Source organism: Pseudoalteromonas undina, from assembly GCF_000238275.3.
GTDB classification, from domain to species: Bacteria; Pseudomonadota; Gammaproteobacteria; order Enterobacterales; family Alteromonadaceae; genus Pseudoalteromonas; species Pseudoalteromonas undina.
Map to the genome: position 1 here is coordinate 172813 of NZ_AHCF03000002.1, position 57671 is coordinate 230483.

Sequence of the window (57671 nt, forward strand, 5' to 3'; positions counted from 1 at the left end):
AGCAATAATTTTATTAATTACTCTCGGTAGGTCACTTAAGTTATGCGGTTTATCGGCAGATGTGTATGCACGGAAGCTTTATCATTAAAGAGGTTATTAATCGTAAAAAAGGTGTATGTTAATATCTTCTGTAACCAGCGTTTGCTAATATTATTTTTAGTAGCATAGAGTTAGTCATCTTTTTTATTGCTACATAACACGTTGTTTGAGTTTAATAAAAGGGTAATAAAGTGCAAACCAACAAAGATAACTTAGTAGTCCTTGGTGCTGGTTGGCTTGGCCAAGCCTTATGTATTGATGCACAAAAACAAGGTTGGCAAGTGCAAGGAACTCATCGTAGTGACACCCATCAATTTGATTTTGAGCGTCAGTTTGTTTTACAAAACGGCGAGCTGCAGCACCAAGTGGATTTACAAAACGCGTACTGGGTGTGTGCTATACCTCCGCGCAGTCGTGACAGCGAAAGTGATTATTCGCAAGTGCTGGAGCATGGGTTAAAGCTGGCAACTGAACTTAATTGCAAAGGTTTTTTATTGTGCTCATCGACTGGGGTGTATGATCAAGAGCCTGGAGTTTATAGTGAAAGTAGCGATATATCTGGCACTAACGAGCGACAAATAAAGCTTTATGATGCTGAAGAGCAAGTACTTGAGCAGCAAGGTAAAGTTCTAAGATTAGCCGGATTGTTGGGGCCAAACAGAGAGCCGGGTCGTTTTGTGGCAGGTAAAGAGCTCAACACCTCTAGTCAGCAAGTGGTGAACATGGTGCATCAACAAGATGTGATCAATGCCATTTATGCGGTACTTAACAATTGGTCACAAGGGCAAAGCATTTATAATGTAGTTAACCCTGCGCACCCGAGCAAAGCAGATTATTATGCACAAAAGTGTGAGCTGTATGGCACACAAATGCCAAGCTTTAGTAGTGATGAAGTCGCTGAGCGCAAAGTTATTGGCTCAGCGATAGAAGCGCTGGGTTTTAGTTATCAGTATGGTATTTAACAAGAAGGTAAGGGCGAATTTTTTATAAAGTCGCACAACTTACCTTCACTTAGTAGTCTGTTGGCCGCTTCAATATCGGGGGCAAAGTAGCGGTCTTTGTCGTAATAGCTAACATGTTGGCGTAGCAGCGCCTTAGCATGCTCCACCTGTTCACACGCATGTAGCGGCTTTCTAAACTCTAGCCCTTGAGAAGCACTTAGCCACTCAACGGCTAACACGCCTTGCGTATTATTAGCCATATCAACTAAGCGCCTAGCAGCAAAAGTTGCCATAGAGACATGGTCTTCTTGATTAGCTGAGGTCGGTAAGCTGTCTACCGAAGCTGGGTGTGCTAGTGACTTGTTCTCAGAGGCGAGCGCAGCTGCGGTTACTTGAGCTATCATAAACCCTGAATTTACCCCACCGTTTTCAACTAAAAATGGCGGCAATTTTGATAAATTAGAGTCAATCAGTAGGGCAATACGTCGCTCAGCTAAGGCGCCAATTTCGGCAATGGCAATTGCAAGGTTATCAGCGGCCATAGCAACGGGCTCAGCATGAAAGTTTCCACCTGAAATAATATCCCCCACATCGGCAAAAACGAGTGGGTTATCGGTTACCCCGTTTGATTCACACAGTAATACTTCGGCGGCTTGGCGTATTTGGGTTAAACACGCACCAAGTACTTGCGGTTGGCAGCGCAGGCAATAAGGGTCTTGTACTTTTTCACAATTAATATGTGAGTCACTAATTTGTGAGTGGGTGCTTAATAGCTCTCTAAATACGTGCGCGGTATCAATTTGCCCTTTTTGACCACGAACCTCATGAATACGAGCATCAAACGGTGCGCGACTGCCCATGGCGGCCTCAATACTTATAGAGCCAATAACACAGCTTTGTGCGTACAAATCTTCTGCTCTAAATAAGCCCTGCAGTGCGAATGCAGTAGAGGCCTGTGTGCCATTTAATAGTGCTAAGCCTTCTTTAGCAGCTAATGTCAGTGGCTCTAGCCCTGCAATTTTTAACCCCTGTTCTGCGCTTATTAGCTCTCCTTGATAGCGCATTTTCCCTTCACCTAATAAAGGCAGGCACATATGAGCAAGGGGGGCTAAATCGCCCGATGCGCCCACTGAGCCTTTTTTAGGCACGCATGGGTAGACTTCATTTTTAAGTAGCTGTATAAAAAACTCAATGACTGCTAGACGAATACCAGAATAACCCCGTGATAAAGAATTTACTTTTAGGGTGATCATTAATCTGACCGTGCTGTCATCCATTAATTCGCCAATGCCCGCAGCGTGTGAAAGCACAATACTGCGTTGTAATAGTTCTAGCTCATCATTCGCTATTTTTGTATTGGCTAATAAACCAAAGCCGGTATTAATACCATATACAGTACGCTGCTCGTTTATTACGTCTTGAACGGTCTGGGCACTGGCTGCTATTTGTGTAGCGGCCTCAGTTGCCAAAGTTAAATCTACGGCCGATTGATTAATTTTTCTTAAGGTATGTAATTCAAGCTGACCCGGTGTAAGTGTGTATGAAATCATGACTTATCCTTGTTAAGCATAGGTAGGTCTAGGTTTTGTTGTTGTGCACAATTTTTTGCAATGTCATAACCGGCATCGGCATGGCGCATCACACCGGTAGCAGGATCATTCCAAAGCACTCTTGCAAGGCGTTGCTCTGCTTCATCGGTACCATCGGCAACAATAACCACACCTGAATGCTGGCTAAAGCCCATACCTACACCACCGCCATGATGAAGCGATACCCAAGTAGCACCGCCTGCGGTATTGAGCAGGGCATTTAATAAAGGCCAATCAGAGACTGCATCGGAGCCATCTTGCATGCTCTCTGTTTCACGATTAGGACTAGCTACTGAGCCTGAGTCAAGATGATCGCGGCCAATAACTACCGGTGCTTTAAGCTCACCGTTTTTAACCATTTCATTAAAGGCAACCGCTAGACGCGCTCGGTCTTTTAAGCCAACCCAACAAATACGTGCAGGCAATCCTTGAAATTGAATTCGCTCATGCGCCATATCAAGCCAGTTATGCAAATGCTTATCATCAGGAATTAGTTCTTTTACTTTTGCGTCTGTTTTGTAAATATCTTCGGGATCGCCTGAGAGTGCTACCCATCTAAATGGGCCAATGCCTTCACAAAATAATGGACGAATATAAGCAGGTACAAACCCAGGGAAATCAAATGCATTTGCTACGCCTTCTTCGAGCGCCATTTGACGAATATTGTTGCCATAGTCGGTAGTTGCTGCGCCTGCATCTTGTAGTGCCAACATCGCTGTTACTTGAACTGCCATTGATTGTTTGGCTGCTTTCACCACTGCTTGTGGATTATCGATTCGCATTTTTGCTGCATGCTCCATACTCCAACCTTGTGGTAGGTAGCCGTTAAGCGGATCATGGGCTGAGGTTTGATCGGTGACTATATCGGGAGTAATACCACTTTTTACTAAGGTACTAAAAACATCAGCCGCGTTACCAAGTAAACCCACAGAAAGCGCTTCACCTTTGACACAGGCATCGGTTATTAATTTTAATGCATGCTCAAGATCTGTGGCTTTTACGTCGACGTACCCTGTTTTTATTCGAAAATCGATACGGCTTTCATCACATTCCACCACTAAGGCACTAAAGCCTGCCATGGTTGCAGCTAATGGTTGTGCACCGCCCATTCCTCCCAGGCCACCTGTTAACACCCACTTACCTTTGGCATCGCCTGAAAAGTGTTGTTTTGCCATAGCTACAAAGGTTTCGTAAGTGCCTTGCACTATGCCTTGAGAGCCAATATAAATCCAAGAGCCAGCGGTCATTTGGCCGTACATCATCAAGCCTTTTTTATCTAACTCGTTAAAATGTTCCCAGTTAGCCCAATGCGGAACAAGGTTAGAATTTGCAATTAGTACCCGCGGTGCGTTGCTATGAGTTTTAAATACCCCCACCGGTTTACCTGATTGCACTAATAGGGTTTCGTCATCGTCAAGGCGCTCAAGCGTCTCAATTATTTTGTCGTAGCTTGGCCAGTCACGGGCAGCACGGCCAATCCCGCCATACACCACCAAAGCTTGAGGGTGCTCGGCAACATCAGGGTCTAAATTATTCATTAGCATGCGTTTAGCTGCTTCGGTTTGCCAGCTTTTTGTAGATATTTGATTACCATGCTGTGCGCGAATTGTGCGTTGTGTGTCCAGTCGATGATCCATTGTTCACTCCTGTTAAATTTAAGTGTTATGCGCTTTATTATTATTTTTAAATGTTAATTGTCCGCCCAAGCGATACTTACTGCCCGGCGATATAAGCCGTGCAAAACTAACAATTCCGTTTACCGACCATGTGCGGCGTATTACTTGTAAACAGGGCTCTTCATTATATAAATTAAGCCATTGGCACATTTCACTGTTTGGCGTAATAGCCTCTACCGTATGCCTCGCTTGCGTTAAAGGGGCAACTGTTGAGAGATATTCGTGCGGGGTAAGTGCGGTAAAATCTTGTTGTAAATAATCTTTTGCAAGGGGTGGATTTACAAAGCGCTCCTCTACTTGCAAGGGACTGTCGTTTTCATTATGAATAATGACACTGCGATACACCACGCTATCTACCTCTACACCCAAAGCAATTGCAATTGGCGCGACGGCATTAATCGATTCTAATACTTGCACTGTGCAGCTGTAGTTTCCGTTTCGCTCTTTTACTTCATTGGCGATGTTTTTTATTTCAAGTAATGACGACTGAGACTTGAAGCTTGCTACAAACGTTCCTAGGCCTTGGCTACGGGTTAAAATGCCCGCATCAGTGAGTTCGCTAAGTGCCCGACGTGCGGTCATTCTGCTTACTGTAAATTGTTTTGCTAGTTCATTTTCTGAAGGGACACGTTGGTTTTCAAGCCAAAGCCCACTGCGTATTTTGTCCACAATAAATTGTTTTATTTGCGTAAACTTAGGTGCTGGCATAAATATTTTTAGTATATTAAAAATAAACAATACCTAGTAAGATGGCATAATCATCTTGTATATACAAGATGTGTTTTTAAACTCGTTTGAACACTATCGCGGAGAGACTTATGCAAGCTACAGAATCCACAGAACAGTTAAATGATATCGATTTATTACTCACCGATGCCAATATTGCCACTATGGATAGCAACATTGATGCGCCTTATGGAGCGATAGAAAATGCGGCTTTAGCAATTAAAAATGGCAAAATAGCATGGTTAGGTAAGCAAACTGAGTTGCCTGACTTTGATGTATTAGCCACTCCGGTAGTAAGTATCAAAGGACAGTGGTTAACTCCGGGTTTAGTGGATTGCCATACTCACTTAGTGTTTGCCGGTTCTCGTGCACAGGAGTTTGAGCAGCGTTTACAGGGGGTAAGTTATCAGCAAATTGCCGCGCAAGGGGGTGGGATTGCAAGTACAGTTAAAGCAACCCGAGAGGCTGACCACGAACAATTATTTGTAGCAGCAAAAGATCGTTTAAATGCACTGCTAGCTGAAGGTGTCACTACGGTAGAAATTAAGTCAGGGTACGGGCTTGATATAGAAAATGAGAAAAAAATATTAGAAGTCGCTAGGCTTTTAAATCAACATCATCCTATTGAAGTCATTAATACCTTTTTAGGCGCGCATGCATTGCCTTTAGAGTTTAAAAATCGCAGTGATGATTATATAAATTTAGTGTGTAATGAAATGCTCAACACACTTGTTGAACATGATTTAGTCGATGCGGTTGACGTGTTTTGTGAGGATATTGGCTTTAGTTATGCGCAAACGCAGCGAGTATTTGATGCGGCTAAAAAGCTGGGGTTAGCAATTAAGTGTCATGCTGAGCAGTTATCCAATCAACAAGGTGCTGCGCTGGTGGCGCAATATAATGGTTTGTCGGCCGATCATTTGGAATATCTTGATGAAGCCGGTGTTAAAGCTATGGCAAATGCAGGTACTGTGGCGGTATTACTGCCCGGTGCTTTTTATTTTTTAAAAGAAACGAAATACCCTCCGATTGAACTGTTAAATAAATACAAGGTTCCCATCGCAATTGCCAGTGATTTTAACCCCGGCACATCACCGTTATGTTCTTTGCAATTAATGATGAATATGGCTTGTACATTATTTAATTTTACTCCAGAGCAAGCATTAATGGGAGTCACTGCACACGGAGCTCAGGCTCTTGGTTTTACTGATAGAGGCGTATTAAAAGTAGGTGCTCGCGCTGATATAGCACATTGGCAAATTGAGCATCCAGCACAATTAAGTTATCAGTTTGGAGTAAATAAACTGTTAAATTTATGGATATTGGGTAAACTTAGCTAATTATAAGACTTAACTCTTAAACCCATGTTTTATTTAATGTCAGTGAGTACCTCAGCTATGGATGGAACGTTATTGAGCTACAGTAATTTAGCTATATTTTTAAGTGGTGCGCTTTTAATGGCAATGGTTGCTGTATTGTTAACCGTTAAAAGTAACGTAATAAGACTCATCCTTTTATGCACCGGGCTGATTGGTTTAGCTATGGTTAGTACTGCCATTCCTTGGTTTGTTGTGTTATTGGCTCTGGGGTTTGGTTTTCATTTATATCAAGCGAATTTACTAAAGCAAAAACTCCCATTACTTGTTAGTGCCTGTGCAACAGGGTTACTTGCTTTATTATTTATTGGTTACCTCTTTTTTACGCTACATTTAGCTTGGTTACTTATTCCAATTTTACTGCTCAGTAGCAGTAGCTTTTCAATGGATAATGCACCTCAGATTGCTCCACCCTTAAAGCCGCAAACCGACCCTGAGGTGTATGTTGAAAACTCACCTTTAACTAGCTTCCCTGATAAACAACAGTTACGTCAAAAATATAATGAGCTTATTAATGAAGATTCATTCAGAGCTGCACTTATTGTTTTAAGATTGGAGGGCTTTGCGCAGGTTAATCAACACATTGGCCGAGATTTTGGTGATTTACTCTTGTCTCAGTCGGCAAATAGAATAAAAGACTTATTAAATAGTGATGAAGTGTTTTATCTTGACGAGCAGGCTAAGTTAGCGCATTTGGGTGGGTTAAACTTTGCATTTATTTGTGATTTACAAAGCCATAATCATTTACATCAACAGCTTATAAAGCAAATTATTGGCGCGACTTTAAAGCCATTCAATGTAGCTAATTGTACGATTGAAGTAAAAGTAAGAGCCAGTTATGTACATTGTGAGCAGCAAAGCAGTAGCTTTGATGAGTTAATCAGTCATGCTTACTTGGCACTTGATAGCCGACCTGATAAACAAATAGTGGCTTATCATCAGCAGATGACGGTTGAGCACTTAGAGCAGCAAGCGCGATTAACTGAGCTGGCGAATATCAGTTTTGCTGATGAGTTTGAACTGTTTTTTCAACCTGTGATTCGAAATAGTGATGGCCAAATCGAATTTTTAGAATTGCTATTACGTTGGCAGCATCCAACTCAAGGGACTTTGTCGGCGAGTCGATTTATCAATGATATTAGAATTGCAGGGCTTGGTTACTCACTCGCTACCTTTGTTATTGAACGTGCTGGAGAGCTTGCCATGGCACTTCGTATGGAAGGAATGTCGGTACCTTTAAGTGTTAATTTATTTGGTCCGGAAATGCTCAACGAAGAGTTTGTGGATTTTGTTTATGGGGTTATTGGTGAGCATCAACTCAGGCCTGGTGATTTAATTTTAGAATGTCCGCTACATATTTTTACTAGCTTAGATGATAAAGGCAGAGCCATGATTGCAAGGCTTAATAGTTTAGGTTTAAAAGTGTGTGTTGATGGTTTAGGTGACAACCCTGTATTACTTTCTAAGTTACCTAGTTTAGCGGTGGAATATATTAAAGTATCGCCTGCATTAACTGCAGACTTTAGTAATCAAAATAATATACGTAGTTTAGTAGGTGGCATGGTTGAAATGCATAACCAGCAACAGACGAAAGTTATTTTTGAAGGTGTTGAAACACTCGATCAACTAAAGTTTGTAAAAAGTCTAAAAGCCTATGCTTCACAGGGATACTATTTTGGACACCCATTGAGCAGTTTAGGATTAATGAGTTGGTTTAAGCAATGGTTAGAAGCACAAGAACTTTAAGTGTGTTTTAAATGCTTAGTTTTGTTTGTAAATAGGTATTAACTAAAGCACTGATCACTTGGCCACACTGTAATTTACCTGCAGTTATAGAATGAGAGTGTTGTGAAGGTGCTGCTTCGCATAAGTGTAAATAAGCACTGCGCGGATCATTTGCAGCTAAGTAAACATAATGCTCACCATCGCTGACATCAAAACCACAGTAATTAAAGGCACTTGCAGGCATATTGGTTAAGCTATCTAAATCAACTTCTATCCCTAGCGGTGCGTTATCAAACCTTTGGAGTGCATGGGTGGTTGCTTCTGTTAAGTTTATTTCTCGCTTCACATTAATTGTTTGATAGCTTGTGTAGCTAAAGTTAGCGCTCTGCATAGCATCAAAAATAGGCTGATTGTTTTTTAGCTCATGTAAGCCAATAACATGGTAATTCTTGAGCAGCTGCTCTTGGTAAGCGTAGCGAAACCCATTACCACTGTGCCTACCTTCACACTCACGAAAGTCGGCATGAGGATCTAAATTAATCGCGTTAATTGCGCTATGGCTATGTTTGGCAAGCGAGCGAATAATACCCAAACAGTTATTGTGTCCGCCGCCAATAATAATAGGTTCAAGGCCCGCTTTAAAAACCATGTCTAAAATTGCTTCAACTCGCTCATCTACTTCAGCGCACAGCTTACGCAATTGGGCTAAGTCGTTTGGATTATGATTATCAAGCGGTTGGGCTTGTTGCATTAAATCGTCGAGGTTGACTTCGCCAAGCAGTAACACTTTTTGCATAGCGATGGCATTATTGTGAGGTTGGTTTAAAAACTGTTGTAAAAAAGCAGGCCAAGCATACTGTGCACCGCCTTTTCCTAGGTTGGCTCTCGGTCCAATGTCTTCACATATGCCGAGTAAGACAAAGCGCATACCAAATTGTACGGCATCAGCAAGCGCTTGTTGGATATTGTCGCGGGCATCGAGTAATGCCATCGACTGCCATGCTTTTAGCTCTCCAGCACGGTCAGAGCAAATTTCCTTTACCGTGCTTTCGTTATATATTTTAAGCTGAACAGTCACACTAAAGTTCTATTATTTCTAGCTCTAATTCTTCAGCAGAAAGTACAATACCTGTACTGTCGGCATAAACAAAGTCATCATCAAAAAATGATACGCCAGCAAAATTAACCCCTATACCGCTTTCGCCCGCGCCTTCACTGTCTGCTGCAACAGGAATTGATGCAATAGCTTGGATCCCTAAATCAAGTTCTTCAAGCTCATCAACGTGACGTAATGCACCATATACGATAATGCCTTGCCAATTGTTTTCTAGTGCCAGCTCAGCCAGCTCAATGTCGATTAATGCTCTGCGAGTTGAGCCGCCGCCATCAATAAGTAAAATCTGATCAGTACCATCTTGAGAAAGTAATTGGCGGATCAGTTCATTGTTTTCAAAACATTTTACCGTTTTAATGCGGCCACCAAAACTGTGTCGACCACCAAAGTTGATGAACATAGGTTCAAGCACGTCAACCACATCAGCAAAGTGGTCACATAAATCAGAAGTGCTGTAATCCATTATTTTATCCTCAAAAGATACATAAGTTAGTAACTCAGTATACCCTCCTTATAGGCAATAACAACGACTTAATCGCAGTAAATTTAGCCATAATTAGAACTAAATCAACTATAAGAATAATAATTCTTTCATAAACTTGTCATTTATTCACAACAAGATTACAAACAGGTGTATTGCATCTTTGATGCAGTTGCACTTTTCCTCTTCAGTGGCAAGAGTTGTAAAATTGAGTAATACTGTGGTTAGGCCAATGGTTTAATATTGTCCATTTGTTTAAAAGGAGTTTGTAAATGGTTAAATTTTACCGGCGACCCCTTTTATTTTGTTCAAACTTAATGATTTAAATAAAATGAAGCATCACGTTATACTGCGCTGGCAAATTTAATATAGGTATTTACAATGAATTTTTTACAAAATCTGACGATAAAACGCCGTTTGCAACTAAATGCCCTAGTTGTTGGCTTAGCAATGATTGTCATGCTATGCATTATCATTTATGAAGCACGTGTAATGCTTAAATTAAATGAAACAATTCAATACGCCGAAGAGCTTGATGTGCATGAGCTTTCGATGCGTAAATATGAAAAAGATTTTTTATTTTATAAAGATGAAAATAGCTTAGATTTATTCACCAATGAATATAAACAGCTTCAGCTAAAACTGGGGAAACTATCTGTTTTATCAAACGATTTAGATATTGCCATTGCTCAGGTTAACCAATTTGAGGCGCTTGCAAAGCAGTATTATGATGACTTTCAAGTTGTTGTTAATTTACAGCGAAAGATAGGTTTACACCCTAAAGATGCACTCTATGGCGAATTGCGTGAGTCAGTACACAACATTGAAACACTGCTGAACCAGCAAAATAATTATAAATTACTTACTACTATGCTGCAGCTACGCCGTGCTGAAAAAGACTTTATGTTACGTTTAGATACCAAATATTTAGACCGATTTAATAAATTGGGTGATGAGTTAAAACAACAAATAAATACCGCAGAAATACCTAGTAATATACGCAATCAATTAACCTCATTAATGACTAATTACCAAGGCAAATTTACCGCACTAGTCGATGCACAAGTCGCCTTAGGGGTTGATTTAGATTCGGGTGCTCTTGGGAAAATGAGAGTTAGTGTTAAGAAAAGTGATGATGTGGTTACTGCCATTACTACGGCCACTAAAAAGCAAGTGAGTGAGACAGCTCAGCAGGCGCAATTATTAGCAATAGCCATATTTATAGCTGCCAGTATTATTGTTATGGTCCTTGTGTATTTAACTAGCCGCTCAATAATTCAGCCTATTGAGAAAGTTTATCAAACTATTGACAAGATAAGACGAAACAATGATTTAAGCTTATTCATAGAGCACAAAGGAGAAGATGAAGTCACTAGGATGACCATAGATTTTAATAGCTTGATTAGCGACTTTAAAGATCTTATCTATGAAGTAAATACTGCTCTGACAACGCTTAATATAGCAACGGGTAACTTATCTGAAACAACCTCAGCAACTAGTTCTGGCATGCAAGAGCAATTGCATGAAGCGGACATGGTGGCAACGGCAGCCACAGAAATGCAAGCAACGATTCAAGATATTTCACATAATACAGAAGCTGCAGCTAAAAAAGCTGAATCAACCAATGTAAGTGCTCAACAAGGTCAAGTTGAAGTAGAGTCAACCATTAAACATATTAATGCTTTGTCTGATTCGCTTGGTAAGGCCTCTAGCGTGGTGTCACAGCTAGAAAAAGATGGTGAAACCATTGGCTCTGTACTTGATGTAATTCGTGCCATTGCAGAACAAACTAATTTACTGGCTCTAAATGCGGCTATTGAAGCAGCAAGAGCGGGTGAGCAAGGTCGTGGTTTTGCGGTTGTTGCAGATGAGGTGCGCTCACTTGCACAACGCACGCAAGAGTCAACTAGCGAAATTGAAGGTATTATTAACACCTTACAACAGCGTACCCAAGAGGTAGTGAGTATTATGCATCAGTGTCGTACTCAGGGTGGTGAGAGTGCAACACAAGCAACAAAAGCGGGTGAATTGCTAGGAGCAATCACTGTTGATGTGCAAACGATTATGGAAATGAGTACACATATAGCCACTGCTATTGATGAACAGAGTCAGGTAGCATCAGAGGTTAATAAAAATGTAGTCCGTATTCGAGATATTGCTGAAGGAGCTGCCGCTCACTCACAAACTAATGCGCAAACCAGTGAAGAGGTATCTGAGCAATCAAGGGTGCTTCATCAAGCAATCTCAAAATATAAAGTATAACTTTCCATAGAAAAAAGTGGCTTAATTGCCGCTTTTTTCTTACTAACTAAGCAGAAGCATCCCCACTGGCGCTAAGGTACAAATTTTATTGGTACGCTGTCTTTGTTATCTTCATACTGTTTAACACGTTCTAAATATGTGTCCCACAAGCTCGCTTTCTCAGCCTGCAGCTTAGCAAAATATTGCCAGCTAAATAGCCCGCTATTATGACCATCGTCAAACTCTAAACGTAATGCGTAATGCCCTACGGGTGTAATGGTTTTAATAGCCACAGCTTGTTTATTAAGTACCAACTTCATAGGTTCAGAGCCATGGCCTTGAACCTCGGCTGAGGGAGAGTGTACCCGTAAAAACTCCGCACTGAAGGTTGTCTCTGAATGATCATCAAAAAACACATCTAAATTTTTACTTACACTATGATAGTGCACTTTAGTTACTTGTTTCATCGTCATCTCACTTACAAAAAAACCTCCATGCTGGAGGCTTTTAGTATACATTAAACGGCTGTTAAAGAATAAAGCGGCTTAAGTCTTCATCTTCAACCAGCGCACCTAGGTGCTTTTCAACATAGGCAGCGTCAATAACTAAACTTGAACCCGCTTTTTCAGAAGCATCATATGAAATTTCTTCCATTAATCTTTCCATAACAGTATGCAGACGGCGAGCACCGATGTTTTCGGTTTTCTCATTAACCTGCCACGCGGCTTTAGCAATTCGCTCAATTGCATCGTCGCTAAATTCAACAGCGACTTGCTCTGTTTTGAGTAGCTCGCGTTGTTGTTCAGTAAGTGATGCGTGTGGCTCAGTTAAAATGCGCTTAAAGTCATCGGCTGTGAGTGCTTCAAGTTCAACACGAATAGGTAAACGGCCTTGTAACTCCGGGATCATGTCTGATGGCTTAGACATTTGGAATGCACCTGAGGCAATAAATAGCATGTGGTCAGTTTTAACCATGCCATGCTTAGTATTAACCGTAGAGCCTTCAATAAGCGGTAATAAATCACGTTGTACACCTTCACGGCTTACATCTGGGCCTGAGGCTTCACCACGCTTACAGATTTTGTCTATTTCATCAATAAACACAATGCCATTTTGCTCTACCGCAAAAATTGCTTGCTCTTTCAATTCTTCAGGGTTAACTAATTTACCGGCTTCTTCTTCGGTAAGTAATTTAAACGCTTCTTTAATTTTAAGCTTACGTTTAGTGCGTTTATCACCACCCATATTTTGAAACATACCCTGTAGCTGGTTGGTCATTTCTTCCATGCCAGGAGGAGCCATAATTTCAACATTCGGCTGGGCTTGCGCTAAGTCAATATCAATTTCTTTGTCATCTAACTGGCCTTCACGTAATTTTTTACGAAACGATTGGCGTGTTGATGAGTTTTCATCGCGCTGAACTTCACCGTATTGATCTTTCACTGGAGGCAGTAATACATCTAAAATACGCTCTTCTGCAGCTTCTTCTGCACGGTGTTTAAACTTTTTAGTTTGTTGCTCACGAGTCATTTTAATTGAAACATCAACTAAATCACGGATGATAGTTTCAACTTCTTTACCTACATAACCGACTTCTGTAAATTTAGTGGCTTCAACTTTGATAAAAGGGGCATTAGCAAGTTTTGCTAAACGACGCGCAATTTCTGTTTTACCTACACCAGTTGGGCCAATCATTAAAATATTCTTTGGCGTTACTTCTGTGCGTAAGTCTTCGTTTAACTGCATACGGCGCCAGCGATTACGAAGGGCAATAGCAACCGCTTTTTTTGCTTTTGCTTGACCAATAATATGTTGGTCTAGCTCATGAACAATTTCTCTTGGGGTCATATCAGACATGGCGAGTTCCTATTACAATTCTTCGATAGTTTGGAAGTTATTCGTAAATACACAGATGTTGCCAGCAATTGTTAGGCTTTTCTCTACAATTTCATGGGCACTTAAGTCGGTATTTTCTAATAAGGCGGTTGCAGCAGATTGTGCAAAGTTTCCGCCGCTGCCAATTGCGATCAGGTCGTTTTCAGGTTGTACGACGTCACCATTACCAGTGATGATCAATGAGGCAGTTTCATCAGCAACAGCTAGCAGGGCTTCAAGTTTGCGTAAGGCACGATCGCTACGCCAATCTTTAGCCATTTCTACAGCCGCTTTAGTTAGATTGCCTTGGTGCATTTCTAATTTGCTTTCAAAACGTTCGAAAAGGGTGAAGGCATCAGCAGTACCGCCAGCAAAACCAGCGATTACTTTGCCATTATAAAGACGTCGAACTTTTCGGGCATTGCCCTTCATTACAGTATTACCAAGAGAGACTTGGCCGTCACCACCAATAACAACTTTGTCATCACGGCGTACACTTACGATTGTAGTCATGTTATTCCTCATCATCGCGCTGCAAGGGGGCAGCGCGTAAAAAACGATTATGAAGAGGTTATATGGGTGAATGGTTTAAATTCAAGTCCAGCCCCAAATTCCGCAGCCAACGATATTAATTCGTTTTAGTTTGTTCTTATCACTTTCTGCTTGGCGCTTGGTTTCATAAGGCCCTAAACGCACCTTATACCAAATACCATTAGTACCTGTGGTTTTTTTGATCTCTGAAATTAGCCCTGCAAAGGCTATTTTAGCCTTTAAGGTTTCAGCTTGTTGATGCGTTTTAAATGAACCACACTGCATAACATACGGGCCTTTTTGTTCAAGCTCTTTCACTTCAACTTGAATTTCATGCTCTTTAATTTCTTTAATAAATTTAGGTGGCCGCGGTTTAGCTATTTCTACTTGTTTTTCGGCTGTTGGGTTTGCCTGTTTTTCAACAAGATCAGGATCGGCATTATTTTTAACAAACCAGAGTCCATATGCGAAACCACCCACAAGTACTAGTGCAATGAAAGTTAATAACAGCGGAAAAGGTTTTTTAGCCGGTTCTTGTTTGGTGTTTTTTCTATTTTTTGGTTTTTTATTAATATAATCGTGCTGTGCCATGGTGTTATGTGTGGCCTTACCTAAATCATGTCTGTAGGGTCTACGTCTAAACTCCAGCGAACTTTTTGAGCTAGTTTACTGGTGCTGAGATAATTAACCATTTGTGCAAGATACGGGTGTAAAATGCGTCGATCTTGCGCTTGAATATGTAATTGAAAACGATACATCCCCGCAATCTTTTCTAAAGGCGCAGGGATAGGTCCAAGCAATTGTATACCAGATACCCCATTGACAGGAACCAAATCCGTTAGAAAGTCGACGACTTGCTTAATGTTATGTCCCTGTGCACGAACTATCGCCATACTGGTGATGGGTGGTAACTGCGCGTCACTGCGCTCAGTGAGCGCAAAGCGGGCAAAATCTTGATAGCCGTTATTAACTAAATCTTGTAATAACGGGTGCTCAGGGAAGTGTGTTTGTAATAATACTTCACCGGGTTCACCAGAACGTCCCGCTCTACCTGCAACCTGTGTCACTAATTGAGCAAGGTGTTCTGTTGCCCTAAAGTCACACGAATATAAACCACTATCTACGTCTAAAATAAGTACTAAGCTTACATCCGCAAAGTGGTGGCCTTTGGCCAGCATTTGCGTACCGACTAAAATGCGTGCGCCACCTTGGTTTATTTCATCCAATGCTTTTTCAAGGCTGCCTTTGCGCCTCGTAGAGTCGCGGTCTATTCGGCTAATTGGGATGTCTTTAAATTCAGTACTCAAAAATTCTTCTATTTGTTCAGTGCCTTTACCGTTAGGAAATATCTGCGTGCTACCACAATCAGGGCATTGATGCGGTACTTGATATTGGTCACCACAGTGATGGCAAATCATCTGACCGATGGCTTTATGAAAGGTTGCACTCGTGCTGCAGCGATTACATTCACTTAACCAACCACACTCATGACATATTAAAGTAGGCGAAAAACCACGGCGGTTTAAAAATACCATTACCTGCTTACCTTTATTCAGGTGCTGGCGCATTATCGCTAGGCTCGCATGGGCAATACCGGCTTGATCAGGCTGACCTTTCATGTCGAGAAGCTTAAATTGATTATCGGTGGCAGTTTGTGCTCGCTCACTTAATGTGAGTAACTGGTATTTGTTATTAATTGCTTTGTGCAGTGTTTCTAATGCGGGAGTCGCACTGCCTAAAATAAGCGGAATGTTATGCTGATAAGCACGATACGCTGCTAAATCACGTGCATGATAGCGTAAAGTATCTTGTTGTTTAAATGAAGCATCATGTTCTTCATCAACCACAATCATCCCGAGTTTTAAAAAGGGCAGAAAAATACTCGAACGAGTACCTATAACGATGGCACAACTGCCTTTTTCACAAAACCGCCATGTTTGCAGGCGCTCGTTATCGGTGAGCGCTGAATGCCATAGCATAATTGGCGTGTCAGGGAAGCGGCGCCTAAAACGATTCACTGTTTGCGGTGTTAGACCTATCTCAGGAACAAGTACTAACGCTTGCTCTCCACGCTTTAACACCTCTTCAAGACACTGTAGGTAAACTTCTGTTTTACCGCTACCAGTGACACCTTCAAGTAAAAAGCTATTGAAACCGGTGCTTTGATTAATAGCTGTGCAAGCAATCGCTTGTTCTTTATTTAAGCGAGGCTTAGTGCCCACAGTAGGAGAGGCATGTTGCCATTGATTGTCATGTTCAATGGTTTGCACTATCAACTCTTTTGCCAACAGGCTATCAATAGTCTTTTTATTAAACCCGAGAGCTTTTAGTTCCGTTAATGATGACTTACCCGATGCAGATAATTGCTTAAGCAAGTTAAGCTGTGTTTTAGCTTTTAAAGATGGTAAAAGCGCCCCTTTATCAGTTAACGTCAGCATATTTATACTGGTTTTATCAGGGCATTCACCTTGGCGCAGCGCATTGGGGAGTGCAATATGAATAGTTTCACCTAGTGGATAACAATAATAACGCGCAGTAAACTTCAGCAGCTCCAAATGTTGCGCAGATAACACCGGCGAATTATCAATTACTTCAATAATAGATTTGATTTTGCCTTCAGGAACTTCTGTATCGGTTTTTAAACTAAGGATAACCGCTACTTTTCGTTGATTGCCAAAAGGGACGAGTACGCGCATGCCAGGCTGCAATTGAGTCAGCGGTGTTAATTGCTCATCCACTTTATAATCAAAGGTGCGAGGTAAGGGGACTTTTATTGCAACTTCAACAAAACACATAACAACTCAACTAAGAAACCTAATAGCCTAATGTACTAAAAATAGTATTAAAAGCCTACCGACAAATCAGTAATCAATAGGTGTTTGCCGACTTTTTAGTAAAAAGAATAATTAAAGCTTGTGTGCGTGCGGGTTGTTGGATAAAATTCGCGACCAATAAATTTGTTTTAACGACGTATGGTGCCAGACTTCGGGTTTGGAGAGCGATGCGGCCTTAACTAGAGGTTCCTATGAAAGAAGGTATTCACCCTAAGTACGAAGTAATTTCTGCAACTTGTTCATGCGGAAACAAATTCGAAACTCGTTCTACTTTGTGTAAAGACATTCACTTAGACGTATGTTCTGCGTGTCACCCGTTTTACACTGGTAAGCAAAAGATTTTAGACACTGGCGGCCGTGTTGATCGCTTCAACAAGCGCTTCGGTGCACTTAGCAGCAAAAAATAATTTTTTGTTTCTATGTAAAAAAAGCACCTTAGGGTGCTTTTTTTGTGCCTAAAATTCACTTATCCCTCCATTTTTATAACAGTTTTGTATTTATTATTTTTGCATAACTATTTCCTGTTCTTATTCCGAATATGCATAAACATTTGCAGACAAAATTGCCAATATTCTCTATATTTTTATTTGTTACACTTTAAATATGGTACTTAAATGTAGTTAACGTGAAGTTATTTGTATTTAAAGTTAAACAAAGTTCGGTATTTCACTATTTTAATTTAAGACTGAAAAGAGTATTTCATAAATATTGAATAAGGGTAAAAACGACCAGTAATTTTCATTTTTATGACGAATTTATATTTTAAAAATGTCAGGATAATCTAGGGAAGTTGCTGATAAATCACTTAAAATTAAGAGTTCTAGCATATAACAGGATAGACCTGATATTGCTTGGAATTTAAAAATAATAAAGGTATCGTAGAATAAAACTACCTCTCACTTTAACTTAAATTGCAGGATATAATCGCGTTATGTCAGATTTTCGTGAACAAGCACTACATTACCATGCCCATCCCGTTCCAGGTAAAATCAGTATTGAGCTGACCAAGCCCGCTGAGACGGTTAAAGACCTCGCGCTCGCATATAGCCCAGGTGTTGCAGAACCTGTTCGTGAAATTGCCGCTGATCCAGCAAATGCCTATAAGTATACTGGTAAAGGAAATATGGTTGCGGTTATTACTAACGGCACCGCAATTTTAGGCTTAGGTAATTTAGGCCCTCTGGCCTCAAAACCAGTAATGGAAGGCAAAGCATTATTATTTAAACGTTTTGCAGGCCTAGATTCAATTGATATAGAAGTTAAGCACCGCACAACCGAAGACTTTATCAACACGGTTGCGAATATTGCAGACACGTTTGGTGGTATCAACCTAGAAGATATTAAAGCGCCAGAATGTTTTGAGATAGAAAAAGCACTTATAGAACGTTGCAGCATTCCTGTGTTTCATGATGATCAACATGGTACGGCAATTGTAACGGCTGCGGGTATGCTAAATGCGCTAGAAGTACAAGGTAAAGCAATTGAAGATGCGATTATCGTGTGTTTAGGTGCCGGCGCTGCAGCTGTTGCCTGTATGGAGCTTTTAATTAAGTGTGGCGCACTGCGTGAACATATTTATATGTTAGACCGTAAAGGTGTTATTCATACACGTCGTGATGACTTAAATGAATATAAGCAATTATTTGCAAACAACACGGATAAACGTACTTTACAGGACGTAATTGAAGATGCCGATGTGTTTGTTGGTGTATCAGGCCCTAATTTATTAGCCGCCGATGATTTGAAGTTAATGGCTGACCGCCCAGTTGTATTTGCATGTTCAAACCCCGATCCTGAAATTGATCCGCAATTAGCACATGCTGCACGCAACGATCTTATTATGGCGACTGGCCGCTCTGATTATCCGAACCAAGTTAACAACGTACTTTGTTTTCCATTTATTTTCCGCGGCGCACTAGATGTACGCGCAAGTGAAATAAACGATGAAATGAAAATAGCTGCTGTAGAGGCAATTCGCAGTATTGCTAAAGAGCTAGTTCCGGCTGAAGTACTGACTGCTGCAGGTATCGATAAATTAGAGTTTGGTGCTAAATATATTATACCAAAACCTATGGATCCGCGCTTACTGCCTCGTATCGCCAAAGCCGTTGCTCAAGCTGCAGTTGATTCGGGTGTGGCACAAATTGATATGCCAGAAAATTACATGGCGTAATTTTAAGTGTAAATTAACGCAAAAAAACCTCAGCATTTGCTGAGGTTTTTTTATAACACAGATAAAGAAATTTAGTCTTCATTTAAAATAGGCACTTCTAGTCCCATTTCTTGCATTATTTTCTTCACCTCTTCAGGTACTTTTTCTGCGTTGTCTTTACGTAGATCATCATCATTAGGTAGCGGTTGCCCTGTAAACGCATGCAAGAACGCTTCGCATAAAAGCTCACTATTTGTTGCATGGCGTAAGTTGTTTATTTGACGACGGGTACGCTCGTCGGTTAATACTTTTAATACATTTAGCGGGATCGAAACGGTGATCTTTTTTACTTGTTCGGATTTTTTCCCGTGTTCTGCGTATGGGTGAATATATTCACCATTCCATTTAGCCATAAGATGTATCGTTGCCTCAGATTATAAATTGCTCACACAGCATCAAAGCGTGTAAATATGCGTGAAATTCTATCGGTTTAAAAAAGATAGTCAAATACTAGTTATTTAGCTATCTGGACATTTAAATGTTTTGACATCTTAAACTGCATGCGCTACCTTTTAGACGTCTAAACATCCAAAATAGTAAAGGTGACGAAAATGAGTGAAAAAAATAAGGCAACAATTGCTGTTCGTACTGGAATAGAAGCCGATAAACAGCATGGTGCGGTTGTTCCACCGCTTTATTTATCAACCACTTACTCATTTGCTGACTTTGATACCAAGCGCCAATATGATTATGGCCGCAGTGGTAATCCTAACCGTGACATTTTGGCTGAGGCGCTCACTGAACTTGAAGGCGGGGCTAAAGGTATAATTACCGCAACGGGCATGGCGGCTGTTCACTTAACAACCCAATTATTAAATAGTGAAGATACATTAGTGATCCCTCACGATTGCTATGGGGGCAGTTATCGTTTATTTACTTCACTGGAAAAACGCGGCTTATTAAAGCTAGAAGTGGTCGATTTCACTAAAAGCGAAAGCTTATCGCATATTCTTGTTATAAAGCCTAAGCTGATCTGGATTGAAACACCGAGTAATCCAATTTTACGATTAACTGATATTAAAGCGGTTACCGATATTGCTAAGCAGTGTGGTGCACTCGTTGCTGCCGATAACACATTTTTATCGCCGGCTTTGCAAAATCCGATTAAATTTGGTGCTGATATTGTGGTTCACTCCACTACTAAATATATCAATGGTCATTCAGATGTTGTTGGTGGTGCGGTTATTGCGGCTAGCGCTGAGCTTGGCGAAGAACTGGCATGGTGGGCAAATAATATTGGTATTACAGGGGCACCATTTGATAGCTATTTAACTCTCAGAGGTTTGCGCACGTTAAACGTGCGTTTGAGGCAACACCAAGAAAACGCACTCGCTATTGCACAGTATTTAGAAAACTCCCCGTTTGTTGCTCAGGTTTACTATCCAGGTCTTGAATCACATCCACAACATACGCTTGCTAAGGCGCAGCAGTTTGGCTTTGGTGCAATGGTTAGTTTTGATATCAAAGGCGATATAAACGATGCTGCAGCGTTTTTAACGCGCTTAAATGAATTTAGCTTGGCGGAATCATTAGGCGGAGTGGAAAGTTTGATTTGTCACCCCGCAACCATGACCCATGCAGGCATGGAGGCGACTGCTCGTGCAGAGGCTGGGGTGGGTGATACGCTTATTCGTATTTCGGTGGGTATTGAAGATGCAAAAGACTTACTTGCTGATTTAGACAGGGTATTTAATTTGGTTCGCCCCGGGCAAGCAGATAACGCGTTAGCTGCAAAAAATGGTGCTAGTGAGTCATTTGGTTCAGCAAAATTAAACGCGGCGCATCCGGCGTTATGGTAGTGCCTACCAATTTTGAAAATACAAAACATGAAGTCGAGTTGGTATTAACATGGTAAATCAGGTTCATAAATTTGGTGGTTCGAGTTTAAGCTCAGCGGATCGCTTTAAAAGTGTCGCAAATATTATTTTAACTCATGCTCAAGCAGGGGATTGTGTGGTGGTATCTGCTGCCGGTAAAACCACCGATACCTTGGTTAAATTGTGGCAAAGCTTCCAACAGCAAGATACCCAAGCGATTGCTGACATTATTTTATTAATAAGTAATCATCAATCTTCGCTAATTGAACAATTGCTTATAGCGGGTGCTAAGCATGAAGCACTCAATATACTTGCCACTGAGCTAAGCACGATTACCCAGCAGGCCAAGCAAGGTACCTTAGCTGAAGCGTGGCTACTAGCTCATGGCGAATTATGGTCTGCAAGGCTATTAAGCGCTTACTTAGGGCAACTTAACGTTAGTGCTTGCGCACATGACGCTAGGCAGTTATTCATATTAGACGCAGGGCAGCTACAGCATGCTAATAATCAGCAGCAGTGCTTAAAAGCCATAGATGCAAGCAAAATTAATGTCGTTACAGGGTTTATTGCGGCTAATTTACAACATGAAACCGTGACCTTAGGGCGAAATGGTAGTGATTACAGTGCTACTTTATTAGCACGATATTGCAATGCTAAAAAAGTGTCTATTTGGACTGACACTCAAGGTGTTTTTAGTACTGATCCGCGTAAGGTCGCTAATGCGATTAAGTATGCGCGGGTGTGCCGCGAACAAGCTAATTTATTGGCTAGACTAGGTAACCCTGTACTACATGCTAAAACATTATCGCCATTAAAAGGGACCGATATAGAGTTAATTGTTCGCAGTAGTTACGATCTTCAAGGCAGCCATACCGAAATAGTTAAATTAGGAATGAGTAAACAAAAGCGCTTTTTAACCACGATTAACAATGTGGATTTACTTACTGTTGATGACTTGAGTGAAGGCGAGGTAGCGCATGTTAGTCAGCTTATTCAGCATAGTTTGCATCACTTTGAACATGCGGGCGAAATTTACTTGGTAGTCCCTGCGTCGGCGACATATCAGGTGGTTAATTATTTTGCTGGCCGCGCCAACATTAGTGAGTCTAACTTAAATGGGGTTGCAATTATTGCATCAGAGCAAGATATAGCGATGCTCAGTGAGCAAAGTGCAGCTGTACTTCAAGCGCAATCAATCCATCCTAGGTTTACTCATTTTGGTGACGGTTATACGTTATTATTAACCGATCAGGTACTTGAGAGTGATGTGCTGAGCTTACTGCATGATAAATTGATCAATAAAGCGCAAGAAATAGCTTTAATTATTGCAGGGCTTGGTAATGTGGGTACCGAATTTATGCGCCAACTACCATCACAACTAGCCCGTTTATCATCAGGTTTTAACGTTAAGTTAGTAGCATTACTGCGCTCAGAGCAGATGCTGGTTAATGCCAATGGGTTAGATTGTGAGAGCTGGCAACAGCAAGGGGAAAACCATGCAAGCCCCTATCAGCAAGCTGATTTGTTGTCATACATTGATACGCTTGAGTATGAACATAAGGTAGTGATTGATATTACCGCCAGTGAATATTTTAGCCAGCTTTATAGCAAATTTGTGGAATTAAATTGTCACTTAATTAGTGCTAATAAATACGCAGGCACAGCTCCGCTGAGCTGGTATCAAGCATTACGTGAAGATTTGGCACAGCGCGGCTTACATTGGCGTTATAATGCTAGTGTGGGAGCCGGATTACCGATTAACTTTGCACTGGCCGACTTGCAAAACAGTGGCGATAAAATAACGCGTATAGAAGGCGTGTTTTCTGGCACGCTGTCATGGTTATGCAGTATGTATGATGGCAGCAAGGCATTTTCAGATTTAGTGCTTGAAGCACAAGCTTTGGGGTTCACCGAACCTGATCCGCGAGAAGATTTATCTGGCCGAGATATGCAACGCAAGTTGCTTATTTTGGCGCGTGAATTAGGTATTGAATTGGAACTTGATGACATTTCTTTATCCGCATTGATGCCCGATGAGCTAAGTGCGGGCAGTTGGAATGACTTTGTTGATAACAAGGCTAGTTTAGATACGTTTATCAAGCAGCACTTCGAAGCGGCTTTGCAACAAAATGCTGCACTGTGTTATACCGGATTGCTAGAGTTTAAAAACAGCAAGCTAAACGCTAAGGTAGGAATTGCCTATGTACCAAAAAGCGAAGCGGTTGCTAATTTAACACCTGGCGATAATATTTTTGTGATTAATACTCAGTGGTATAACCAAAACGCATTAGTGATACAAGGCCCTGGTGCGGGTAAAGAAGTGACCGCAGCGGGCGTGCACTCTGACTTATACTGGTTGGTACAAAATATTAGTTAGACCATCAAAAAGGCCGCAAATTAGCGGCCTTTTTAATGTTCGCTATATTTAAAATAGCTCTTCTTCAGTTTTAGTGTTTTCTTCAAATATATCATTTGGTTGTGATAACACATACTTGGTGGGAGCGGTGCCTTTTTCAAAGTATTCAAAACGGCTGGTGTAATCGTTTTTATGACTTAATAGCCCCGTTTCTAAGTCAATACGAATAGAAACCAACCCTTCAGGCGGTTCGATAGGTGCCGCAGGTTTACCATCCAGTGCGACTCTCATAAAATCCACCCATGCAGGCTGAGCTGTTTTAGCACCTGATTCTGCGCCTGATATTTGCCCACTTCCTAAGTTATTGTTATAGGTTGAGCGTCCCAACGTATTACCAGGGTTATCAAAGCCAACCCAAACAGAGGTCATCACATCGCGATTAAAGCCGCTAAACCAAGTATCTACAGAGTCATTCGTGGTGCCTGTTTTACCTGACAGATCGCGACGTTTTAGCGCTTGTGCACGCCATCCTGTGCCACTCCAACCTGTTTTATGAGACCAGCTACCACCCCCCCAAATTGCGCTGTTCATAGCACTGGCAATTAAAAATGCATTTTGTTTAGATATAATCTGCGGCGCGCAATTTGGTGCTACTTGCTCACTTAGCATTAGCGAGCTAGGCGTTGTCGTTTCATTATCACAAATTACAGTCGGGTTAGTTTTAAATAAGGTGTTGCCCATGGCATCTTGAATTTCTGAAATAAAGTAAGGTTCGATTAAGTGGCCGCCATTGGCAAAAGTACTCATGCCACGAGCTAACTCTATTGGAGTGATAGATGCGCTACCTAAAGCCAGTGATTCACTGCGATTTATATCTTCATTTGCAAAGCCAAATTTAAGTAAATGATCGGCTGTACGTTGCAAGCCAACACCACGTAATAAACGTACCGAAATCACATTTTTTGATTGTGCTAAAGCACGGCGAATGCGAATAGGGCCATTATAAATGGCAGGGCTATTTTTAGGTCGCCATGCGACACCTTGGCTTTTATCCCATTGATTTATAGGAGCATCATTTAAAATTGACGCTAAGGTGTAGCCTTTTTCAAGTGCAGCAGAGTATATAAATGGCTTAATATTAGAGCCAACTTGGCGTTTAGCTTGCACTGCACGGTTATATTGGCTTTGTTCAAAGCTGTAACCGCCTACAATGGCTTTTATACGCCCGTCTTGTGGGTCTAAAGACACAATGGCGCTTGCAGCTTCAGGGATTTGACTCAAAATATAGCTGTTGTCATCATTTTTACGCAGCCATATTTGCATGCCAGGCGTTAATATATCGCTTGCTGTTTCAGGAGCAAAGCTTTGGCGATAACGGGTGATAAACTTACGTGCCCACTTTAGATTATCCCAGGTCAATGTTGTGTGTTCGCCGCTTTTAAGTATTACTTCCGCGCTTTTGTCGGATACATTTAAAACTGCAGCGGCTTTTAGAGGGCCTAGTTCATTGGCCTCTTTTAAAATGTTTAATAACTTAGAATCAGAAGGTGTGGGCTCTGTTTGTGGATCCCATAAAATGGCTTCAGGACCTCTAAATCCATGGCGCATATCATAGGCATGTAAATTGTTAACCAAAGCCGTTTGTGCCGCCTGTTGAATATTTGACTCAACAGAAGTATACACTTTAAATCCAGAGTTATAGGCTTTATCTATACCGTAGCGCGACACCATTTCAGCACGTACCATTTCTGAAATATATGGCGCATATAAGTCAATTTCAGCCCCATGGAAATAGGCGGTAATTGGCTGGCTCGTAGCTTCGTTATACTGCGCTCTAGAAATATATTTTTCATCTAGCATTCGCCCTAACACTACATTTCTTCTGGCCTTGGCTCGCTTTGGATTACGAATAGGGTTAAGTGCTGAAGGCGCTTTGGGTAAACCGGCAATCATTGCCATTTGTGCAAGAGTAAGCTCTTTTAGCTCTTTACCATAATAAACCTGAGCAGCTGCACCAATACCAAAGGCTCGGTTTCCTAGCTCTATTTTATTCAGATAAAGTTCAAAGATTTCATCTTTTGAAAGTAAATTTTCGATATGGATGGCAATAAATATTTCTTTTACCTTACGAATGTAGGCTTTTTCTCGCGTTAAAAAGAAGTTACGAGCCAACTGCATCGTGATTGTACTAGCACCTTGCTTTTTTTCACCGGTAGAAATAAGTACCAGTGCTGAGCGTACAATACCAATTGGATCGATACCGATATGGTCATAAAAACGGTTATCTTCTGTTGCTAAAAAAGCTTGTAATAAAGGCTCAGGAATTTGGTCTATAGTTACAGGGATACGTCTTTTTTCACCAAATTGGTTGATTAAGAGTCCATCTTTGGTGAATACTTGCATAGGCGTTTGTAATTGAACGTTTTTTAAAACCTGTACGCTTGGAATATCGGATTTAACGTAGTAATAAAGGCTAAGCAATGTAATTAGTGCAAGTAATGCACAAATGATCAAAAATTGTAAAGTTCTTTTTAATAAAATCACTGATAATTCCCTAAACGGACTCCCAATTACAGGTTGAGACTGCTAGTATATATTGATTAAAAATTGAATAATATTTTTTAAGATATAAATTATAACTTGTTTATTATTAAAACAAAGGCAAAGTTTCAAACATGCTAAGTCAATTGATAAAAAAACCATCGCCTATGATGGTGGGTATTGATATAGGATCGCACTCTATCAAGGCCGTGCTTTTAAGTGAAACAGAAACTGGGCTTCGACTAGAGGCACTTGCAATTGAACCTATGCCAAAAGGCGCTATGAGCGAGCGTAACATTCAAGATATTGAAGCAATTGGCAATGTGATAACCAAGTTAAAACGAAAACTACCAAAGTCATTAAAGTCTGCTGCTGTTGCTGTCTCAGGGCAAACAGTGATTACCAAAGTCATTTTCATGGATGTTTCCTTAAGCGACGCTGAATTAGAGTCACAGATTGAGATTGAAGCCGATAGTTTGATCCCCTATCCGTTAGATGAAGTCAGTTTAGATTTTGAAAAACTCTCTACTAACAGTGCCGATCCGAGCAAAATTAATGTTCTACTTTCTGCAGCGAGAACGGAAAGTGTGGAAGCGAGAGTAGGCGCACTTAGTGCTGCTAACTTAACTGCAAAAGTTGTGGATGTTGAAAGTTATGCATTAAGTCGGGCTATGGATGTTTACTATCAACAGCTCCCATCTGATGCGTTTGATAAGACCGTTGCGGTAGTTGATATAGGTGCAGTGCTTACCTTAGTCAGTGTAGTGCAATCTGGTGAAACAATTTATACCCGCGACCAAGTATTTGGTGGTGACCAATACACAAATAGTATTGTTGCTTACTACAATAAAGGCTTTGATGAGGCTGAAATTGGTAAAACAACGGGTGATTTACCTCCTAATTATACATTTGAAGTGTTAGCGCCTTTTCAAACCTCGCTATTGCAGCAAGTTCGTCGTGCTGTACAAATGTTTTTAACCACAACGGGTAAAGAGCAGTTGGATTATATCGTACTGACTGGCGGTTCTGCCATGATTAAAGGTATTGATAGGTTATTAATTGAAGAATTAGGGATACATACGGTTGTTGTTGAACCATTTGATAAAATGGAAATATCACCTAGAGTAGATCGTAATATAATACAGCGCCACCGCACTCAGTTTGCAATTGCGACCGGCCTGGCGTTGAGGAGTTTTTCATCATGCCACATATAAATTTACTACCTTGGCGTGAATTACAGCGTGAGCAATCTAAAAAGAAATTTATTACATTGCTGATGGCCGTGGTTATAGTTTGCTTTGTAACTATGTACGCGCTGAGTACATTTTATAGCGGTCTAAAAGAAGGACAAATGCTAAAAAATAACTACCTCAGCTCAGAAATTACAATGCTTGATCAAAAAATTCGCGATATACGTGATTTAGACAAAAAAAAAGAAAACCTACAACAACGTATGCGTTTAATTGAAGAACTACAAAGCAGCCGAAATTTAGGCACGCAAATAATGGATGAAGTGGCAAAAATAGTGCCTGCCGGGGTTTACTTAACCAAGCTTGAGCGTAAAGGTAGTCAAATTCATGTATTAGGTAAAAGTGAGTCTAATAATCGTTTATCCACTATGCTTCGACAGGTACAAAGTTCTTATTTATTAGAGCGCCCGACAATGCAAGGTATTGTTGCAGGTGAGCAGTCTTCTCGTTTACTCAGCGATTTTAATATGGAGTTCTACGTAAAACCATTTGGCAGAATAGGTGAGGTACGTAATGAACCTTGATTTTAAGTCGTTTTCAGAAATAGATTGGAATGAAATAGAGCTTGATAATATAGGCGAGTGGCCAGTTATTGTAAAAGCAATATGCTGCTCTTTTGTTGCTTGTCTCGTATTGTTTTTTAGCTACAGCTTATTAGTGTCAGATGAGATAGAAAGCTACCATAACGCGGTTGCCAAAGAGATAGAATTACGCACAACTTATCGAACTAAATATGCAGTTGCCAGTAAGCTCGATATCTATCGTGAACAAATGGTTGAGATGGAAGATAAGTTTTCTCAGCTATTAAAACGTCTACCTACCTCAAATGAGACGCCAGGATTATTAGATGACCTTTCCTATGTGGGGACAACCAGCGGCTTAACATTTTTAAAAATTGGTTGGCTACCAGAAGTTGAAAAAGAGTTCTATACCGAACTACCCATTAAAATTGAAGTGGTAGGCACTTATCATGAGTTTGGTGAATTTGTAGGAAAAGTGGCTCAATTGCCAAGAATAGTAAGTTTACACGACTTTTCTATTTTATCATCTGGCGAAAAGCAGCTAACATTTAGTGTAGTAGCAAAAACTTATCGTTATGAAGAGGGAGTAAGATGATGAAGCAACTTCCCTTTTTAACTGTCGCAATATTGTTGCTCAGTGGCTGTAATGAAGATACATCTGAGCAAAAAGAATTTATTGATCAGGTTAAGGCAAACACTACTGCACGTGTAGAAAAAATACCTGAGTTAGTTAAATTTGAGCACTTTGAATATAACGCCAAAGATATACGTAGCCCTTTTGTAGCACCAGAACCAGAAATTATACAAAATAAGCTAACACAAGTTAAAAACTGTCTTCACCCAGACCCAGAACGTGTTCGTCAACCTCTGGAGAAGTACCCATTAGATAATTTATCAATGAAGGGCACAATAGGATCGAACGGCAAGACATGGGCGCTCATTACAGCTGCTGATAACACCTTACACCGAGTATCCATAGGGAGCTATTTAGGTACCTATGATGGAAAAGTAAGCAGTGTTAATAGTGACTATATTGAATTAGTAGAATTAATCCCTGATGGGTCAGGTTGTTGGAAAGAACGTTTGACCAAATTAGAAATGTTAGAGGCGGCAACTAATGGCGCAAATTAATAAGAAAAATGGTATTCCCTATATGCACAAAGCTGAGTGTTCGCATCACCGTATTTTAACGACGTTGCTATTTGTATTTTTATTACTAATTACGAAAACAGTCAGTGCAGCCCCTTTACTCTATGATGTTCGATATAATCCATTACTTAAAGGTGAAACCGAATTACAGCTAGTATTTGATGAAGAGTTACAGCAACAACCTGAGGTACAAGTTTTTAATAGTCCGGCACGTATAGAGTTATTATTTAATGCTGTTGAACTAGATGAAGGGTTGGCAAATATTGCTATTAACCAAGCAGGAATAAGTAACATCAGCAGCATGATGACCAGCGCGGGTTTAAAGGTAACCATTAATTTGGAGCGATTAAAAATATATGAAACTGAGGTAAACAACAATTTAGTTTCAATAAGAATATCTGATAATCCCCTAACAGAGCAAATGGTAACAACAAGTGAAGATACACCTGCTTATACCTCTAATTATATTAATGGCATTCAAGCAATTGATTTTCGCCGCGGTGAAAAAGGTGAAGCAAAAGTACTTGTTTACCTGCAAGATACACAGGCTGCTATTGAGGTTCATGAAAGTGGCGGGAAAATCATTGCAGAGTTTCATCATACCGATATTTTAGATGACTTATTGTATGAATTAGACGTACTCGACTTTGGTACTGTAGTGAGCAGTATAGAAACGTTTAAGGAAGATAATCTGACACGCATTGTAATTGAACCTAATAAAGCTTTTGCTTACACGTATCAGCAAATCGAAAATATTTTTACCTTAACGGTTGAGAAAGACGAGACTCAAAATGGATTTTTAGATGGAGGCAAAGAATACTTAGGCCGCCCTATGACGCTTAATTTTCAGGATATCTCTGTTCGCGCTGTGTTACAGATTATTGCGGGCTACAATGATTTTAACTTGGTAACAAGTGACTCAGTAACTGGCAATATTACCCTTCGCTTAGATGGGGTCCCTTGGGATCAGGCGTTAGACGTCGTGCTAAGAATAAAAGGCTTAGACAAACGTATGGATGGTTCTATATTAATGGTGGCGCCATCTGAAGAGCTTGCTGCCCGTGAAGCAAAAGAGTTAAAAGCGAAGCAACAAGTTGAAGATTTAGAGCCACTATATAGTGAATACATCCGTTTAAATTACGCCAAAGCAGAAGATTTTGCCGACTTATTAAAAACAGATACCAATAGTATTATTACAGCGAGAGGCAGTGTGTCTGTTGATCAACGTACTAATACGCTATTAATGAAAGACACAGCAAAAAGCATTGAAAGTGTTCGCCGCATGGTCGAAACCTTAGATATACCGGTCAAACAAGTGGTTATTGAAGCGCGTATGGTAACCGTTCGTGATAATGTAACCGAAGACTTAGGCGTTCGTTGGGGCTTCAGTGATCAACAAGGCTCTGATGGTGTTTCTGGTACATTAGAAGGCGCTGAAACGATTTCTAATGGAAATATTCCTAGCCTTTCAGATCGACTCAACGTTAATTTACCTGTCGCAAATCCATCGGCAAGTATTGGTATGCATATAGCTAAACTAGCTAATGGAACGTTAATTGATTTAGAATTAACTGCGCTCGAAGAAGAAAACAAGGGTGAAATCATTGCTAGTCCGCGTATCACCGCTGCTAACCAGCAAAAAGCGCGTATTGAGCAAGGTACTGAGATCCCCTATGTTGAATCTGCTTCAAGTGGCGCAACAACTGTAAGCTTTAAAAAGGCAGTGTTGAGCCTAGAGGTAACACCTCACATCACACCAGACAACAAAGTTATTTTAAACTTAATAATTACTCAAGATACCCGTGGTGATACTGTTCAAACAGGAACTGGTCCTGCTGTTGCTATTGATACGCAACAAATTGAGACTCAAGTTCTCGTTGAGAATGGACAAACGGTAGTGTTGGGTGGTATTTTCCAACAGCAAATTATTAATTCGACCAAAAAAGTACCTTTATTGGGCGACCTTCCTTACGTAGGAAGACTATTTAAAAGCACAAGCGAGTTTAATGAAAAGCGCGAACTGCTGATTTTTGTCACACCTAAAATTCAAATAGACTAATTACCTAACCTGAGTGCTGCTTGAGACAGATTGACTCTTCAGGGCTTTGGTTACTCAAACTATCTAGGCTGAACGACAAACTAGATGGAATTGGTATTTAGTTATGTTGGTGTGAACACTCCCTGTAAATGTACAATTAGGCAGTATATAATTTTATATTGTGTACTGTACTGCGGATGCATTTTAAGACTACGTTTATGTTGTTTGTGACTGAGTTTTTTTGAAATTACTATACAAAAGCACTTACTAAGTAACACGTAGTAACCTTTAATTGCATAAATTTTAACCCTAGAAGATAAACTTGCCTATAATAAGGTGCTTTTTTGTTAACCAATGGGTAATTATTTAGTTTAATTGCTCGTTATATGGCTTTTTATCCTAATTGACTTGAAATACCCGACCGATTACTGAGATAATCCCTTTCTTAATTTTGGGGCCAGGTCGTTAGGCGGGGTTTTATTTCAAATTTTAGAGTTCGTTTGTACTAAAAGATATGGCTGAGAAACGTAATATATTTCTAGTTGGCCCCATGGGGGCTGGCAAAAGCACGATTGGTCGTCACATCGCTGACCAATTACACCTTGAATTTGTTGATTCTGATCAAGAAATCGAACGTCGCACGGGCGCAGATATTGCCTGGGTATTCGATCTTGAAGGTGAAGAAGGCTTTAGACTTCGTGAAGAATCTGTTATTGGTGACTTAACCGAGATGCAAGGTATTGTTCTTGCTACTGGTGGTGGCTCAGTAATGAGTAAAGAAGTTCGAAACAAGCTTTCGGCTCGCGGTATTGTTGTATACCTAGAGACACCGATTGAAAAGCAAGTTGCACGTACGCAACGCGACAAGCGTCGCCCATTACTGCAAACAGAAGAAGCACCTCGTGATGTACTTGAGCGCTTAGCAGAAGAGCGTGAACCATTATATAAAGAAGTAGCTGATTTTGTTGTACGCACTGATGAGCAGAGCGCGAAAGTTGTTGCTAACCAAATAATCGAGAAATTGGATTTTTAAAAGCCAGTATTAAAAAGGACTAACCCAGCATGCTTGAATTAACTGTTAATTTAGACGAGCGAAGTTATCCTATTTATATTGGTCAATCTGCACTTCAAGATACAGGCCGTCTAATCCATCATATTGGTGATTGTCGGCCTATCATCATTACTAATGACACTATTGCACCGCTCTATCTTCAGCAGTTGCTTGACTCATTAGCACAGCTAAACCCACTTCATTTTATTATTCCAGATGGCGAGCAATATAAATCGCTTACCTGGTTTGAAAAAATATCAGCATTCTTACTTGAAAATAATTGCGGTCGTGACACCTGCTTAATTGCATTAGGTGGTGGCGTAGTTGGTGACTTAACTGGTTTTGTTGCTGCCTGTTATCAGCGCGGTGTGCCTTTTATCCAAATTCCTACCACGTTATTATCTCAAGTCGATTCTTCAGTTGGTGGCAAAACAGCAGTAAATCACCCGTTAGGTAAAAATATGATAGGGGCTTTTTATCAACCCCAGGCTGTGTTTATAGATACGCGTTCTCTACATACTTTACCTACCCGAGAGTTTGCTGCAGGCATGGCTGAAGTTATTAAATATGGCCTAATTTACGACACTGAGTTGTTTGCTTTTTTAGAGCGAAATATCGCTCAATTACAACAGTTAGATGAAGCCTGTTTACAGCATATTATTTTTAGATGCTGTGAAATTAAAGCGCTTATCGTTGCACAAGATGAGAAAGAGCAAGGCCTGCGTGCGCTGTTAAATTTAGGGCACACGTTTGCCCATGCTATAGAAGCGCAAATGGGCTACGGCGTGTGGTTACATGGTGAAGCTGTGGCAACAGGTATGGTGCTTGCTGCCAAGCTTGCTCATACTCGTAACGACTTAATACAGCAAGATGTAGAGCGTATTACCACATTAATAGCAGCATATAATTTACCAATCGAAATCCCTAGCGATATGACTAGTGAGCAATTTTTACTGCATATGCGCAAAGATAAAAAGAATAAAAAAGGGACTATCCGATTTATTTTACCCACCAAATTTGGTCAGTGTGCATTAGTTGATGATGTATCTGATGATCAAGTTAGAGCATTGATCGAGCAATAAATGCAGTCACAAATTTTACCAAGCCGTGCGGCTTTGGTGGATAGAATCGCATTACAATTTGAATATGGTCAAAACCTAATTGTTTTATTGGGTACTTCTGGTCTAGGTAAAAGCTATTTGCTTGAAACCTTCATTACTGATAAATATAACGATTTTAATAAAGCATTTGTGCAAGTAAGCGCACAGATGACTGATGTGCAGTTAATGACTCAGTTATTAGAGCAAAGTTTTAATGCCCCTTTAATTGATCACAACCTAAGCTTATCGCAAAACTATTATCAATTAGCGCAACAGCAACAATGTGGGGCGTGTTTGTGGGTTATTGATGGCGGCAGACACTTATCTGAAGAGCTAATCGCGGAGCTTGAGCTACTATCAAAAAATGCACCTAATGTACTTTATATTATGATTGCATCGCAGTCTAAACTACCCTTTAAAGATGCAGTAAATATACATTTAGAGCCATTAAATACAGTTGAAAGTAAGCAGCTTATGGGGTGGTATTTTACGAGCTTACCTTATGATGAAGATCCTGTCTTTCAAACCTTTTTAGTTGAAGCTCAAGGTAACCCGAGTCTGTTGTTAGCCTGGCAGCCAAGCGAGCAGGTTGCTGATATTGTCGTTAAAGATAAGGTGTCTTGGCGCTTACAGTTGCTCACATTATTATTGATAATTATGCTGTTGATTATTGGTCTTGTATACAAAGCCGATATGACCCAGTGGTGGGAAAATGCTAATCGTCAAATTGATGAGCAAGTGCTATCAACCGCTATTACAACTGAGCAAGCTATTAAAAATAAACCACAGCAACTTATACCACCTGTAAGTAGTGAGCCGTCAGCGGCTGTCATTCAAAAGCCCACTCAAGACACCACCAATAATAATGTTCCAGCGATTGTCGAGAGCTTAACGGAATCAACGATTGTTGTTGAGCAGGAAAAGCCGGAATTAAAACCCGTTGAAGAAAAACCGATTACTAAACCTGCACAAACAAAGTCGCAAAACCAAATAGTAAAAATACCCAGTAATTGGTACTTACAACAACCTGAGGATAATTTTGTTATTCAGCTCTTAGCCGTAACTCAGCAGCAGGTAGGTAATGAGTTTATTGCTAAACATAAGCTAAAAAGTATTACTAATACATACCAAACTAAACGAAATGGTAAAATATGGTGGGTAGTAACTACAGGTAGCTTTGCTAACTTAAATGAGGCGAAGCAAGCACTGCAAGGACTTCCTGCAGGGGTTAGAAAAAATAAACCTTTCTATAAAAAAATTAGTAAAATAAAACAAGAAATTGCACGAGTTGATCAGTAAACTCAGTAACTTTAGTGTAAAATCGCGCAACACCGAATTGAAGTAAAGAGCCAATGCAGCAAAAGAGTAGAGCCTTCCTTAAGTGGGCTGGCGGAAAATACAGCCTCGTTGAAGATATTAACGCGCGACTAAATCAAGCAAGTAAGCATGCAGATACTTTGGTTGAACCTTTTGTTGGTGCGGGCTCAGTGTTTTTAAATAGCAATTTTAAACACTATGTACTTAACGATATTAATGCTGATTTAATCAATTTATATAAAGAGCTCAAGCGTTCGCCTGATGAGTTTATTAGTGATGCCAAAAAGCTTTTTGTTGATTTAAACAACCACTCAGATGCGTATTATGATTATCGCGTGCAGTTTAATCAAAGCAGCGATGTATATGAGCGAGCTATCTTATTTTTATATATGAACCGCCATGGTTATAACGGATTATGCCGCTATAACTTAAAGGGCATTTTTAATGTGCCTTTTGGTAAATATAAAAAGCCTTATTTTCCTGAAAAAGAAATGTACTTTTTTGCTAGCAAAGCGCAACAGGCTACATTTACTTGCCTAGGGTATGATGATGTATTCAAACTGGTGCCTAATAATGCAGTGATCTATTGCGATCCGCCTTATGTGCCATTAAGTAAAACGGCATCCTTTACTTCGTATGCAAAAGGCGGGTTTAATTTGGACGACCAGGCTAATTTAGCGAACTTAGCTGAGCAAGCGGCATTTGAGAATAATACGCCGGTCCTTATTTCAAATCACGATACGGTATGGACACGCAAAATTTACAGCCAAGCTTCTTTGGATAAAATTCAGGTTAAACGCACGATTAGCCCAAAAGGCGGTTCACGAAATAAAGTCGATGAGCTAATGGCTATGTACTTAGCACCGAAGTCACGGTTGCGTAAATAGCCAACACAAATAATACAAAAAGTACCACGGCAATAGCTATTAATGTAATAGGGGAGTGGTGTTTAAAGTCTGTTTGACGTTTATCTTCGGATTGCACACCAAAAAATGCAGCTAGCACACTTTGTAACGCGCTTAAAAAGTGCTGCATTAATTAAAATAATGGTTTGATTGAAGAGGGTTTGTGATTGTCATCAGTACCTGTTAATAACTCTAGGAAGTCTAGATAATGGAACTGTGCACTGCGGCTATCGCCGGTTAACCAAGAAGCCCATGAGGAATCTTCTTCAATTTGAATACAGCGGTTTACACTATGATTGATAGCGTTAGTTTGCTCTTTATGAAAACAAGTGTTGGCAGAGCTTAATTCTTGCTCCGTATTTGAAGAAAGCGACGCTGCTCCAATAATGACACTTACCGACGTGATTAATAATCCAATTTTAAAAGCACGCATAATATAAACCTAATAATTTAGTTCTTCGCGAAGCATAACAAAAATCGCTTAAATAATACACTTTATTTTTAGTTATATTCACAGCTAATCATACCGCAGAATTTTTTATAAGCATGTTTTATCCTTCTTAGCTCACGCAGCTTAACTGTTGTTATAGTTAAAGACAGTTTGTCATTGGTGTTGCTAACTTAGCGCTATTTTTTAAAGGTGTTACTTGGGTAACATCGTTAATTAAGTTACATTAACGCCATAAATTATTCATTAATGGATTAGCGATGCTCAACTGTGAACAAAAATACTTAATAGCGCCCTCAATATTATCTGCAGATTTTGCACGCCTTGGTGAAGATGTCGACAAAGTGTTAGCTGCAGGAGCTGATGTTGTCCATTTTGATGTAATGGATAACCATTATGTCCCTAACTTAACAATAGGCCCAATGGTGTGTAAAGCACTTCGCGATTATGGAATTAAAGCCCCTATTGATGTTCATTTAATGGTAAAACCGGTAGATAGCTTAATTCCACAATTTGCCGAGGCGGGTGCATCAATTATTACCTTTCATCCAGAAGCCAGTGAGCATATTGACCGTACTTTGCAATTGATAAAAGATCAAGGCTGTCAGGCTGGCTTAGTGTTCAACCCTGCAACAAGTTTAAGTTACCTCGATCACGTGATGGATAAAGTAGATGTGATCTTATTAATGTCAGTAAATCCTGGGTTTGGTGGGCAAAGTTTTATTCCACAAACACTGGAAAAACTGCGAGAGGCAAAGCAACGCATAATTGATTCAGGGCGTGATATTCGTTTAGAAGTTGATGGCGGTATTAAAGTAGATAACATAGCTGCAGCGGCTGAAGCGGGGGCTGACATGTTTGTTGCAGGCTCTGCTATTTTTAATCAGCCTAACTATAAAAGCGTAATTGATGAAATGCGCCAACAATTAGAAAGTATTAAATAATGAAATATGATGCTGCACTATTTGACTTAGACGGCACGCTAGTTGATAGCGTGTATGACTTATATATGGCCTTAAATCTTACGCTAAGTGATTTAGCGTTTCCCATAGTTAGTCAGCGATTAGTTGAAAGCTGGGTAGGTAATGGCATAGAGGTGTTAGTAAAGCGAGCTCTATGCGGCGATATGCAAATTAGTGAACACCTTGACGAAGCATTGAGTGAACGAGCAATTAAGCTTTTTTATCAACATTATAGTGAGCAGGTTGGTGAATACAGCGTATTATATCAGCATGTTGAAACTGGACTCGCAGCCCTTAGTGGTATGCCCAAAGCACTTATTACCAATAAGGCACGCCGCTTTACTGAACTACTTTTAGATAAACTGGCTATTCGCAGTCATTTTGAAGTAATTGTTTGCGGTGACGACATGGCAAAAAAACCGTCACCTGAGCCACTCCTATTTGCTTGCAATACATTGAATGTTTCGCCAAATAAAGCCATTATGATTGGTGATTCAAAGAGTGACATACTAGCAGCACAAGCCGCTAATATTGATGTGATAGCCCTCACATACGGGTATCATCAAGGAGAGCAGCTAGGGGATTATAATCCACAGTACCTATGCGATAACTTCTTAGCTATAATACCGACACTAACGCAGCGTTAAGCATTTCAAATTAAGTAAAAATAAAGGAAAATCATGAGTAAACCAGTAGTATTAAGTGGCATGCAGCCAACCGGTGGTATGACAATAGGCAACTATGTTGGCGCTATTAACCAGTGGGTTAAGCTACAGGAAGAATATGATAGCTACTTTATGCTTGCCGACTTACACGCAATTACTGTACGCCAAGACCCTGAGTTATTACGTGCTCGCGTTTTAGATGGTGTTGCTTTATATACGGCGTGTGGCATTAACCCAGAAAAAGCGGCATTATTTGTTCAATCTCAAGTGCCAGAACATGCACAACTTGGTTGGGTATTAAACTGTTATGCGCAAATGGGTGAGCTTAATCGCATGACCCAGTTTAAAGATAAGTCGGCAACGCATGCAAATAATATTAATGTGGGTTTATTTGCTTATCCAGCTTTGCAAGCAGCTGACATTTTATTATACCAAGCTGATAAAGTACCAGTTGGCGAAGATCAAAAGCAGCACCTAGAGTTAACTCGTGATATTGCGAATCGTTTTAATAATGTATATGGCGACATTTTTACGCTGCCAGAACCTTATATTCCTGAGTTTGGTGCGCGAGTTATGAGCTTGCAAGATCCGCTGAAGAAAATGTCTAAATCTGATGAAAACCCAAATGGTTTTATTATGATGTTAGACGAGCCGAAAAAGATTGAGAAAAAGCTTAAAAAAGCGGTTACCGACTCAGACGAACAAGCACGCATTTATTTTGATCGTAGTGAAAAGCCAGGTGTTTCTAACTTACTTACCTTATTAAGTGTTGCGACTAAGCGTTCAATTGAAGAGCTAGTCCCTGAATACGAAGATAAAATGTATGGTCACTTGAAAAAAGACACCGCAGCAGCTGTTGTCAGCATGATAGAGCCAATTCAGGCTCGCTTTAAAGAAATACGTGAAGACCAAACGTTATTAAATGACATTATGAAAATGGGTGCAGAGAAAGCCAGTGCCCGTGCTGAGAAAACATTAAAAGCAGTTTATGATGCGGTTGGGTTTATTCCACGCCCATAAGCCTGTTTTTTTGCAGATACAAAAATGCCGCTAATTTAGCGGCATTTTTTATATTACGCTGATTAACATTAAAAAGCTAAATATAGACAAAAGTAACAATGCTTGCTTGTCTGTTTTATCCATTACTCGGCCTTAACGGTTGTTTTGAACGTTGGATTGTTAATATCAACTAAAGATACTTGGTAGCCTTTATTTTCAAGTAATGTCAGTAAGCTACCTTCTCCGGCTAGGTGGCCTGCTCCCACGAGAACAAATTCACTTTTATCGTTATTAAACATTTGCTCTACTTTAACTAGCCAGTTATTGTTTCTATCAGTCATTAATTGTTTATAAGTTGCAGGATCATTTTTTTGCATCGTTTCAAGTGCTACTGTGTAGAGCGATTGCGTATCACCTTTACGCCAAGCTGAGAGTAATTTTTTAAACGTCACACCGTAATTATCAAACCCAGCTAAATTATTTTTGATAAAGTCATTTTCGCTACCTTCACCCATAGTCTTAAATAACTCTAACTGAAACGCCATAGTCTCTAAGTATTGTTGTTCCTTATTATCTAATGTCGCTTTTTTAGTAAAGTAAGCGTCAACGCCTTCACCCATTAAATTTTGTTTTTGCAGCTCCATCGACATCAGCACAATACTAACCATTGCAGGACGAAAGTTATCTAATTTAGTTAGGTTTGCACCAAATTCAGCCAGCTTTTTTTCTAATGCTAACTTTACCTCTGGAGTTAGCTTTTGGCTCAATGTTTCATTATTTTCATAAGATAGTGCGCTCAACATTTTCATTTGTGCTTGTGCATCGCTAGGATCAGGTATTGGTGCTTCTAATACAATCGTATCTGCTTGCTTATAGGCGTGGTTAAACTCCACTGGTAGAGGCATCTCTGACTTAGGTAAAATGTGTACTGTGCCGCCAATAAATAATGAGTCATTTCCTTTACTTACTTGCCACACTGAACTTTGTGCTTGTACAGTCGTTGCTAATAAGCAGCCGCTCAATAATACGGTTGCTGAAAGAGCTTTTTTAGTAAATGTATTCATAACACTTCCTTAATGTAATTTTATTTATTATTGATTGGTTAAAATAGTGCTTATATAAGTTGTTAGTGACGACGTTATTTTTGAAAGGTTACTATCAATTTTTGAGTTCATCTTGTTGATGGACGATTCAAAGTCGGTTGCAATTTGGTTCTCTATACTAGTAAATAATGTTTCAGTGTTTACTTCATGCTTGATGAGTGAGTCAGTGTTGGTAGCATAAATTATTTGATTGCTATTGATGACTATTTCACCCGCTGCACATTGATCTGAATTGGTTAGTAGCGTGTTGTTTTTACTTTCTGTAGCGACTGCAGAGGCTGTACTAAATACTGTTGCTAATAAAATTACGGGTAATACTTTTTTAGTTGCGTTATTCATAATGAAACCTTTTTTATGTTTAAAAGTCAGCTTAATTACTATTAAAAAGTCGTGTTTAGTAAGCTGCTTGTTGATGACGTTTTAAAGAATATCGCTAAATTTATCTAGAGTCGCTTATCTAGTTGTGAGTGATTTATTTATAAGGTTTTTATTTTTTTTGTTGTTTTAAATTAGAGAGTTAATCACAAACCTTATCTGTGAATATAAGGTTTTAAATTAACCTAGCTATATTAAAAAGTGTACCTGTGGTAGGGTTGTTGAAAAATAAAAATATGTAAAACTATGAATTATCAAATCGGACCTTGGCAATTTATTAGTAATCGCTGTGTGATTACTTCAAACAATATGGAAAGGGAATTAGACCCACTTTTAGTAAAGCTATTACTGCACTTTATAAATAAGCCTCAACACATTGTTTCTCGACAAGAGCTTATTGAAAGTGTGTGGCAACAGAGCTTTGTTGATGATAATGCGATTAACCGTGCAATCTCAGAGTTAAGAAAGCAGCTTGCCCACCCAACTGAAAAAGCACCGCTTTTAAAAACTCATTACCGTAAAGGTTACAGTCTAACCGTAATACCAGAGCGTTTAACGCAAACAAGCGTTTTTGAAGAGCCTGCAAACTTTTTGCCTGACTCACCGGATTTTTTTGCCAAAAATGAAGAGGTAGTGACTGCAACTACTTCTCAACCGGTTCAAAGAACGAATAGTAAAAAGTTTTTGATCTATTCTTTAGTCGTCATTATTTGTCTGTGCTTTTTAGTATGGTTAGGGTTGTTTTTTATTAATGCACCTTCTAGCGAAAAGATTAAACAGATCACGGTTAATAAGGTAGCAAGCACGTGGAATATAGGTAGTGAAGTTCACCCTGAATTATCCTCAGATAAACAATATTTAGCTTACACCAATATAGAACCTGAAAATGACGTAATGCATGCATTTGTAAAGCGACTATCTGATCAAAGGGAAGTTGAAATTACCTATCCTGGCTTTCAGGTATCTATTTTATCGTGGCAATTAAATCAGCACTCAGTGTTATTACAAGCTACCAATTTAAAACAACAAAAGTGTGAAATGGTACTCGTTGATCTAAGCCAGTTTCCTGTTATAGGGGAGGCTACCTCTATTAAAAAGTGTGACTTTAGATACACAGGTTATGCGCAAGTAGACGAAAGTGGTGAGCATATTTATTACACCGAATATAAAAATGAGCATGATGGTTCAGGCTTATATAAATTTGATTTAGAACTTAAAAAAGAGTTTATAGTGATCCCACCGCCAGGTGTAATGTACGGCGCGATCATGCCGCGTTTATCTCAATCTGGTAATAAAATAGCGTATATACTTAGTCAAAAGGGTAAGCCTTTTTCTGTATTTAGTTACGACTTTGAAACCCACGAAACCAAGCGCTTATTTAAAGCAAAGAAAAGTATAATTAGCTTCGCGTTTGACTGGCTTGCAGACGATAAAGGCATAATAGTATTTGAAGGAACACAGCTTTCAACCATTATATTTGATGAAAAAAGCACTGTTAAAAATACACTAACAGTAACCCCAAATATAACTCCTTATTATATAGCAGTGCACTCTGCCAATAGTCTTTTTTATTCAGAGAATAAAACCCAATCATACTCGCTAATTAAAGTAACAGACCCTTTTGGCGATACACCTAAATATGAAACGCTCTATAAAAGTGATAAAGACGACTACAACATTATTGAAATAGTTAATAAAGAAGGGCCTGCGCATGTTTTTGTATCTGAGCGTTCTGGCAGCAGTCAATTATGGCTCTCTCAAAATGGTTTTACAAAGCAACTCAGCTTTTTTAATTATGATGATGCCCCTTCGACTTTTGCATTAGGAATGCTCAGAGCTTCTCCCAATAAGCAGCGCATAATGTTCATAAAAAATAAAAGCTTTTTATTTTATGACGTAAACACTCAAAAAATTTATCCATTAGAAGAATTTAATAAACATGAAATAGTAAGCTATATTTGGTCAAAAAATAACGAAAGCATTATTTATATTAAGCGCCTTGGTACAAAAAATATATTGGCAGAGTTTAATTTACTAACTCGTGATACTCATGTAATAGAAGGAATAAAAGCGAATAAACTCATTTCAGATAGTAAAGGTAACGGCTACGTAACCAACGATAATCAGTTAATTCGCTTATCCGATAGGCAAAGCTGGGAATTACCTAAAAATGCCAAAAAGTCAGTTGCATATGGGATCAGTAAAGACTATTTCTATTATTCAGATTCTATTTCAAGAATCGCTAGACTAAATTTACAAGATCAAACCATACAAGATACACACGTGGACTTTCGACCTATTGGTTTTGAGGTAAACGAAAGCAATGAAATATTATTTACGGGATCTAAGTATAAAGATATGCAAATAGTACAAATTAGTTGGGGCGAATAGCGCTATTCATTATGCAGAGAGAGCCAGTGCCCGTGCTGAGAAAACATTAAAAGCAGTTTATGATGCGGTTGGGTTTATTCCGCGCTCATAAGCCTGTGTTTTTATCTGCAAAAATGCCGCTAATTTAGCGGCATTTTATTTTAATGTTTCATAGCTGAAATACCGGCAGATTCACAGGCTCTAACTATAAATTGATAGCCATAAGGCATACTTTGATCAGGCGTTATTTCAACAATTTCGTAATCATTGAGCTCAATTGACTTACTCTCTTTTGACTTTTTACAGCGAGAGTAGCTATCTGCTTCATAACTATAGGCAAACATAGCGATTAAGCGTTTACTGCGCTCAAAGTAGCCTTTAGTATCTAAAAACTGCTTAACTGTCTGGGTATTATCGTCTTCGCCTTCTAAGCGAATACCAAATGTTTTTGTCTGAGTTTTGTCATTGTCTGAAGAGGGAAGTTTTTTTTCTATCTGTTCACTTAACTCTTCTATTGCTTGTTCCTGTTCTGCGGGTGACTTATTTGCAATAGACTTACTATTTTCAAAATTATTTACTATGTCGTTTAATACTTTTTCAGGCGGTTTGTCATCAATGAATGCGATTAAACTTACAAACACCACAGTAGCTAAAAAAAAGCGCGTAAATGCAGTGAGAAGCGGCGAATAGCTTTGACTGATAAATTTAATACGATCAGAGCCAAAGGGTTTTATAAGCAGTAAAACGATGATGTAAAATGGCAAAATAAGCTGTAAGCCGAGTAAGGTTGCTAGGGTTATCCCCAGTGTCCAAGGCGGTAAATATAATAAAGTGGCAAAGTTGTGGGTGTAGTTAAAATGATTAGCTGATACTTGCGTTACTTCATTCACTATACCGCTTGCACCTGCTAGAACAAAGTTAGCAATACTGGCATAAAATACCAAAATAAGTGCTTTGCCAGCGAGTGAATTCCAGAGCTGATTAAACTTGGGCCAAAACTCTACGATTAGTGCAACAATGGTGATGCTGGCGCACAACCAGGTTAACTTAAAAATAGCTAAACTTATAAGTGCAAGAAGGTAAAGCTTTTGCGCGGTGTTAAGGTTAAACCATATGCTTTTTATATGACTCAGCAGTTTAATTTGGTGTGGTTGCCAGCTTTTTTGCTGTTGCTTAAACTGTTTATTAGCACGCCATTTTGCAACTTTTAAATACCTTAACACCGGCTTTCCTCAAAGTGTATTACCGCTATTTATTTAATAGCGGTTTTAAGTAGTGCCCAGTATGTGAGCGCTGACATTCCGCCACTTCTTCTGGTGTGCCTGCAATCAGTATTTCACCGCCGCCAGCACCACCTTCAGGGCCTAAATCAACGATCCAATCGGCAGTTTTTATTACATCTAAATTATGCTCAATTACTACAATGGTATTGCCATGATCGCGTAGGCGATGAAGCACCACTAATAACTGTTCAATATCAGCAAAATGAAGTCCCGTGGTTGGCTCATCAAGAATGTACAAGGTTTTTCCAGTATCACGCTTAGAAAGCTCACGTGCTAACTTAATTCGCTGTGCTTCACCACCAGAAAGTGTTGTAGCGGCTTGGCCTAAACGGATATAAGAGAGTCCAACATCCATTAGGGTTTTAAGTTTACGTGCTATAGCCGGTATTTTATCAAAGTAGTCATGGGCATCTTCAACGGTCATGTCGAGCACTTGGTTGATGTTTTTGCCTTTATATTGTACTTCTAAGGTTTCGCGATTATAACGTTTACCCTTACATACATCACACGGTACATATACGTCTGGTAAAAAGTGCATTTCTACTTTGATAACGCCATCACCTTGGCACGCCTCACAACGCCCACCTTTAACATTAAAGCTAAAGCGACCCACTTTGTAACCGCGTGAACGGGCTTCTTGAGTACCCGCAAACAGCTCACGAATACCAGTGAAAATACCAGTATAAGTGGCAGGGTTTGAACGCGGTGTGCGGCCAATAGGACTTTGGTCAATATCAATTACTTTATCAAAGTGCTCAAGTCCTGCAATTGACCCATAAGGAGCTGCTTCTGCAGTAGTTGCGCCGTTGAGTTCTGTGTGAGCAAGTTTAAATAAGGTATCGTTAATGAGCGTTGATTTACCCGAACCAGATACGCCGGTAATACAGGTCATTAAGCCAAAAGGTATTTTTAAATCAACATTTTTTAAGTTATTACCCGTTGCTCCAAACAGTTCTAACCATTTCTCGTTAGTAGCATGGCGCTCTTTAGGTACTTCTATTTTTCGCACGCCCGATAAAAACTGGCCGGTAACCGAGTCTTTGCTTGCTAAAATATCATCGCGTGTACCTTGAGCAATAACATGGCCGCCATGTACGCCAGCACCTGGGCCAATATCAATAATATGATCAGCGGCACGAATGGCGTCTTCATCGTGTTCTACAACAATGACGGTGTTACCCAAATCGCGTAAATGAACTAAAGTCTTTAATAAACGGTCGTTATCACGTTGGTGCAAACCAATTGAAGGTTCATCCAGTACATACATAACACCCACTAACCCAGCACCAATTTGACTCGCTAAGCGAATACGCTGTGCCTCACCGCCTGAAAGTGTGTCGGCGCTGCGCTCAAGTGATAAGTAATTTAGACCTACATTTATTAAGAACGATAGGCGATCGCGAATTTCTTTTAGAATTTTTTCGGCGATTTGGCCTTTTTGCCCAGTTAAATGCAAACCTTCAAAAAAGCTCATCGCCTCACCAATACTCATATGCGTAATGGTTGGCAAGTTAGTTTGACCAATAAATACATTGCGTGCTTCTTGGCGCAAACGTGAGCCTTTACAACTAGGGCAGGCTTGGCTGGTTTGATATTTGGCTAGTTCTTCACGCACTGAGTTTGACTCAGTTTCACGGTAGCGGCGGTTCATATTGTTTAACACGCCTTCAAATACATGATTACGTGTAATTAAATCACCGCGGTCATTACGATAATTAAATGCAATTTTAGTATCACCAGAGCCATCTAAAATAATTTTTTTATGTTCTTTTGCAAGCTCTTGATAAGGAACATCTAAATCAAAATCGTAATGCTGTGCAACTGCTTGCAACATTTGATAATAGTAAAAGCTGCGTTTATCCCAGCCTTTAATTGCACCGCCAGCTAAACTTATTTCAGGGTTATGAACCACGCGATTAGGGTCAAAGTATTGTCTTACGCCTAAACCATCACAGCTTTGACAAGCTCCTGCAGGGTTATTGAACGAAAATAAACGCGGTTCAAGTTCGGTCATCGCATAGCCACAGGTTGGGCAAGCAAAATTTGCTGAAAACAGCATTTCTTCAGCACTGCTATCGTCCATAAAAGCAATGTTGGCAACGCCGCCTGACATTTCTAGTGCCGTTTCGAATGATTCCGCAAGACGTTGTTGCTGGCCGTCTTTGACTTTAAAGCGATCCACCACGACTTCAATAGTATGCTTTTTATGTAAATCTAGCGGTGGTGGATCGGATAAGTCGCATACTTCACCATCTATACGAGCGCGAATGTAACCTTGACTGGCAAGCTGTTCTAATAGTTTTACATGCTCACCTTTACGGTCTTTAACAACAGGAGCAAGTAGCATTAACTTAGTGCCTTCAGGCAGCGCTAATGCGGTATCGACCATTTGACTAATTGTTTGCGCTGCTAAAGGAAGATCATGAGTTGGACAGCGAGGTTCGCCAACCCGTGCAAACATTAAACGCAGGTAATCGTAGATTTCAGTAATGGTTCCCACGGTTGAACGGGGATTATGCGAGGTTGATTTTTGTTCAATGGAAATAGCAGGGGAAAGGCCTTCAATATGATCTACGTCAGGTTTTTCCATTAATGACAAAAACTGCCTTGCATAAGCAGAGAGTGATTCAACATACCGGCGTTGCCCTTCTGCATATAGCGTATCAAATGCAAGTGATGACTTTCCTGAACCAGATAAGCCAGTGATAACAATTAGTTTATCACGTGGGATGGTTAGGCTGATGTCTTTTAAATTGTGCGTGCGGGCGCCTCGGACTTCAATGTTTTCCATGCTATCTCGTTTATTGCCAAAATTATTTGTTCAGTATCGCATAATACGCTGCAATATTAATCCTTGATCATTGAAAAAATCCTTAGTTATAGACGATTAATTATTGCCAAGCTTGTGATAGAATCCTTGCCTAATTTTTTCACACAGTAAGATCACGCAAATAATGACCGCATCTTCACTTAATTCACGAGAGAAACGCGCCGCCGTATCGTTAGCGAGTGTGTTTGCATTTAGAATGCTTGGCTTGTTTATGCTGATGCCTGTTTTAGCTATTTATGGTCAATCGCTTGAAGGCTTTTCACCTATATGGATAGGTTTTGCAATTGGTGCGTATGGTTTAACGCAGGCCGTATTACAAATCCCAATGGGAAGACTATCCGATAAAATTGGCCGTAAAAAAGTGATTGTAGGTGGTTTACTTGTATTTGCTTTAGGCTCAGTGATTGCTGCTTTGGCCGAGTCTATACAAATGGTGACGGTAGGACGTGCCTTACAAGGTATGGGTGCTATCGCCAGCGCACTTTTAGCGTTTGCATCAGACTTAAGCCGTGACGAACAACGACCAAAAGTCATGGCAGTGATTGGCATGAGCATCGGTATGAGCTTCGCCTTCGCTATGCTACTTGGGCCAATTGTGGCAGCTTCATGGGGTATAGCCGGAGTGTTTTGGTTAACTGCTATACTGGCTGTATTAGGAATTTTTATTGTCACTATGCTGGTGCCTAGTGCAATAAATAAAGCCCCTAAAGGCGATACACTTGCCAGCTTTAGTGACATTAAAAAGCTAATTAAACATCCGCAGCTTGCGCGTCTAAATGCAGGTGTATTATTGCTGCATTTAACATTGACGACTATTTTTGTAGTATTGCCAAGTCAACTAATTAAAGATGGACTTGTGGCTGAAAACCATTGGCAGCTTTATATCCCGGTTTTATTTTTAGCGTTTTTTTTGATGGTGCCGGTAATGATAGTGGCAATTAAAAAAGAGAAAGAAAAACAAGCCTTTATTAGTTCAGTGATGGTCTTAATAGTCAGTATGTTAAGTATGTCGATATGGGCCAATAGCGTTGTTGGCATTGCGGTTTGTATGCTGTTATATTTTGTTGCTTTTAACTTTTTAGAAGCCACTATGCCGGCTCTTGTGTCTCGTATTGCGCCTGCAAGCCAAAAGGGCTCCGCTATGGGTGGGTATTCATCTAGCCAGTTCTTAGGTGCTTTTTTAGGCGGTATGTTGGGTGGGTATGTAGCACAAACCACCAGTACGCAAGCTGTGTTTGCGGCGGCGGCACTTGTTGGGGTAATATGGCTTATTATTGCGTGGAAAATGCAAGTCCCACCGAAAAGCAAAGTTATTAGTTTAATGACCCAATTAGATTCTGAAGAGCAGGCACAAACACTAGCTTCTCAGTTAGTTGCTTTACCCGGCGTAATAGAAGCAACCGTAGTTCGCGATGAAAGTCGAAGCTACTTAAAGATTAATGATAAAGAATTTGACCTAGACCAAGCCCGAAGAGTGGCTGGTTTAATCTAACGTTTATAGGAGATGGTTCCATGGCACGCGGTGTGAACAAAGTAATTTTGGTTGGTAATTTAGGGCAAGATCCTGAAGTTCGTTACATGCCTAATGGTAATGGTGTAGCAAATATTACCTTAGCAACTTCAGACAGCTATAAAGATAAAAACACTGGCCAAATGGTTGATAAAACTGAGTGGCACCGTGTGGTATTTTTTGGCAAATTAGCTGAAATTGTAGGCGAATACTGCCGCAAGGGTTCACAAATTTACGTAGAAGGTAAGCTTCAAACTCGTAAATGGACTGACCAACAGGGCCAAGAAAAATACACCACAGAAATTGTTGTTGATGGTTTTACAGGTCAAATGCAAATGTTAGGTGCACGCGGTGGCGACCAACAAAGCGGTGGCTATCAAGGTAACCAAGGTGGTCAACAAAGTGGCGCTTATCAAGGTAACCAAGGCGGACAGCAAAGCGGTAGCTATGGTCAAAATAACCAAGGCCAGAATAGTCAGCAAGGCAGTTATGCTCCACAGCAACAATCTGCACCTGCCCAGCAGCCGGCTCCACAACAAAATAACCAGTACCAACCACAGCAACAAGGTGGCTTTGCACCTCAGCAAAATAATGCACCACAACAGCAAGGCGGGTTTGCTCCTAAGCCGCAAAATGCACCGCAAGGTGGCGCATCAAACCCTATGGAACCAACAATCGACTTTGATGACGATATTCCGTTCTAACTTCCAACTTTTTAGTTTAAAAAGTTTTAAAAAAAAGCCCTGAGTAATCAGGGCTTTTTTATTGAGGCTAGTTACCATACCTTTCGCTTATCTTTATATGAGTGAATAACTCTCATTAGAAATTTATACATTGTTTTAAGGTTTACAAAGCATAGCAACGTCAATCTGTTTAATTTGTAACAAACCTCCCACCTGTGCCAATAAGGTGCAGCGATTACTTATGACTAAATATAATGTTTATAAACATTAAGTATTAATAATAAAACAGCTACTAAACTTTTACGGTTGGCTTGTGCAATTGCAAATAGTAGACAACACTTTAATAACTTATTTAATGAGCGGGTAAGTTATGAAAGCCAGTCAGTCTCAGTTTACCAATTACGCTAGTGCCTTATTTTACGCTCTGTGTTTTATGCTATTTGTTATTTTTAATAGTGGTTTAAATTTAGTTTTACAATATCAAAATAAGCAAACAGGTATAGAACTCGCTAAGCAATTACAGCAGCCACTAGTGAATAAGCAACAACTTTTAACAAATACACCTTTTACCCTAGCTCCAGATAAAGTTTCTGTTTATGTTAAGCAGCAAAAGCAATACTTCAGCTCTAATTCAAAAGGGGTTTTGTTATATTCATGGCCTCTTTGGTATGCCTACAGTGACCTATTTATAATAATGAATGTGTTTATTTTGGTCATAATTTTTGCTGTTAGGCGCGCTATATTACTCAAAACGAGAGTAAATAACTCAATGGTATTAAAGCGTAACCAAAGCGATGGCTATAAAAAAGTGTGTTATACGCCTAAAACAATGCCTTCACTATCGGTATTAAAGACAGCAGCCAAGGAGCAGAAAACAATTGGCTATAATATATTTGCACTCATTCAATGCGAATGTCATTTTGATATAAATACGGACTTACAAGCGACTCTTAAAGTATTACTAGCAAAAGATTTTACCAATACGGATGTAATATCCGTTAAGTTATTAACAGCGGGTAATTTTGCTTTTACTCTCAAAGGGGTTAGTGCGATTGAGAAAGCAAATTGTGCTAAACATTTACATCAATGCATGCTCAACGCAGCCTATATTTTAGCCCCTAGAGTGGCTGACGAGAGTATAAAGTTAGGTGTGTGTACTTACTACTCGAATGCTGATCAGGTGATGGTGTATCAGCTTGCCAGATCGTCACTCACACTATCAATGCAAAGTAGAGTGAAGCATTATCATCAATTGGCACTCAATTGCAGTCACCTTAAGGTAGCTGATGAAAACTTGGTCAAGCAGGGAATTGAAAAGCAAAAATTAGCGATTTTATTTCAACCTGTATACGAGTTGGATAGTGGCATTATTATTAAACATCATGTTTTAATTAAAAGTAGCGATAAGACAAATAAACAACTATTTAATCAAGATTATATAAGTCAGTTTTACAATGAGGATGAGGCGCTATTACTAGACCAAGCAGTTGTTATGCAAGTTAAAAAACTGCTGTTAATAGAAAAGTCACCGTCTGTTATTAGTATTAAATTGCATCCTAAAAGTTGGTTTAATAGTGAGTTTTGGGGTTGGCTAAGTAAACATATGAGTGAATTGAAAAGCGTGCATACGTTACAGTTTTTGATAAATGAGGCTGATTTCTTAAATAACCAAGATCGATTGCAGGCTGCTTTTTCGGCCATAACAGCGCTCAACTTTAATATCGTTATAGATGAGGTCAGAAGTAGTAAAAGTATATTTAACTTCACCCATAATAAGCAAATAGTGGGGCTTAATTTGGCCTATGAACTTGTTCATGGAATAGATCATAATTATTTCCAGCAAAAATCTGTCAGGGGAATTGTGCATATTGGCAAATTATTGAGTCTGCCAGTGGTGGCCTCAAGTGTAGAAACGTATCAGGAACTGCAATTTTTAAAAGCGATAGGTGTTAGTACTGCACAAGGGGGGTATTTTTCTGGATTATTACCCGACTTCACTCAAGTTGCATTTCATTAGCTAATTAAACAAGTCCACGATATTTTAGCCCGTCTAAACCTTGCAGCCCACCTGTATGAATTGCAATAATTTTGCTGCCAGAGGGAAAGTAGTCGTTGTTAATGAGCTGCCAAAGTGCATACATCATTTTACCGCTGTAAATAGGCTCTAGTGGTAACTGATATTGTTGCAACATATACTGGCAAAACTGCCACAGTTCAGAGGTAAAACGACCATAACCGCCATCATGAAACTGTGTAAGTAATTGCCAATTATTTTGTGATTTAGCTCTAGGGCTAAGGGCTCGTATTTCGTCTCTCAGGTAGTCGGCTTGTTTTAAAACGGCAATACCTAGTAGGGTGCTTTTATTTGAGCTGCCCTCTATTAAGCCCGCCAAGGTTCCACCACTGCCAGTAGGACAGATTAAGTAGTCGTGCTCTGGTAAACTTTGGGCAAGTTCTTTACACCCCTCTAAAGCAAATTCGTTAGTGCCTCCTTCAGGCAAAATATACGCATTGGGAAATCGAGCCTGTAATGCCGATAAGTATGCTTTATCATTTCGTTGTCGGTATTCTAATCGATTAACTGCATGTAATTGCATGCCACATTGCTTTGCAAATTTTAACGTTGGATTATTGAGGTCAAGATCAGGTCCGCGCACAATTGCGTGAGTTACTAGGTTAAATTCTTTTCCTGCGGCTGCACACGCGTGAATATGATTCGAAAAAGCGCCACCAAAGGTCAGTAACTCTGTTTTGCCTTGTTGTTGCATGCGAGCTAAATTGTATTTGAGCTTACGCCATTTATTACCACTAATAACAGGGTGCAATAAATCATCACGCTTAATGTTTAACGTAATGTTTTTTTCTGCTAGCAATTTGTTACTAATTGGTTGTAAATAACTATGTTCATTAATATTGAATGGTATTGGCATTATCACTCTTTTTTATTAGTTACACGGTGAATGTGCTGCGGAATAACGTTATTTTGACTCAAATTTTATTACTTAAGCAAACTAAAAAATATGAATACGCCGCTAAATTGGTATCTTTTGGGCGTAAATGGCAGATAAATATCGATGTTGTTAAATAAATTAGCTATTTAGTACAAATGAAACGGTTATTTACTGGCATGAAACGGGATAATAGTTGTAAACTGAGATAATAAATGAACAAAGCTTGTGTTTTGTGCTTCAAGTACATAGCATAAGGTTTTATTATAAAAAATAATAATAACCAAATAATTGCCGCTTTTTTGGGACTGGAATATATGCGAATTGCTCCTTTATCTCTGTTAATTTCTGCTAGCTTTTTTGCCAGCACAGTATTTGCACAAGATACAACTACTGTAAACAGAATTGAATCAGAGATTAATACGAAACAAACAGAATACACTCGTTCAACAACGATGCTCGATAAATATTTACAAGAAGAAAATCAGCTTCAAACCCAACTTGAACTGCTAAGAGCGCGTTCAACACAACTTGATAAAGAAAAAAATCAAGCGTTAGATGCGATGAATGATATGTACCGACGCTTAATTGATAACCCGTCGCTTGATATCACTTCTGCACAATCGCGTTATCAAAAAGCCGTTGTTGATCAAGAACAAAATAAAAATGATATTTCTATGCAATTGGCGGCAATTGCATCCCATCTAAAAGATATTGAGCAAATTCGCGCTGATAAACATGCACTTCAGAACACCATCGAAAGTTTAAAAGTGCAATACACTACTGCGCGTGTAGAGCGACTGCGCAATGAGTTTACCCGCGAGGGAACACTCGAGGTCGATCATACCCTTAATTGTAAGCGTACTGAAACACTCGCTGCATGTGAACAACGCGGCCAGCAGATGGGGCTGAAAAAAGCCACTAATCGCTTTTTAGATCAAATTTTTGAAAACCTTACAGAAAAACGTCTTGTTGAACCTAAGCGAGACATGTCAGGGGCACAAGTACAGATTTTAAGTAGTCACGTCATTAAGAGCGCATTTAGCGGCCAAGGTGATTACAACGTCAATTTAAGCGTTACTATGCGTGGAGATGTAAACAGTAGTCGTTTATGTCACTTATTAAGTGTAAATAATAGTTTTTGTTCAGAGTATGGTACCCCGCTGACAAATACTTATCAGCCAGCTTATAGCACTACTTTTTCTGATAGTCAGTTAACATTCAGCGATAATACGGATAATAAAGCGGTCGCTAAAATAGTTAATAAAAAGCCTAAAGTGGTCGCTGAACAAAAGAAAGATCAGTTAATTCAGTTAACTTTGCGTTCTAACGTACATGGTGATGAAGTTTTTATTAACGACATTAGTGTAGGTTCAACTCGCTTAGTAACAAGATTACCGCGTGGTTTGCATAAATTAGAAATACGCAAAGAGGGCTACATCCCTTATAAAGCACGTATTGACTTAAAAAAGACACGCACGCTTTTTGCTAAGTTAGAAAAAAAGTCAGAGTCGATTGCTGCACCGACTAAAAAGCGAGAGCAAATAATACAAGCAGATTGTCCTAAGGGAATGGAAGTTGATACGCAGCCACCAACAGTGGATTCGTCAGCCGTAATAATCCCTGTTGGCACATTTAAAATGGGCGATATTAACGGCAATGGACTGGAAAACGAGCGTCCTGTTGTTGAAAAAACGATTAGTGAATCTTTTGTCATGCAAAGTAAAGAAGTCACTGTTGGCGCATTTGAGAAGTTTGTAAACGAGACACAATACAAGACTGAAGCTGAAAAAGGCAAAGGCTGTGCTTATTATCTAAATGGAGAACCCGTTTGGGAAGCGAGCTTAAATTGGCGAGCTCCAGGGTTTGAGCAAACAAATGATTTTCCAGCTGTGTGTTTGACAAAAAATGATGCTACGGCTTACGCAGAATGGTTTTCTGATAAAACAGCACAAGTGTATCGTCTGCCAACTGAGGTTGAGTGGGAATATGCTGCGCGTGCAGGTACAGATACTGAGTACCCTTGGGGTAACGAAATTGGTAAAAACTTAGCAAACTGTGGTTGGTGTGGTAGCGAATGGTCAAACAAACGCACCGCTCCGGTAGGGTCTTTTTCTGCAAATGCATTTGGCTTATACGATACAGTGGGCAATGTATGGGAATGGACTAGTAGCACAGAGAATAAAAAAAATGCTGTGGTTCGTGGCGGCGCATGGAACTTTGCTCCTAGCCTCGCTCGTGCCTCAACGCGTTTAATCCTAGCGCCAGATTTTAGAGCTAATTACATTGGCTTTCGCTTAATGAGCGAACAATAATATTTAATGAGGAAGCACACGCTTCCTCTTTTTAATGATTACAAAGACGGCTGCGCTTTATATTGCTCATTACATTGAGAATGTTAAAGTAAGCGCAACTAAAATAAGAACGAATTTCAAAGGTCATCCAGCCTCATGTTTAAAAAACTCCGTGGTATTTTTTCAAACGATCTATCGATCGATTTAGGTACAGCCAACACACTAATTTATGTAAAAGAAGAAGGGATTGTATTAAACGAACCTTCAGTTGTTGCTATTCGTCAAGAGCGTGCTGGTGGGCCTAAAAGTGTTGCATCTGTAGGTACAGAAGCTAAGCAAATGTTGGGGCGTACACCTGGTAATATTAAAGCTATTCGTCCGATGAAAGATGGCGTGATTGCTGATTTTTATGTGACCGAAAAAATGCTACAGCACTTTATTAAGCAAGTGCACAATAATAATTTTATGCGACCAAGTCCACGCGTACTTATTTGTGTACCTTGTGGCGCTACACAGGTTGAAAAGCGTGCCATTCGCGAATCAGCGATGGGGGCAGGTGCTCGTGAAGTTTACTTAATTGAAGAGCCTATGGCTGCTGCAATTGGTGCTGGCTTACCGGTATCTGAAGCAACGGGTTCTATGGTGGTTGATATTGGTGGCGGTACAACCGAAGTGGCTATAATTTCACTCAATGGTGTTGTTTATTCGTCATCTGTACGTATTGGTGGCGATAAGTTTGATGAAGCCATTATTAATTATGTACGTCGTAACTTTGGTAGCTTAATTGGTGAAGCCACTGCTGAGAATATTAAACACCAAATTGGTTCTGCATTTAAAACAGACGACCCAGTAGAAATAGAAGTGCGTGGTCGTAACCTTGCAGAAGGCGTTCCTCGTTCGTTCACACTTAACTCGCATGAAATTTTAGAAGCATTACAAGAGCCGCTAATGGGTATTGTAAGCGCTGTCATGGTTGCACTTGAGCAATCACCTCCTGAACTGGCATCTGATATTTCAGCACATGGCATGGTGTTAACTGGCGGTGGCGCATTACTAAAAGATTTAGATCGCCTACTCATGGAAGAAACTGGCATTCCAGTAGTTGTTGCTGATGATCCACTTACATGTGTTGCTCGTGGCGGCGGTAAAGCGCTTGAGATGATTGATGTGCACGGTGGTGACGTTTTTAGTTACGATTAATGAAATCAATGTTTGAAAAAACAATCTCTTTGCAACTGCGACTTTTTGTCGCAGTGCTTTTGAGTATCGTATTGATCCTTGGAGATAGATACACTAAGGGCGGTGAGAATATTCGCACCAGTTTGAATACCTTAGTTAGTCCGCTCATTTATGTTGCCAATCTACCTTACGAAGTATTTAGCTTTAGCGCTAAGAGCTTGCACACCCGCGAACAGTTACAAACTGAAAATGAAGCCCTGAAAAAAAAGCAAATATTGCAGAGCGAGCAAATTCAGCAATATGAATTCTTAGCAAAAGAAAATCAAAAATTACGAGCCTTAATGGGCTCGTCCTCAAAACACACCAATCGTAAAATTATTGCTCAAGTACTTTCTGTTCACTCAAATCCTTATAGCCACCAAGTGGTGATAAATCGAGGAACCACCGATGGTTTAAGTGAAAGCCAAGCAGTGATTGATGATATGGGACTTGTGGGGCAGTTGACTAAAGTGGGCTCAACCACTTCAAGAGTATTATTAATTACCGATACCACCCATGCTACGCCTGTACGTATTTTACGTAATGACGTGCGAACAGTGGTTGAAGGTATTGGTAAAATTAACGTACTGAAACTGTCGCATGTGCCGCATAGTTTAGATGTACGTATTGGCGATGTGCTGGTTACCTCTGGCCTTGGTGGTACGTTTCCTGAGGGCTATCCGGTTGCGGTGATTACCGAAATAACCCGTGATGAAGGACAACCTTTTGCGCAAGTATTTGCTGAACCTATAGCTCAATTAGACCGAATTCGATTATTAGTCGTGTTATGGCTAAATCAGCAGGAGTTGATGGGAGATGATTAATCGCCATATGCTATTAATTGCGTTAAGTATTTTCTTTGCATTGGTAATGGCTTTGATGCCGTTACCCTTTTCACTTGAACCATTTCGCCCTGACTGGGTGCTGCTGGTACTTATGTACTGGTCTTTGGCTTTACCGCATCGCTTAAACATAGGTACGGCTTGGGTTGTTGGATTAGTGATTGATTTAGCGACGGGTTCTTCTTTAGGTGTAAACTCATTAACCTACTCGGTGTGTATTTTTGTTACGGCAAGTAACTTTCAAAAAATTCGCAATTTTTCATTGTGGCAACAAAGCCTTTTAATTGGCTTATTTTTAACGCTTTATCATTTAATGCAGTTTTGGTTAAATCATTTTTTACTTGGCGTTTATTTTAGCCCACATTACTTATGGCCTGTATTAACAGGTATGTTGAGTTGGATATGGGTATTTTTATTACTTAGAAAATACCGTAGACACTTTAGGATCAGATAATGACTTGCGCAGTATATTTAGCCTCCGCGTCTCCCCGCCGTAAAGAGCTTTTAACCCAGTTGGGTATCGAGTTTTCACAATTTAGTGTTGATGCCGATGAAAGCCAGCTTGCTAACGAACTCCCATATGATTATGTCGAACGTTTAGCGCGTTTAAAGGCACAAATGGGCGTAGAACAAGGATATACCGATCGGCCTGTTCTAGGTAGTGATACCGTGGTAGTGATGGATAATCAATCATTATGCAAGCCACGAGATAAAGACGACTTTACTCACACCTTAAAACGTTTGTCAGGAAATACTCACCAAGTGTTAACTGCTATCGCTTTTGCCACACCAGAAAAAGTAATGAGTTGTGTTGTCAGTACTGATGTTACTTTTAAAATACTCAATGATGAAGAAATAGACGCTTACTGGCAAACGGGCGAGCCTCAAGATAAAGCCGGTGGTTATGGTATCCAAGGGTTAGGTGGACGCTTTGTAACGCATATTTCGGGTAGCTATTTTGCCGTTGTAGGCTTACCTTTATATGAGACAGAACAATTATTACATACATTCTTAAGAGGGTAGCATGAGTACAGAACTACTGATCAATGTCACGCCAAGTGAAAGTCGCGTTGCCCTAATCGAAAACGGTGTATTACAAGAAATTCAGCTAGAGCGTATTGGTAATTTAGGCATAGTAGGCAATATTTACTTAGGTAAAATAAGTCGCGTGCTACCTGGAATGCAAGCCGCTTTTGTTGATATAGGCTTAGAGAAAGCCGCCTTTTTGCACGCTTCAGATATCGTCAATAGTGCTTCTATTGTTGAAGGTGTTGACGACGAGCCAATTAAAAAAGTCCAAGATATTCGTGAGCTTGTTCGCCAAGGTCAGTACATTATGGTGCAAGTGGTTAAAGATCCATTGGGTAGTAAAGGTGCTCGCTTAACCACTGATATTACTATACCGTCACGCTATTTAGTATTTATGCCAGATGCGACGCATGTTGGTGTGAGTCAACGTATCGAAACGGAAGAGGAACGCGCTAGGCTTAAAAAAATTGTTGCTGAATATGGTGATGAAAACGGTAGCTTTATTGTTAGAACTGCCGCAGAAGGCGCAAGTGAAGTAGAGCTTCGTCACGATGCTGCATTTTTAAAAAAGCTGTGGGATAAAATAGTTTCTAAGCGCCGTAAAACCAGCAAAGCGAGTATTCTGCATGAAGATCTTACGCTGGCTTTTAGAACATTACGTGATTACGTGGGCGAAGATATGGAGCGCATTCGTGTTGACTCTAAGC

Annotated in this window: 49 protein-coding genes (1 of these 49 running past the window's edge); 30 read left to right on the top strand and 19 right to left on the bottom strand. The window is 39.9% G+C overall.

Annotation, left to right across the window (positions count from 1 at the left end; all coding sequences use genetic code 11):
* Positions 1–230 precede the first annotated feature (230 nt).
* Positions 231–1001: a Rossmann-fold NAD(P)-binding domain-containing protein gene (locus PUND_RS01395; protein WP_010390392.1), complete on the top strand. Its 771-nt coding sequence runs from the start codon at positions 231–233 to the stop codon at positions 999–1001.
* On the opposite strand, the gene hutH is transcribed toward PUND_RS01395, so the two are convergent.
* Genes hutH through hutC form a run of 3 tightly spaced genes read right to left on the bottom strand, consistent with a single transcriptional unit; the run spans position 998 to position 4953 of the window.
* On the bottom strand, positions 998–2530 hold the full coding sequence (gene hutH, locus PUND_RS01400; protein ID WP_010390394.1) for a histidine ammonia-lyase: 1533 nt from the start codon (positions 2528–2530) through the stop codon (positions 998–1000). The two genes, PUND_RS01395 and hutH, sit on opposite strands and share 4 nt — an antisense overlap.
* Complete coding sequence (hutU, locus tag PUND_RS01405) at positions 2527–4206, bottom strand: urocanate hydratase (RefSeq protein WP_010390396.1); 1680 nt, start codon at positions 4204–4206, stop codon at positions 2527–2529. The genes hutH and hutU overlap by 4 nt, the downstream gene beginning before the upstream one ends.
* Before the next feature lie 18 nt (positions 4207–4224).
* Positions 4225–4953, bottom strand: a complete 729-nt coding sequence (gene hutC, locus PUND_RS01410) for a histidine utilization repressor (RefSeq protein ID WP_010390397.1) — start codon at positions 4951–4953, stop codon at positions 4225–4227.
* Positions 4954–5063: 110 nt separating this feature from the next.
* Between hutC and hutI the strand changes: the two genes are divergently transcribed.
* Both hutI and PUND_RS01420 read left to right on the top strand, forming a co-directional pair.
* On the top strand, positions 5064–6311 hold the full coding sequence (hutI, locus tag PUND_RS01415; RefSeq protein ID WP_010390398.1) for an imidazolonepropionase: 1248 nt from the start codon (positions 5064–5066) through the stop codon (positions 6309–6311).
* Between the two features lie 57 nt (positions 6312–6368).
* Positions 6369–8093 carry a GGDEF domain-containing phosphodiesterase gene (locus tag PUND_RS01420; RefSeq protein WP_010390400.1) on the top strand — a complete coding sequence of 575 codons (1725 nt, stop codon included), beginning with the start codon at positions 6369–6371 and terminating at the stop codon, positions 8091–8093.
* 7 nt (positions 8094–8100) lie between these two features.
* On the opposite strand, the gene PUND_RS01425 is transcribed toward PUND_RS01420, so the two are convergent.
* Complete coding sequence (locus PUND_RS01425) at positions 8101–9150, bottom strand: formimidoylglutamase (protein WP_010390401.1); 1050 nt, start codon at positions 9148–9150, stop codon at positions 8101–8103.
* A gap of 1 nt (position 9151) precedes the next feature.
* Positions 9152–9649 carry a ribonuclease E activity regulator RraA gene (rraA, locus tag PUND_RS01430; protein ID WP_008465762.1) on the bottom strand — a complete coding sequence of 166 codons (498 nt, stop codon included), beginning with the start codon at positions 9647–9649 and terminating at the stop codon, positions 9152–9154.
* 399 nt (positions 9650–10048) lie between these two features.
* On the opposite strand from rraA, the gene PUND_RS01435 reads away from it, so the two are divergent.
* A complete protein-coding gene (locus PUND_RS01435) occupies positions 10049–11929 on the top strand; it encodes a methyl-accepting chemotaxis protein (protein ID WP_010390403.1) in 1881 nt (626 codons plus the stop codon).
* A gap of 71 nt (positions 11930–12000) precedes the next feature.
* Here PUND_RS01435 and PUND_RS01440 read toward each other — a convergent pair whose 3' ends face one another.
* From PUND_RS01440 to priA, 5 genes are all read right to left on the bottom strand, one after another.
* Positions 12001–12375, bottom strand: coding sequence for a gamma-butyrobetaine hydroxylase family protein (locus tag PUND_RS01440; protein WP_010390405.1), 375 nt, complete (start codon positions 12373–12375; stop codon positions 12001–12003).
* Positions 12376–12436: 61 nt separating this feature from the next.
* Positions 12437–13765 carry an HslU--HslV peptidase ATPase subunit gene (gene hslU / locus PUND_RS01445; protein ID WP_010390408.1) on the bottom strand — a complete coding sequence of 443 codons (1329 nt, stop codon included), beginning with the start codon at positions 13763–13765 and terminating at the stop codon, positions 12437–12439.
* Between the two features lie 12 nt (positions 13766–13777).
* Complete coding sequence (gene hslV, locus PUND_RS01450) at positions 13778–14296, bottom strand: ATP-dependent protease subunit HslV (RefSeq protein ID WP_010390410.1); 519 nt, start codon at positions 14294–14296, stop codon at positions 13778–13780.
* An 81-nt stretch (positions 14297–14377) separates the two neighbouring features.
* Positions 14378–14905 (bottom strand): SPOR domain-containing protein, encoded by a 528-nt coding sequence (locus PUND_RS01455; protein ID WP_010390413.1) that lies wholly within the window; start codon positions 14903–14905, stop codon positions 14378–14380.
* A gap of 20 nt (positions 14906–14925) precedes the next feature.
* Positions 14926–17109 (bottom strand): primosomal protein N', encoded by a 2184-nt coding sequence (gene priA / locus PUND_RS01460; RefSeq protein WP_010390416.1) that lies wholly within the window; start codon positions 17107–17109, stop codon positions 14926–14928.
* A gap of 230 nt (positions 17110–17339) precedes the next feature.
* Between priA and rpmE the strand changes: the two genes are divergently transcribed.
* Positions 17340–17555, top strand: coding sequence for a 50S ribosomal protein L31 (gene rpmE, locus PUND_RS01465; RefSeq protein WP_008115018.1), 216 nt, complete (start codon positions 17340–17342; stop codon positions 17553–17555).
* 524 nt (positions 17556–18079) lie between these two features.
* Complete coding sequence (locus PUND_RS01470; protein ID WP_010390420.1) at positions 18080–19321, top strand: malic enzyme-like NAD(P)-binding protein; 1242 nt, start codon at positions 18080–18082, stop codon at positions 19319–19321.
* A gap of 71 nt (positions 19322–19392) precedes the next feature.
* On the opposite strand, the gene metJ is transcribed toward PUND_RS01470, so the two are convergent.
* Positions 19393–19713, bottom strand: coding sequence for a met regulon transcriptional regulator MetJ (metJ, locus tag PUND_RS01475; RefSeq protein ID WP_008115021.1), 321 nt, complete (start codon positions 19711–19713; stop codon positions 19393–19395).
* A gap of 198 nt (positions 19714–19911) precedes the next feature.
* Here metJ and metB point away from each other — a divergent pair, with 198 nt between their 5' ends.
* Both metB and metL read left to right on the top strand, forming a co-directional pair.
* Positions 19912–21159 carry a cystathionine gamma-synthase gene (gene metB, locus PUND_RS01480; protein ID WP_010390422.1) on the top strand — a complete coding sequence of 416 codons (1248 nt, stop codon included), beginning with the start codon at positions 19912–19914 and terminating at the stop codon, positions 21157–21159.
* Between the two features lie 49 nt (positions 21160–21208).
* Positions 21209–23554 (top strand): bifunctional aspartate kinase/homoserine dehydrogenase II, encoded by a 2346-nt coding sequence (metL, locus tag PUND_RS01485; protein WP_010390424.1) that lies wholly within the window; start codon positions 21209–21211, stop codon positions 23552–23554.
* A 48-nt stretch (positions 23555–23602) separates the two neighbouring features.
* On the opposite strand, the gene PUND_RS01490 is transcribed toward metL, so the two are convergent.
* Entirely contained in the window at positions 23603–26077 is a 2475-nt protein-coding gene (locus tag PUND_RS01490; protein ID WP_010390428.1) for a penicillin-binding protein 1A, read from the bottom strand.
* A 131-nt stretch (positions 26078–26208) separates the two neighbouring features.
* Between PUND_RS01490 and PUND_RS01495 the strand changes: the two genes are divergently transcribed.
* The 9 genes from PUND_RS01495 to PUND_RS01535 all read left to right on the top strand — a co-directional run bounded on the left by PUND_RS01495 (position 26209) and on the right by PUND_RS01535 (position 35387).
* Positions 26209–27288: a pilus assembly protein PilM gene (locus PUND_RS01495; protein ID WP_010390429.1), complete on the top strand. Its 1080-nt coding sequence runs from the start codon at positions 26209–26211 to the stop codon at positions 27286–27288.
* On the top strand, positions 27276–27848 hold the full coding sequence (locus PUND_RS01500) for a PilN domain-containing protein (protein ID WP_010390430.1): 573 nt from the start codon (positions 27276–27278) through the stop codon (positions 27846–27848). The genes PUND_RS01495 and PUND_RS01500 overlap by 13 nt, the downstream gene beginning before the upstream one ends.
* Entirely contained in the window at positions 27838–28440 is a 603-nt protein-coding gene (locus PUND_RS01505) for a type IV pilus inner membrane component PilO (RefSeq protein WP_010390431.1), read from the top strand. Before PUND_RS01500 ends, PUND_RS01505 begins: the two co-directional genes overlap by 11 nt.
* Positions 28440–28976 carry a pilus assembly protein PilP gene (locus tag PUND_RS01510; RefSeq protein ID WP_010390432.1) on the top strand — a complete coding sequence of 179 codons (537 nt, stop codon included), beginning with the start codon at positions 28440–28442 and terminating at the stop codon, positions 28974–28976. The genes PUND_RS01505 and PUND_RS01510 overlap by 1 nt, the downstream gene beginning before the upstream one ends.
* Positions 28963–31053, top strand: coding sequence for a type IV pilus secretin PilQ (locus PUND_RS01515; protein ID WP_010390433.1), 2091 nt, complete (start codon positions 28963–28965; stop codon positions 31051–31053). Before PUND_RS01510 ends, PUND_RS01515 begins: the two co-directional genes overlap by 14 nt.
* A 493-nt stretch (positions 31054–31546) precedes the next feature.
* A complete protein-coding gene (aroK, locus tag PUND_RS01520; RefSeq protein ID WP_008466255.1) occupies positions 31547–32065 on the top strand; it encodes a shikimate kinase AroK in 519 nt (172 codons plus the stop codon).
* Positions 32066–32094: 29 nt separating this feature from the next.
* Positions 32095–33165 (top strand): 3-dehydroquinate synthase, encoded by a 1071-nt coding sequence (aroB, locus tag PUND_RS01525; RefSeq protein WP_010390435.1) that lies wholly within the window; start codon positions 32095–32097, stop codon positions 33163–33165.
* Positions 33166–34482 (top strand): AAA family ATPase, encoded by a 1317-nt coding sequence (locus PUND_RS01530; RefSeq protein WP_010390438.1) that lies wholly within the window; start codon positions 33166–33168, stop codon positions 34480–34482.
* 53 nt (positions 34483–34535) lie between these two features.
* On the top strand, positions 34536–35387 hold the full coding sequence (locus PUND_RS01535; protein WP_010390441.1) for a Dam family site-specific DNA-(adenine-N6)-methyltransferase: 852 nt from the start codon (positions 34536–34538) through the stop codon (positions 35385–35387).
* On the opposite strand, the gene PUND_RS01540 is transcribed toward PUND_RS01535, so the two are convergent.
* Entirely contained in the window at positions 35350–35535 is a 186-nt protein-coding gene (locus PUND_RS01540) for a DUF2970 domain-containing protein (protein WP_041709648.1), read from the bottom strand. The two genes, PUND_RS01535 and PUND_RS01540, sit on opposite strands and share 38 nt — an antisense overlap.
* A 3-nt stretch (positions 35536–35538) precedes the next feature.
* Positions 35539–35838 (bottom strand): hypothetical protein, encoded by a 300-nt coding sequence (locus PUND_RS01545; protein ID WP_010390444.1) that lies wholly within the window; start codon positions 35836–35838, stop codon positions 35539–35541.
* Between the two features lie 275 nt (positions 35839–36113).
* Here PUND_RS01545 and rpe point away from each other — a divergent pair, with 275 nt between their 5' ends.
* Genes rpe through trpS form a run of 3 tightly spaced genes read left to right on the top strand, consistent with a single transcriptional unit; the run spans position 36114 to position 38500 of the window.
* Positions 36114–36797, top strand: a complete 684-nt coding sequence (rpe, locus tag PUND_RS01550) for a ribulose-phosphate 3-epimerase (RefSeq protein ID WP_010390446.1) — start codon at positions 36114–36116, stop codon at positions 36795–36797.
* The gene (locus PUND_RS01555) at positions 36797–37462 is read left to right on the top strand and encodes a phosphoglycolate phosphatase (protein ID WP_010390448.1); all 666 of its coding nucleotides are present in this window, start codon (positions 36797–36799) and stop codon (positions 37460–37462) included. The genes rpe and PUND_RS01555 overlap by 1 nt, the downstream gene beginning before the upstream one ends.
* Positions 37463–37495: 33 nt before the next feature.
* Positions 37496–38500: a tryptophan--tRNA ligase gene (gene trpS / locus PUND_RS01560; RefSeq protein WP_010390450.1), complete on the top strand. Its 1005-nt coding sequence runs from the start codon at positions 37496–37498 to the stop codon at positions 38498–38500.
* Positions 38501–38622: 122 nt separating this feature from the next.
* On the opposite strand, the gene PUND_RS01565 is transcribed toward trpS, so the two are convergent.
* Both PUND_RS01565 and PUND_RS01570 read right to left on the bottom strand, forming a co-directional pair.
* Complete coding sequence (locus PUND_RS01565; protein WP_010390452.1) at positions 38623–39543, bottom strand: TraB/GumN family protein; 921 nt, start codon at positions 39541–39543, stop codon at positions 38623–38625.
* A 27-nt stretch (positions 39544–39570) separates the two neighbouring features.
* On the bottom strand, positions 39571–39921 hold the full coding sequence (locus PUND_RS01570) for a hypothetical protein (RefSeq protein ID WP_010390454.1): 351 nt from the start codon (positions 39919–39921) through the stop codon (positions 39571–39573).
* Between the two features lie 282 nt (positions 39922–40203).
* Here PUND_RS01570 and PUND_RS01575 point away from each other — a divergent pair, with 282 nt between their 5' ends.
* Positions 40204–42348 carry a transcriptional regulator gene (locus tag PUND_RS01575; RefSeq protein ID WP_010390455.1) on the top strand — a complete coding sequence of 715 codons (2145 nt, stop codon included), beginning with the start codon at positions 40204–40206 and terminating at the stop codon, positions 42346–42348.
* A gap of 140 nt (positions 42349–42488) precedes the next feature.
* Here the strand turns inward: PUND_RS01575 and PUND_RS01580 are convergent, their stop codons facing one another.
* Positions 42489–43550 carry a hypothetical protein gene (locus PUND_RS01580; protein ID WP_010390456.1) on the bottom strand — a complete coding sequence of 354 codons (1062 nt, stop codon included), beginning with the start codon at positions 43548–43550 and terminating at the stop codon, positions 42489–42491.
* Positions 43551–43575: 25 nt separating this feature from the next.
* Positions 43576–46401 (bottom strand): excinuclease ABC subunit UvrA, encoded by a 2826-nt coding sequence (gene uvrA, locus PUND_RS01585; protein ID WP_010390457.1) that lies wholly within the window; start codon positions 46399–46401, stop codon positions 43576–43578.
* A gap of 163 nt (positions 46402–46564) precedes the next feature.
* Here uvrA and PUND_RS01590 point away from each other — a divergent pair, with 163 nt between their 5' ends.
* The 3 genes from PUND_RS01590 to PUND_RS01600 all read left to right on the top strand — a co-directional run bounded on the left by PUND_RS01590 (position 46565) and on the right by PUND_RS01600 (position 50650).
* Complete coding sequence (locus PUND_RS01590) at positions 46565–47932, top strand: MFS transporter (protein WP_010390458.1); 1368 nt, start codon at positions 46565–46567, stop codon at positions 47930–47932.
* A 20-nt stretch (positions 47933–47952) separates the two neighbouring features.
* Positions 47953–48654 (top strand): single-stranded DNA-binding protein, encoded by a 702-nt coding sequence (ssb, locus tag PUND_RS01595; RefSeq protein WP_010390461.1) that lies wholly within the window; start codon positions 47953–47955, stop codon positions 48652–48654.
* 349 nt (positions 48655–49003) lie between these two features.
* Positions 49004–50650 (top strand): EAL domain-containing protein, encoded by a 1647-nt coding sequence (locus tag PUND_RS01600; protein ID WP_010390463.1) that lies wholly within the window; start codon positions 49004–49006, stop codon positions 50648–50650.
* 4 nt (positions 50651–50654) lie between these two features.
* Here the strand turns inward: PUND_RS01600 and PUND_RS01605 are convergent, their stop codons facing one another.
* Entirely contained in the window at positions 50655–51563 is a 909-nt protein-coding gene (locus tag PUND_RS01605; protein ID WP_010390464.1) for a 1-aminocyclopropane-1-carboxylate deaminase/D-cysteine desulfhydrase, read from the bottom strand.
* A 335-nt stretch (positions 51564–51898) separates the two neighbouring features.
* Here PUND_RS01605 and PUND_RS01610 point away from each other — a divergent pair, with 335 nt between their 5' ends.
* The 6 genes from PUND_RS01610 to rng form a co-directional block, all read left to right on the top strand.
* Positions 51899–53896, top strand: coding sequence for an SUMF1/EgtB/PvdO family nonheme iron enzyme (locus tag PUND_RS01610; protein WP_010390465.1), 1998 nt, complete (start codon positions 51899–51901; stop codon positions 53894–53896).
* Between the two features lie 135 nt (positions 53897–54031).
* Entirely contained in the window at positions 54032–55075 is a 1044-nt protein-coding gene (locus tag PUND_RS01615) for a rod shape-determining protein (RefSeq protein ID WP_008113726.1), read from the top strand.
* Positions 55075–55917 (top strand): rod shape-determining protein MreC, encoded by an 843-nt coding sequence (gene mreC, locus PUND_RS01620; RefSeq protein WP_010390466.1) that lies wholly within the window; start codon positions 55075–55077, stop codon positions 55915–55917. Before PUND_RS01615 ends, mreC begins: the two co-directional genes overlap by 1 nt.
* A complete protein-coding gene (gene mreD, locus PUND_RS01625) occupies positions 55910–56389 on the top strand; it encodes a rod shape-determining protein MreD (RefSeq protein ID WP_010390467.1) in 480 nt (159 codons plus the stop codon). Before mreC ends, mreD begins: the two co-directional genes overlap by 8 nt.
* Entirely contained in the window at positions 56389–56958 is a 570-nt protein-coding gene (locus tag PUND_RS01630) for a Maf family protein (RefSeq protein WP_010390468.1), read from the top strand. Before mreD ends, PUND_RS01630 begins: the two co-directional genes overlap by 1 nt.
* A 1-nt stretch (position 56959) precedes the next feature.
* Positions 56960–57671, top strand: the 5' portion of a protein-coding gene (gene rng, locus PUND_RS01635; protein WP_010390470.1) for a ribonuclease G. 761 nt of this gene lie beyond the right edge of the window; only the first 712 of its 1473 coding nucleotides appear in the window; it begins with the start codon at positions 56960–56962; the stop codon falls past the right edge of the window.

Bases quoted from the DNA above. Each gene is read 5' to 3' on its own strand.
- priA (WP_010390416.1), bottom strand. From the start codon at position 17,109: ATGTGTTTTGTTGAAGTTGCAATAAAAGTCCCCTTACCTCGCACCTTT.
- PUND_RS01540 (WP_041709648.1), bottom strand. From the start codon at position 35,535: ATGCAGCACTTTTTAAGCGCGTTACAAAGTGTGCTAGCTGCATTTTTT.
- hslU (WP_010390408.1), bottom strand. From the start codon at position 13,765: ATGTCTGATATGACCCCAAGAGAAATTGTTCATGAGCTAGACCAACAT.
- PUND_RS01530 (WP_010390438.1), top strand. From the start codon at position 33,166: ATGCAGTCACAAATTTTACCAAGCCGTGCGGCTTTGGTGGATAGAATC.
- PUND_RS01545 (WP_010390444.1), bottom strand. From the start codon at position 35,838: ATGCGTGCTTTTAAAATTGGATTATTAATCACGTCGGTAAGTGTCATT.
- PUND_RS01605 (WP_010390464.1), bottom strand. From the start codon at position 51,563: ATGCCAATACCATTCAATATTAATGAACATAGTTATTTACAACCAATT.
- hutI (WP_010390398.1), top strand. From the start codon at position 5,064: ATGCAAGCTACAGAATCCACAGAACAGTTAAATGATATCGATTTATTA.
- hutC (WP_010390397.1), bottom strand. From the start codon at position 4,953: ATGCCAGCACCTAAGTTTACGCAAATAAAACAATTTATTGTGGACAAA.
- PUND_RS01470 (WP_010390420.1), top strand. From the start codon at position 18,080: ATGTCAGATTTTCGTGAACAAGCACTACATTACCATGCCCATCCCGTT.
- aroK (WP_008466255.1), top strand. From the start codon at position 31,547: ATGGCTGAGAAACGTAATATATTTCTAGTTGGCCCCATGGGGGCTGGC.
- aroB (WP_010390435.1), top strand. From the start codon at position 32,095: ATGCTTGAATTAACTGTTAATTTAGACGAGCGAAGTTATCCTATTTAT.
- metB (WP_010390422.1), top strand. From the start codon at position 19,912: ATGAGTGAAAAAAATAAGGCAACAATTGCTGTTCGTACTGGAATAGAA.
- PUND_RS01515 (WP_010390433.1), top strand. From the start codon at position 28,963: ATGGCGCAAATTAATAAGAAAAATGGTATTCCCTATATGCACAAAGCT.
- rpe (WP_010390446.1), top strand. From the start codon at position 36,114: ATGCTCAACTGTGAACAAAAATACTTAATAGCGCCCTCAATATTATCT.
- PUND_RS01435 (WP_010390403.1), top strand. From the start codon at position 10,049: ATGAATTTTTTACAAAATCTGACGATAAAACGCCGTTTGCAACTAAAT.
- mreD (WP_010390467.1), top strand. From the start codon at position 55,910: ATGATTAATCGCCATATGCTATTAATTGCGTTAAGTATTTTCTTTGCA.
- PUND_RS01615 (WP_008113726.1), top strand. From the start codon at position 54,032: ATGTTTAAAAAACTCCGTGGTATTTTTTCAAACGATCTATCGATCGAT.
- PUND_RS01455 (WP_010390413.1), bottom strand. From the start codon at position 14,905: ATGGCACAGCACGATTATATTAATAAAAAACCAAAAAATAGAAAAAAC.
- PUND_RS01590 (WP_010390458.1), top strand. From the start codon at position 46,565: ATGACCGCATCTTCACTTAATTCACGAGAGAAACGCGCCGCCGTATCG.
- PUND_RS01575 (WP_010390455.1), top strand. From the start codon at position 40,204: ATGAATTATCAAATCGGACCTTGGCAATTTATTAGTAATCGCTGTGTG.
- PUND_RS01510 (WP_010390432.1), top strand. From the start codon at position 28,440: ATGAAGCAACTTCCCTTTTTAACTGTCGCAATATTGTTGCTCAGTGGC.
- uvrA (WP_010390457.1), bottom strand. From the start codon at position 46,401: ATGGAAAACATTGAAGTCCGAGGCGCCCGCACGCACAATTTAAAAGAC.
- mreC (WP_010390466.1), top strand. From the start codon at position 55,075: ATGAAATCAATGTTTGAAAAAACAATCTCTTTGCAACTGCGACTTTTT.
- hutH (WP_010390394.1), bottom strand. From the start codon at position 2,530: ATGATTTCATACACACTTACACCGGGTCAGCTTGAATTACATACCTTA.
- metJ (WP_008115021.1), bottom strand. From the start codon at position 19,713: ATGGCTAAATGGAATGGTGAATATATTCACCCATACGCAGAACACGGG.
- PUND_RS01570 (WP_010390454.1), bottom strand. From the start codon at position 39,921: ATGAATAACGCAACTAAAAAAGTATTACCCGTAATTTTATTAGCAACA.
- hutU (WP_010390396.1), bottom strand. From the start codon at position 4,206: ATGGATCATCGACTGGACACACAACGCACAATTCGCGCACAGCATGGT.
- rpmE (WP_008115018.1), top strand. From the start codon at position 17,340: ATGAAAGAAGGTATTCACCCTAAGTACGAAGTAATTTCTGCAACTTGT.
- hslV (WP_010390410.1), bottom strand. From the start codon at position 14,296: ATGACTACAATCGTAAGTGTACGCCGTGATGACAAAGTTGTTATTGGT.
- PUND_RS01565 (WP_010390452.1), bottom strand. From the start codon at position 39,543: ATGAATACATTTACTAAAAAAGCTCTTTCAGCAACCGTATTATTGAGC.
- PUND_RS01420 (WP_010390400.1), top strand. From the start codon at position 6,369: ATGGATGGAACGTTATTGAGCTACAGTAATTTAGCTATATTTTTAAGT.
- PUND_RS01495 (WP_010390429.1), top strand. From the start codon at position 26,209: ATGCTAAGTCAATTGATAAAAAAACCATCGCCTATGATGGTGGGTATT.
- PUND_RS01610 (WP_010390465.1), top strand. From the start codon at position 51,899: ATGCGAATTGCTCCTTTATCTCTGTTAATTTCTGCTAGCTTTTTTGCC.
- ssb (WP_010390461.1), top strand. From the start codon at position 47,953: ATGGCACGCGGTGTGAACAAAGTAATTTTGGTTGGTAATTTAGGGCAA.
- PUND_RS01440 (WP_010390405.1), bottom strand. From the start codon at position 12,375: ATGAAACAAGTAACTAAAGTGCACTATCATAGTGTAAGTAAAAATTTA.
- metL (WP_010390424.1), top strand. From the start codon at position 21,209: ATGGTAAATCAGGTTCATAAATTTGGTGGTTCGAGTTTAAGCTCAGCG.
- PUND_RS01535 (WP_010390441.1), top strand. From the start codon at position 34,536: ATGCAGCAAAAGAGTAGAGCCTTCCTTAAGTGGGCTGGCGGAAAATAC.
- PUND_RS01500 (WP_010390430.1), top strand. From the start codon at position 27,276: ATGCCACATATAAATTTACTACCTTGGCGTGAATTACAGCGTGAGCAA.
- rraA (WP_008465762.1), bottom strand. From the start codon at position 9,649: ATGGATTACAGCACTTCTGATTTATGTGACCACTTTGCTGATGTGGTT.
- trpS (WP_010390450.1), top strand. From the start codon at position 37,496: ATGAGTAAACCAGTAGTATTAAGTGGCATGCAGCCAACCGGTGGTATG.
- PUND_RS01555 (WP_010390448.1), top strand. From the start codon at position 36,797: ATGAAATATGATGCTGCACTATTTGACTTAGACGGCACGCTAGTTGAT.
- PUND_RS01600 (WP_010390463.1), top strand. From the start codon at position 49,004: ATGAAAGCCAGTCAGTCTCAGTTTACCAATTACGCTAGTGCCTTATTT.
- PUND_RS01505 (WP_010390431.1), top strand. From the start codon at position 27,838: ATGAACCTTGATTTTAAGTCGTTTTCAGAAATAGATTGGAATGAAATA.
- PUND_RS01630 (WP_010390468.1), top strand. From the start codon at position 56,389: ATGACTTGCGCAGTATATTTAGCCTCCGCGTCTCCCCGCCGTAAAGAG.